Consider the following 57671-nt stretch of genomic DNA (forward strand, 5'->3'; position numbering starts at 1 on the left):
CTTGAAAAAGAATGTTTCTACTAGTACGATGGAACGCTTCCGAAGCCTTCCTTTGAATACCCTTGCTTTCAGCTAACGCCTACGACGACCTTCACCGTTCGGGACTTTAACCCTAGAGCGTGCGCACATGCCTGGCACACCAAAAGGAGTATAGAAAAACGAGCGTTTTTCTATACTCCTACGGCGTTACATAATCGCCCTTTTTTCTATGAAGCAATATGGACTTGTTTTTGTTCAATCCAGCTTTTTAATTTAATAAATAACGGGATAAATAACGCTCCAACGATGATACCCTTTATTACATTAAATGGAAGAACATATGCGTAAACGGAGAACCATTTAACGGAATTTGACATATCCTCCCAGCCCATAAACCAGCTGTAAGCAGGTAGAATGATGAAATAATTTAACAAACTCATTCCCAGAGCCATTATGATCGTTCCCGTTACTAGTCCAGAAACAACACTTTTGACTCCTTTATATTTATGATATAAGAGGGATACTGGAATGACGAACATAATCCCGGCCATAAAATTTGCAATAACTCCTACCGGATCTGTACCACCACTTATAGCTAAATAAAGAATATTCTTAATCGCTACAACAATAACCCCAGCTAATGGTGAAAAAATAAGGGAAGCCATTAATGCCGGGACATCACTGAAATCTACTTTTAAATAGCCTGGCAACAAAGGCAATGGGAAATTCAGGAAAAATAAGAGCAAAGATATGGTACCTAAAAGTGATAAAATAATAAGTTTTAATAGCTTTGATGATTGCATGTTACGTTTCATCGTTTTCCTCCTTCATCAATTATCGATTCCTATCTCGTGATGAAGGATATGAGCCTAACAGTTAGCAAATGAAAAACCCTAAAGCGCGGCCTAACCGGGGCTTTAGGGTACCATAAATTCATTAGGAAAAAGCAGTGCGAACTAACGCACCTTTTCTTGGCTCGACATCTTCTCCCATCCAGACTGTAACTGTCGGTTCTGGACTTACACCAGATCAGCCACAGCAAAATGCCTGCTGTGGGTCACGGACTTAAAGCAATTAACTGCTTCTTACCGTCGGTCGGGAATTTCACCCTGCCCCGAAGATGGAATCGATATTATGTTGTACCGTTATTTTAACCTATCTTTATTCGTATTGCAATATCTATGTTTACCTACTCAATCGATAAGTTTTCAATCAAATTAAGTATAGACTTTAGCGGAAAAGCAATAATCAGCTAAACTATAGAATGAACAAAAGCGCAAGCATCCGATTAGAAACGTAGCGACTGGAGCGAATCAACGGTGATAATACTATTTCAATAGGCGAACCGCCAGTCGTCAACAAACAAAAACTTCTTGACCAAAACATTTCTTTCCATAACTTTTTACGGACATGAAGAAAATCCATCTTGCTAAGTCTTGAACTGGCACTTTTATAGGCATTGATGAATTTCGATCATTCACTGTTGGGTTGTGCTTTGAACAAAAAAGGAAAAAAAGCCTTTGGGCTGTCACCCAACCGAAATTCATCTCCCCCTTACCGTTGGGCTACGCCCTTCACACGCTTGAAGTTGGAGACTTCTTTCGGAAGTACGTTAAAATTTCCTAGACTACAAAAAAATCACTCCGCCCCAGTAATAATGGAGCGAAGTGATTTATACATGCTAAGAAATTATGAAGGATGCTTATTCTTCGACATTGATGAATAATTTACCTTCAGCTTGCTCACGAGTTTCATTGCCATAGTCATCTTCGACCTTTACTTCTATTACTGCCCCTTCAGCAACAACATTGCTAGTTGCAGTCCAATAACCTACATAATGTCCATCTGATGTTTCCATCATTGGAAGCTCCGTAGCGTTCATAACCGTATTGGTCAATGGCATATGAATAAAGTACGTCGCTCTAAGCCCGGGTTCACTATCAAATTCAAATTTCACCGTCTCACCTGCTTCAAGTGTAACATCTTCCTCAGGAGTCAGATTCTCAATTTCTGGTGCAGTGAAATCTACATCAATAGTAACAGATTCAGTGGACGTATTGCCTGCTAAATCATGAGCAATTACTTCAATTTCATTTTCTCCGTTTTCTAAAAGTATTCGTTTAGAATACATGCCATCTTCAACAGCCGCTTCTTGCCCATTCACTTCCACGAAATCTAGGTTGGTATCAGAAACTGAACCTTCTACAGTTACGGTTTCACGATTAGATTTCTCTCCATCCTTAGGGCTGTCTATCGTTAATTCAGGAGACTCTGTATCCAACGTTACAGTTACAGGATCAGATTCACCTGTTGGAGTACCATCAAGTAATGATACAGCAGTTAATTCATTCGCTCCTTCCATCAATTCTACCGGAATAGCAAATGAACCATCATCACCAATTTCAGCAGTACCGGCTTCTTCTCCATTATTCATTAATTGAACGGTCGTTGTTGGTGAAGCAGTACCTTCAACAGTCAATTCCGTTTCGTTTGTAATCATATCTTCAGCTGGAGAAGTAATGACAGGTTCCTCCACCTCATAGTTTACACGAGCGCGAATCATGTAATTTCCTTCATTAGCAGGAGATTTAGACCAAGCCCCTCCTACTAATTGGTAGCTGCGTTCAGCATTAGGACTGCTTTCATCTGTAGCTAGACCTGGAGCACCTGTATTTGGAGCAGTTTGGATATATACCATATAGAAATCACCATCTACAGTAATTCCATGCTCAGAAAGATCAACTACCGTCCATGCATCTTTATCGCGATTTGCCTCTGCGTCAAATGGTCCAGCAAGTTTTTCACCCGGAGCACCGTCTGGTCCTGAAGCATCCCAAACTTCTACTTGGAATGCAGTTCCACCAGGGTTAGGGAACTCTTCATCCCAGAATTTGAATACACCAGAATCAACTACCCCAGCTTCTTCTCCTTCAGGAAGAGACATTTTCACTGCCCAACCATTGAAAGCATCATAAAATGCACGAGCATTTTCTGGTGTACCATCATCATATGCTATTTCTCCACCAGGAACCGTATAGAATGGTTCTAACTCGACATCTGCTGTCGTATCGCTATCCGCTAGAGAAACTTCAACTTCCGTACCATGATAACCGCTAGACACTACTTTTAGTGTATATGTTCCTTCATAAGCTGTAAGCGAATAGTTACCGTTTTCATCAGTTGTCACAGGTTCAACATTTGCATCCTCAACTAATAGAAGAGAAGCCCCTGAGATTGGCTCGCCTGTTTGCTGATCAGTTACCGTACCGCTAACTGTGTATTGATCAACTTCTTCTAGCGTAAAATCAGCTTCAGCAGCACCATCAGCTTCAATGGTTACGGATTGTTCTGCTGATTCAAACCCGTATGCTTCTGCTTTTACCGTATATTCTCCTGCGGCATGAAGTAATGAGTAACTACCTGTTGCAGGGTCCGTAGTCACCGAACGACCACTTTCTAGGACACTAACCTGTGCACTCATAGGAAGTAGTGTTGGGCTGACTGCCTCTTTATCTACTAATGGTTCTTTCTTTGGCTTTACTGGCTGAATTTTTGCAGGATAAACTTTTTCTTTTAGCGTATCCTTTGTATCCGTTTTAATAACACCTAAAGCAGCGTTATCGAAACCAACTACCCCTATATAGCCTCGATCCTTTGCCAAAGATGCACTTTCACCATTAGAAGTATCTGCTAGTGTTACGTCATCAATATACCAGCCATCTCTAGTGACACTCCCATCTGTGTCAAGATTAAAGCCAATATATACACGCTGTCCACTATATTCAGACAAGTCTACTTCTACGCTTTCCCAACCATCTGAGGTATTCGTTATTTCCGTTAATTGTGTCCAATCTTCTTGGTCAGTTGATATAAACACATGACCGTAATCCCAATTGTTTTCAATATTGTACCATTGATTGAATTGCAAGTATGCATTTCCTTCTGGTAAATCAATTGGTGGCATAACCAGTGTAGTGTTTGTGTTACTATCATACTCACCTGCTAAATTTGTAGCATATACGTTTTCTCCTGAAGCTGCACTCTCTGGTCCAGAAGTTGGAACACCACGCTCCCAGCTGTTATTTTCACCAAACACTGTCCAGCCAGCCGATGCTGATTCAAAATCGTCAGAGAAACCAACTGAGACTCCAGATAATAAAGTAACCTCATACGTATCACTGGTTACTTCATTGTTACCAAAATCATTAATTGTCCAAGTATACGTTAGAGATTCACCATCTATTTGCTCTCCAGGAATCGTTACTTGGTATTCTCCTTCTTTATAATCTCCTGAAACACGTTCCGCTTCGACAGTTTGTGTTTCACCATCTTGATCTGTATACGATAGATTTACACTGTTTACACTTATGTTGTCCGATACTTGAATGGACAAATTCAAATCCATTCCAGTATAAGATTCACTAGGACCTTCATGTTCGAAGACGGGAGCTTCTGTATCCTCTCCTGCCTTAGTAACCTGTCCCTCAAGTGTTCCTAACCCTGTAACAAGTGAAGAAATGGCATCATATGCATTTACAAGCCCATGACCATAACCATTATTCGGTACCTCTGTAAAGTTGTCATCTGTTAATGGCGTAGCCGTTGTTGTAAGAATTTCTTCAATTTCATCAACAGTTAGGCTAGCATCTGCTTGCTTTAATAATGCAACTACAGCAGATACTGCTGGACCAGCCATTGATGTTCCATTCCATCCACCTTCATAGCCACCACCAGGTACACTGGAACGAATATTAACACCAGGTGCTGAAATTTCAGGTTTAATTTCATCATAAGGAGATGGTCCCTGAAGAGAAAACCCTGCTAATACATCATTAACATCTGTTGCACCAGTTGCAAATGATTCCGGATAATTTGCTGGCACAGCTACAGAACCTGGTCCACCTGGATTTCCAAGCGATGTGTTACCCGCTGAAAATTCAGGGAATATTTCTGCTGCTCTCCAAGCAATAACCACATCACGGTACCACTCGTCTAAGCCAGGTCCACCACCCCAAGAATTATTTACGACATCTGGAGCCATTGACGCATCTCCACCAGGAGCAAGCATCCATTCAGCTGCAGCTATCAGCCATGTATCATAGCCACTACCTGCTGCATTTAATCCTTTGGCTGAAATCCATTTTGCACCAGGTGCTACACCAACTTGGTTCGAACCATCAGGTTCACTTCCAACCATTGTCCCGGTAACATGTGTTCCATGTCCATGGTCGTCATATGCTTCTTCTTCATCTGCAGTCGCATCGAAAAAGCTATAGGTATGATCAACTTCACCGGTATCATTATTATAGCCACGATATTTTTCCTGTAATGCTGGGTGATCCCATTGTGCACCACTATCAATACTAGCTACTACTGTACCAGTTCCATCAAAGCCCATCTCCCAAACAGACGGCGCTCCAACACGATCCACATTCCACTCAATATTGGTTAATTCCGATTCGATTTTTCCAGCCTCTTTATCAATTGTCACATCATAAAGTTCGCGTTCTTCATTTGGTAATATTTTTTCTACCTCTGCAAACGTCGCTAGCTTTTCTGCTATTTCTTTTGTAGCAGTTACCGCCATTCCATTTACAATATGGTAGGATTTGAAGCTCTCAATATTACCTTTTGCCTCTTGCTCCTCCAGAAAAGCTTTTACATTTGCTTGTGATTCTAGTGCAGTAGTCTTTAATTCGGATATTACAGCTGAGCGCTGCATATGCTCCGCCTTTTGTCCTGACAAGCTTGCTTTTGCTGCATCAGATCTTGCATTTTTTGCGACCTTCATGACATCTGCTTTTTCATTAAATTTTACCAGGAAGGTTACTTTGTCGTCGTCTTTAAATGCTTTTACTAATCGATCACTCACTTTTGCCTCGGCTATCTTATTAGAATCATGGGCAGACTGATGAAGCTTACCGCTTGATTCCGCGCTGGCTATTCCTGGTGTAATTAACGAAAATGTCATTAATACCGTTGCTGCAATACTTAGTGCTTTAGATTGACGTCGTCTTCTTTTAGCCTTCACAGCTATTCCTCCCCTCAATTTTTGACACATTCTGATGCAGACAAGAACCAACAAATTAAAAACACCTTCTGCCTCCCCCCTTGAAAATTTGGTTCTCAACTGACAGTGGTGCCTCCAGAAAAATCTAAGTTGTTACAGCAAGTATAGTAGATTAACTAGATAAAATAATGTCGAATCAAGTCGAACAAAAGCTGAATTTTCAAAATTGATAGATTAGTAATATTTTTTCATCAACTTTTCATAGGTATTAATTCGTATGTTTCACCTACTAAAACTTCATAAAAAACCCCTCATTCCTTATAAGATAAGGAATGAGGGGTTACTTTCCATTACTTTACAGCCTAGAAAACAGTTAACTGCTTCACTAAAATGAAGCTATTTACCTAGGCATATCCCTATTTTAACATTGATGTTTTCTTCATTACAGAAAACATACTACTATATTACTTTATTTTGTAATATTCCATAGATAATAATTCTTATTTTTTGATACATTCTTAATGTTCGCACAATAATTCGGCCTATAGAATGAAATATTGTTAACTTTGCGTTATAATGCAGAAACCATACGTACTTACTGATAGCTACATATCTTTAATCTTCATCTAATGGGTTTAAACTTTCATTTCCAGTTAGAGAAGCAATCATCGTAACTAATAATTCAATTTCTTGTTCCATATCTTTCAAGCTAGACGTTTCTACAGGGGAGTGCATATAGCGTAAAGGTAACGACACTAAAGACACAGGAACCCCTTTACCGGTTAATCTCATTTTATCTGCATCTGTACCTGTCATTCTTGGTGTAAGCTCATATTGTACATTTATCTTTAACTGCTTCGCGGCTCTTTCTAACCATTGATTTATTTTCCTATTAATCGGCGCCCCTTTAGCAAGAACTGGTCCACCCTCTAGTCGGACATCACCATATTTATTTTTATTCACTCCTGGATAATCTGTAGCAAAAGTAACATCACAAGCGATTGCCATATCTGGTGCAACTCCCGCAGCTGCAAAATAGGCTCCGCCCATATTTGTCTCTTCATTAACCGTACTTGCTGCATAGACACCAACCTCACAGCCTCGTTCCTTTAACCCTTTTAAAACCTCAGCCACTATAAATGCGCCCGTTCGATTATCAAGTCCTCGGCCAGAAACGTATCTATCACTTAAAATCTCTGGTTTTGTATTGTAAACAACTAAATCTCCTATTTGGATATGTTGTTCAGCCTCTTCCTTCGTTTTGTACCCACAATCAATAAATAAATCTTCCAAGCTGAAATCATTCTTTAATCCACCGTGATGCTGAGCATTTACACCGATTACACCCGTAATCGTTTGCTGATAGCCTAAAACAGTAACTTTCATTCCAACAGCCGCTTTTGGATTAATGCCTCCCATTTGATCAAAATGTAAAAACCCTTGATCATCAATGCGGTTAATCACAAGTGCAATTTCATCACAATGACCTGCAAGTAATACTTTAAAAGGTGCATCTGGATTTAGTACACCAATCGCGTTTCCAGCATGATCCGTTCTAATTTCGTCAGCAAATTCTTTTACATACTGTATCCACTTTTTTTGTATTTCCATTTCACTACTTGATGGTGATGGTGTTTGTAATAAATTTAATAAAAAATCTTGGTTTGCTAATACCACTCTATTTTCCTCCTTATTCGATAACTTGATGATGTACTACTATTATGATAGCAAAAAATTCGATGAAGAGCACTTTTGTTTACGCGTATAATAACTATGTGTACACTTTAATAAAGTGAAACTTCAATCTGTGGGGATTTTGTGTATCCCACACGGATTGGTAGTACCAAAAGGGTATGACCTAAAGGCCCTAGAACCAATAGGACATTTACGGGCAATTGATCCCTTACTTAACAATATTGGTTTTACTGTATTGCTTGATGTGGGGGGCTTACTGCCAGTTATATGGGGGATAAAAAGATTTGAAGGAGAGAAAATCGATGGACTTAAATCAATGGTATAATATTGGTATTTCACCTGACACATATATTGAAACAATGGAACAGCATCAAGAAAACTTATTACATATTTATGATCATTTCTCCTTACCAGCTGATGAGGAGTTTTTTGCAAGCGTAAAAAAGAAAAATTTACGTGTAATTGTTTTAACGGAAGACTGGTGTGGCGATGCTATGTTGAACATCCCTATTTTATTACATATTGCGGAAGTAGCCCAAATTGATGTTCGTTTATTACATCGAGATAAAAACCTGGAACTGATGGATGAATACTTAACCAACGGTAAATCTCGCTCCATCCCCATCTTCATTTTTATCGACAAAAATGGCAATGAAGTTGCCAAATGGGGGCCGAGAGCGTCAGCAATTCAATCCTTTGTAGAAAAATCTCGAAGCGAATTACCTAGCAAAGAGTCTACAGATTATAAAGTAAAATTTGATGAAATGATCCTCTTTATGACAAAGTCTTATCGAAACCGTACTTCTTTTTGGACTGATGTATACCAAAGTTTAAAAGAAACACTGCAAAAAATAGAAGTTAATCAGTGATTCAGTTAACATAGCTGTGTTAATCCGTTGTCCTATTGGAGATTATAATTAGCGAAGCCTGTCCATAATGGAGAGTATAAGAGTAAAAAACTACGTTGAATCGTGTATTTTTGGGGACAGGTGACCGTTATGAGCATTCGAATTTTTAAACAAATCTACTTCAGACTGCCTATTTTTATTAGACTACTTGTAGTTATATTTTTGCTTATGTTTCTTTTTGGTGGCCTAATCCATATCGTAGAGCCAACGCAATTCCCAAGCATATTTGATGGCGTATGGTGGGCATTTGTAACTGGAGCCACGGTGGGTTACGGAGACTTTGTACCGTTAACCGCAACCGGAAAGATCGTTGCAATTTGTTTAATCTTGACTGGCGGTGGGTTAATTGCTTTCTATATAACCTCTTTATCTGCTGCAACAATTCAACACGAAAAGGACCTTGCACAAGGTAAACTCCCTTTTAAAGGTAGTAACCATTTAATTTTAATCGGATGGAACGAGAGGACCAGACAATTAATTGAAATTATTTCAACATCTTCCGTGCATATCCGCATGGTTCTAATTGATACAACCTTGGACCATGTTTCTTTTCCAGATTATCCGGTACACTTTATACAAGGTGATCCTTCAGAGGACCGTATATTAGAAAAGGCAAATATAAAACTAGCAGAACGTGTATTAATTACTGCAGATATCACTAAAAAGGAAAGGGATGCAGATAATCATTCTATCCTTACAGCCGTTGCTATTAGAGGAAATAACGCTAAAATTCCGATCATAGTGGAAATACTTTCTTCTATACAAATAGACAATGCACATCGTGCCGGCGCAACAACCATTTTAAGATCTAATGATTTCACCAGTGCTCTTTTTTACCATGAGTTATCTAGAGAAACCAAGGCGAGACCATTTGAGGATATTTATCATATCTTAACAACTCAACAATTTCATCATGCTACATTACCAGAAGAATTGGAGAATGTATCCTTTGGAGAGGCAGCCGCCATTCATCGGAAGAGCCAACAGATTTTATTAGGTATTATTCGAAATAGCACCTATTATATCAATCCAACATCAAAATTTATCCTAAAAAAAGACGATGTACTCATCGGACTAATCCCTTGGAATGATTAAGTCCTCAACTCTTTTCATTAGTTCTTTACCAGTAGTTATATACGCTTCTGGAACTTCAGCGTCAGGATCTGTTGGAGCTTGAAACTGATTAAATGTGCCTTGAAAAGCTCCTGCAGATCCGCTTTCATCGTAGCCTTTCTGATATTGATGTGCTAATAAAAACGGTTTTTCCAATCGGACAGTAACACCTGGGTAATCTAAGGAACCTTGCACTGCATAAAATGGTATTCGCAAAAAATAGTAAGTTCCTTGATCATCTATTTTTAAATCAAAAAATCCTTTCTCATAATCCCAATTTGAACCAATTACAAATCCTTCAGGCTTTAACAATTCCTCAAGTACAAATAAAGAATAAATTTTGTTTTCCAATTTTGATTCTAGTGGTACCAATATAAATCACCCTTTCATCAGCGTTATCTTTAATATGTTTTGCCACATGTTAATTATTATGCTAAAATATTTTATTGTGTAAAATGAATCGAATAATGGTATAGGAGTTGTTCAGCATGACAAACAAATTTGAGAATGGTCAAATTTTAGATGGAAAAGTTACAGGAATTCAACCATATGGTGCTTTTGTGGCACTTGATGACGAGGTTCAAGGTCTTGTTCACATATCTGAAGTTACACATGGATATGTAAAAGATATTAATGAGCACTTATCTATCGGTGATGAAGTAAAGGTAAAGGTTTTACAAGTTGATGAAGAAAAAAACAAGGTTTCATTGTCTATCCGCGCAACAGAGGAAGCTCCAAAGAAGCAAGCGAAGCCTCAGAAGGTACAAGCAAAACATACAGATAATGATTCTGCAGGTTTTAATACACTAAAAGATAAGCTTGAAGAATGGATCAAGCAATCAGAAGGTAATTATAGTAAATAATGATAAGGCAAACTCAAACGTACGAGTTTGCCTTATTATTTAACTGTCAGCCCTCCCAGGCTCACGTTGATCTGCAAATGCTTCATCCGTTTTAAATAATAAAGGTAGCAATACTAGGCCGCTTATACCTACCAATGTATAAATCACACGCGCGAAAGCAGCACTTTGCTCACCACCAAAGATAGCTGCTACTAAATCAAATTGAAATAAACCAATTAAGCCCCAGTTAATTGCACCAATGATTGTAATTGCTAAAGCGGTACGTTGTAATCCATTCATCATTTACCCTCCTTTTCTCTTTTATTCACCTTAGCTTATGCATCTTATAAAAATCTATACAGTGTCTTTCTTGATTTCATAACATCACTTGGGTAAAGTAAGTTATGTACAGGTTTGAAAGTGCTGATGAAGGAGGAAATAAGATGACACATGTAACATTTAATTACAAGAAGGCTTTTGCTTTTTTTAATGAACAGGAAATAGATAATCTAGAAGGTGCCGTAAATGCTGCACATCATGCCATACATGAAAAAACGGGTGCAGGAAACGACTTTCTCGGTTGGGTTAATTTACCTGAAACGTATGATAAGCAAGAATTTGCTCGAATTAAAGCAAGTGCTAAAAAAATCCGCGAAGATTCAGATGTATTATTAGTCATTGGGATTGGTGGCTCTTACTTAGGTGCTCGAGCTGCACTTGAAATGCTTAATCATTCTTTTCAAAGCTACTTATCGAAGCAAGAAATCGATGCGCCGCATATTATCTTCGTTGGGCATCATATGAGTTCAACCTATATTCATGAATTAATGGATGTTTTAAGGGATAAGGATTTCTCTATCAATGTAATTTCCAAGAGTGGAACAACAACAGAACCAGCCATTGCTTTTCGGATTTTCAAAAAATATTAGAAGAAAAATATGGTGAGGAAGCTGCAAAAGACAGAATTTATGCTACAACGGATAAAGAGAAGGGTGCTTTAAAAACTTCCGCTGATCAAGCTGGTTATGAGACCTTCGTGATCCCTGATGCCGTTGGTGGTCGTTACTCCGTTTTGACAGCCGTTGGTTTGCTTCCTATTGCTGTTAGCGGCATTTCTATTGATGACATGATGAACGGTGCTCATGCAGCCATGAACGATTTAGCAGAACCATCAATCAAGAATAATCCTAGTTATCAATATGCAGCAGTTCGTAACATTCTATACAACAAAGGAAAAACGACAGAAATGCTTATTAACTACGAGCCAAACCTTCATTATTTTGCTGAATGGTGGAAGCAGCTTTTTGGAGAAAGTGAAGGAAAAGATAATAAAGGGATATATCCATCTTCTGCAAATTTCTCTACCGATTTGCATTCACTTGGTCAGTATGTACAGGAAGGTCGTCGTAATTTATTCGAAACAGTATTACACGTAAATGAGTCCAAATATGATATTACGGTAGAAGCGGAAGAAGATAATTTAGATGGCCTGAATTATTTAGCAAGTAAAACGATTCATGAAATAAATGACAAAGCCTTTCAAGGCACATTATTAGCACACACTGATGGCAATGTACCTAACTTAATTGTAGAGATACCAAAGCTCGATGCATATACATTTGGTTATTTGGTTTACTTTTTTGAAAAGGCGTGTGCCATAAGTGGCTATCTACTTGGTGTTAATCCATTTGATCAGCCTGGAGTTGAGGCTTACAAAAGAAATATGTTTGCCCTACTAGGAAAACCTGGCTACGAAGATGAAAAAGAACAGTTAGAATCAAGATTATAGTGCTTTCCAAAAAACTTACCAATTTAGGTTTAAATTTCTATTTAACAGGGTATACTATCAAATGTAAGACTTTCTCGTATTCCCCCTGTAAGCAAAGCGATATCGCTTTGCTTTTTTTATGGATAAATCTTCGTTTACTCCCCTGTTAAAAAGGCATATTTCTTTAGTTTAATTATAAGAAGTATAGTGAAAGAAATGTTATACTATAAAAAATAAATAGCTAGGAGGTCACAAATGGGAATATTTGATTTGCAACATAATAGAAAGAATACACGTTCGGTTAAATGGGATATGCTTAAACCAATGTTTCAAACAGAAGATGTATTACCAATGTGGGTAGCAGATATGGACTTTAAAGCTCCTGAACAAGTAAATCAAGCTTTAATTGAACGAGCACAGCATGGTATATACGGCTATACGGTGATTGATGATGAAGTCAAGAATTCTATACTTAAATGGTTATCACAAAGACATCAATGGAATATCAAACAGCAATGGCTATCATTTAGTCCTGGTGTTGTTACAAGCCTACATATGGCAGTACAAGCTTTTACAGAGCCTGGAGATAAAATTATTATACAAACTCCTGTGTATACGCCTTTTTATAAGGTAATAGAAAGTCACCAAAGAGAGATTGTGAAGAACCCACTCATCTATAAAAACAATTATTATCAAATTGATTTTGCTGACTTTGAAGAGAAACTAAAACAAGGAGTTAAAGCGTTTATTCTTTGCTCCCCGCACAATCCAGTAGGACGAGTTTGGAAAAAAGATGAATTAACTGAGCTAGCTCGTTTATGTATGAAGCACAATGTTCTAATTATTTCTGATGAAATTCATGGAGATCTTACATTCCCTGGTGAAGTGCATATACCGATTGCGTCACTTTCTGAGGAAGTCGCCGAACAAACCATAACTTGTATGTCCCCATCCAAAACATTTAATCTTGCTGGTTTACAAGCATCTTATGTCGTGACTTCTAATAAAGAAAAAAGGGAATTACTAGATGCTCAATTTGCTAAGCAAGGTGTTAATATGCTTAATACAATGGGAAATACTGCATTAGAGGCAGCTTATACACATGGTGAAAGTTGGCTTGACGAGCTTCGGCATCTTTTAAAAAATCACCAAACGTATGTAAAGGAGATGTTTGAAGAACATACACCAGAATTAAAAGTTATCGATTCTGAAGGAACCTACTTATTATGGATTGACTGTAGTGCGTTAAAGCTAGATCATAAAGAACTCAAATCGTTTATGATAAAAAAAGCAAGGGTAGGCTTAAATACGGGAGTTGATTATGGACAAGAAGGCGATACTTTCATGCGCATTAATATCGCTTGCCCTCGAGCAACCCTCGAAGAAGGAGTGCAGCGAATCATTTCTGCAGTTAAAAATAGATAATTAATGAGTTTGTGCTAAACAGAGAATTTGCAAGTCGAATGGTCATCCTATTGTAAACTGAAGTATGGTAATCCTTTCCACAGGTCCAGCTAACACGCTAACTTAGAAGCTGCTTAGCAGTGCCGCTCTTCGGACATTTGCGGATCTGCAGAAGTCATCCATATTGCCTCTGCTAGATTTACACTATTTTCGCCATTCCTTTCGCTTAGATACGTCACCATATAAATGAATATTCCGAACTGTAATCCGGTTATAACCGTATACGGATTACGGTTCGGAGTTTCTTTATCTTTTGTCTCGTCCTCTATTCTTCCTGTTTTTCATTATATTGCGTAGGATCTGTTGGAGATTCTTCTTGTTTTTCGTTTTTAGTTAATGTACCGCATATAATTCTTTCGCCTGAATTACCACCAGGTTGGCTCATTCCATCATCTTCTCCTTCTGTAACAATGACAGCTGTCCCATCCCCTCTTGTCAGAGAATTTTTCCCATCCAACAATGTTGCTTCCGGAAGCATAAGATCTGCATCAACCAAACCTCCTGAATCTGCCTCAATATTTGGCAAATCTCCTAAATGAGCACCCTCTGGATGCATGAGTCCATGCTCTTTTCCCTCTGGATTAAAATGATTTCCTGCTGATTTAAAATCCGGGCCTTCACACTTAGCGTATTCATGCATATGAATACCATGGAATCCTGAAGCTAAACCCTCAAGCTTTACTTTAAGATTCACGCCACCTGACTGTTCATTAAAAGTAATAGTTCCGAGCATATCTCCAGAAGCATTATACATATCAACACTTTTACTCTTTTCATCTTTCGGTTGGCAGCCTGTTATTAAAAGCATAATTAGAATAAAGGATAACCAGCGCATACGTTTGTCTCCTTTTAACTGATTTGCCCTTTATTCTTTACCTATTTTAGAAAATCTAATCGTTGTGTAGGGATAAAGTGATACTTCAATCAGTGGGAGTTTGATTTATCCTCCACTGATTGTTAGTATCACAAGGCTAGGACCTAAAGGTCTTTGAATCAATCGGACATTTACTGCCATTCGTCCCCTTCTTATCCATATTGGTTTCTCTTTATTGCTTAGTGGGATTCTTACTGCTAGTTATATGCGGGAAGACAAAATCGCAAGTGCCCGATTAGAAATGTAGCGACTGGAACGACAACGAAGATAAAGGAATCACGGAGCTTGCGAACCGATGATGATTTATCCGTAGGGCTATTCGTGAACTGGCCTAGTTCCTGAAGGCTCTGGACGCGGCTCAACAGGCCCATATATATCCACAGGCTCAAATTTTATAATTTCGTAGACTATGAAAAAAGAAGATTTAGTACACATTATTCATTATTTTTATCGTTTAATTGCTCATTATATTGCTCATTAAATTTTTTCTCATCATTTTTAGATTTTTTATAGAACAAATACATTACAATACTAGCAGCAATTAAAAAGATGACTAAAGTGATTACAGCTGGGATATATTCTGATTTATCCTCTGGGAAATAGAGAAATGGCATCATTTTCATTCACTTCCTTCTTTGCTATTATAGCAAATTCCACTATATAACTAAATGAGTGATCTATTTTGTTCGCTAAACGGATACATTTTTGGCACAATAATAGTAAGGAGGACGATAAATATGCCAGAAGTTCAACTAGGGGAAACAGTTAAAGCCCATTATCGCTCAGGAACATATATCGGTAAAGTAATGGACGATAAAGGAGATCGCTATGTTGTAGAGGTCCTTGCTGTTAAGAAGCATCCAATGCAAGGAGATTTGCACAATCCGAATCAAACCGAAGGGGTTTTCTTCCATGAAAGAAAAGCCCTTGCACATCATGAAAAAATGAATGTAAAAAAACCAGCTGTACATTCATATCCAGATCCTATACCTAACTACATAGTATCATTAAAAGAAGCTGTAGAAACGTATCGAGCAAAGCTGCTTAAAGACGATACTGCATATCATAGAGCAGCACTGGAGTGTTTAAATAGGTTAGAAGAACAGTATTATGACAAAATATAGAAGAGGTCCAAGCCCACTTTCACGCTATAAAGATTTACTACACCCAAGCCTGATTAGCTAATTCATTACTATCAGCAGTGCTAGAGGCAGCATCTTTTCACTATATGTAAAAAAGGCTGGGACAAAACACAACTTCTTTACCCAAAATACGAATAATCATATTATCAATAAGAGCATCATCGCCGCACCGTGAAAATATACGCGCTTTTCGCGGGCACGGCCTCAGCTAACTTGGTAAAGAAAAACACGTTACCAAGTGGATTTTCGGACTCGTGCTGTTCCCACCGGAGTCTCGCTTATTTTAGGTGCTAAATGAATGATTCTAATCAAAAAACAAACGATAATTAATTTCAATTAATTATCGTTCGTTTTTTATTGTTTCTTCATTCTTTTGTCTCAGCCTTATGATAAAGGACATTTAACAAATAACTTTAAATTATTATTCACCTAAATGCTCTTTAATTACTTCCTCTACACCCTTAAGCGCTTCTTCCTCATCAGTTCCTGTAGTGGTAATTTTAATCTCTGCACCTTTAGGAATTCCTAAGGACATAACACCCATTATTGATTTTAGATTTACTGTCTTCTCATTGTATGAGATTTCTACTTCTGACTCGAACTGACCTGCTTTATTTACCAGAAGTGTAGCTGGACGTGCGTGAACTCCTGTATCCGCTGTAATTGTAAAATTTTGTTCTTTCATCCTCATTCATCCTTCCAAAGATATTATCTTTTTATGTACATACAGTACATTGGTTTTTCATATGTTATTAAGTGAAAAACTGAACTAATAATATTATATACAATAATAAGCATTTTTGAAACAGATAAGCTACAGTTTTTTATGTATCGACAAAGATTTAACAACTTCTGCTTCTATTTTCAATCATGATACGATAGTTTATACCTATTATTTGTCAGAAAGGATGAATTATAGAACTATTTGTCTTTCCTAATAGCTTATGATAACGTTATTTTGAAAGTATTCCATTTATACTAGGAGGAATTAACATGAGTGTACATATAGGTGCAAAGCAAGGAGAAATTGCTGACAAAATATTATTACCAGGTGATCCCCTTCGTGCCAAATATATCGCAGAAACTTTTTTAGAACATCCAACACAATATAATAGCGTTCGCGGTATGTATGGATTTACAGGAACATATAAAGGAGAAAGGGTATCGGTTCAAGGAACCGGAATGGGAGTTCCTTCCATCTCTATATATGTGAATGAATTAATCCAGAGCTATGATGTAAACAAACTAATCCGCGTAGGTACTTGTGGAGCAATACAAAAAGATGTCAAGGTTAGAGATGTTATTCTTGCTCAAGGATCTACCACTGATTCACAAATGAATCGCATGACCTTCGGTGGTATAGACTACGCTCCACTTGCTGACTTCCATTTATTAAAAAATGCATATGATGCTGGAATAGAAAAAGGATTAAACTTGCGAGTAGGTAATGTCTTTACAAGTGACACGTTCTACCGTGATAACGCAAAAGAAATCAATGAAAAGCTTGCTGCTTATAAAGTGCTTGCAATTGAGATGGAAACAACTGCATTATATACCTTAGCAGCAAAGTATGATCGCCAAGCTCTTTCCGTTCTTACAGTTTCTGATCATATATTAACTGGTGAAGAGACGACCTCCGAAGAAAGACAAACAACCTTCAATGACATGATGGAAATTGCATTAGAGACAGCGATTAAATAGCATAACATAGAAGGTGGGAGCCTACACCCACCTCTTTTATTCCCCTCTCTACTTTTCTTCCTTAAAGAAATTATCTAACATAGAAATAGTTTATCTAGCATTTAACAGCCACAATTTTTGTTAACCCAAAAAAAACGAGGTTGACAAAAACCCATTCTCCAATTACTATCATATACAGAGAGGATGAGATTATGAAAGGATTACGAACAATTGATCTTACATATGGAGCCGTATTTGTTGTTTTAATGGCTATAGGTGCAAATATTACGGTTTGGTTTCCTATGCTGGCAGTTCCAATCGGCGGGACAAGCGTGCCTTTATCCTTACAGACATTCTTCGCCATATTAGCCGGATTAATGTTAGGTAGAAAGCTAGGAACTCTTTCTGTTCTAGTGTATATACTTGTCGGATTTGCTGGTGTTCCCGTATTTGCTGGATTGTCAGCGGGACCTACAGCATTATTAACTCCAACTGGTGGATTTATCATATCTTTTATTTTTGTAGCCTATTTTACTGGATGGATGGTCGATAAACGGAAAGAAAGCTCTCTTTTTTATTACTTACTTGCTGCACTCGTTGGAACCATCATTAATTACGGTATAGGTGTATCATATATGTATGTCGCCTTAAATACGTGGTTAGCGGCTCCTATAACTTATCCATTAGCTTGGGCTTCGATGATTCCATTCTTGATTAAGGATATCGCCTTTGCTGGTTTAACTGCTTTATTTATGGTCAGAATTGCAACACGTATTCCAGCAGTTCGCCAAGCCAAAATTGGATAAATACTAAATTTATAAAATAATTCTTTGGTGCGCCTGATTACTAGCCATTCATGTGATAATATAGCATTAGATACCATGCATATTGTCATCTAACAAGGGATAAACTTTCCTTTAGAAAGGATGTTTAGACGACCATGGAATTATTTCATAATTACCCATTGTTTGCTGCTCTAACTGCAATAATTTTTGCTCAAGTTGTTAAAATTCCCATTTCGCTTATCGTTACAAGAGAATTTAAACCGGATTTAGCTTTTAGTACTGGAGGAATGCCAAGCAGTCATTCAGCTGCTGTAGCTGCATTAACAACAGGTGTAGGTATTGTAGAAGGAGTTTCCTCTACCATGTTTGCTATCTCATGTGTATTTAGTGTGATCATCATGTTTGATGCTACTGGTGTTAGAAGACAGGCCGGGGAGCAAGCCATCGTGTTAAATCAATTAATTAAAGATTTCCAGCTATTTATTGATGGAGCAAAAGATTGGACAAATAAAAAGCAATTTGAAAAACGCCAAGAACTAAAGGAATTATTAGGTCATCAGCCGATCGAAGTATTTTTTGGCGGATTAACAGGTGTAGCGATTGCATTCATTTTAAATGCATTGCTAAATTAATTCATGCTGGAGCAATAGTATTTTAGTTTAAGCAAAAGCCGAACTATCATTCGAAATATTTGGTACTGATCTCTTGAAATTAGATTACTCTAACTTCAGGGAGCGGTACCATCAGAACTCTTCGAATCTGTTCGGCTTTTTTGCTTTTAAACTATTTATTGGAAAAGCACTATTAGCTGATAAAATACATAAACTTCTGTTGACCTATTTTAACTAATTATACTTTTTTAACTATCCGTTATTTCCTGCCTAAATACTTGTAAAGCTTGATTCTCATTTAATTCATCCAATTTCTTTTCCGAAAGCTTACCATTACCTTTTTCAATCACGTATACATCAAGTTTCTTTTTCCCCCACTGACTGTATACGTCCTCGACCGTATTATAATAAAGGTCAATTTTATTCCCATTAATAGCACTGCCCTTATCAGCAACAACTCCAAATCCATAATCAGGAATAAATAAGATAGTGCCGATAGGATATACATTAAGATCTGCTGCTATCGTAGAGTACAAATCTCTTTTTACCTTGACCCCAGAATAAGTAATCCCATATTCCGGATGATCTGGTGTCTTTCCTGTTGACTCAATTCCAGCAGTATATCCTGTTGCAACAACATTTGCGCTTGGATACTGTTCAAAATTAATTACATCAGCTAATGTCTCTGCACCTTCAATTTCCTCACTAGAAATATAGCGCTTCTTCTCCTTTAGATGATTCAATGATTTCCCTTGTAATACCGTATGCCTAAGGGAAGAATCAGACGCCTTTGCTTCCTTAATCATATGAACAGCAGGTGATTTCAGCTTGGACCACACCTCTACTTCTGCAAAAGATACATTGGTTATGGACGAAATAGTAGTAAGAAACGCTACGATTGCTAAGATTACTAAACTTGTTCTACGAATAAAACTTTTGACATTCATAAATAACACCTCTCTGGTAGTGAACCTTTGTACAGTCTATAGAAAGTTCCAGTAAATCAAGCTCTTCCCTGACTCAGGACAGATAGTTGATATGGACAAAACTCCCAACAAAGGTTTCCTTTTTCCTACCAGTTCAGCATTTCCAATTAATCAAAAAATATACAAAACCACATAAAATTTTTTAGATAAATATGAAAACTTTAAATTTATAATCGTAATGTTTGTTTATTTATAAACGAACTAAAATCTTAATACCAGTTATGCATGTATAGTAACTAGAGAATTATTCCTTTCAAAAAAACAATCCGAACTACTTTCCGAAAATAAATATACTCGGATTATAGTCCGGATTTACTGATCATAAATCCACTTATCTCTTTTTCTTTGTTATAAATAAAGCTTTTAAAACATTTGATATCCACTTTTTCTTAATAACTTAATAATGATTCCAGACACAATTGTACCTGCAAATCCTGCTACTAATATGGCAATATCAACTGGAGTGATTTGCATTAGCCTGGAAAAAGCTTCTGAAAATGCAGATCCTGGTGCCTTTAAATACTCCATTGTAGACATATTATCTACAATAATTAATACGACAAATGGATATAAAAATGCCATCAACCATGTTCTTCGTAATAACATATTCAATATAAATGCAATACCAAAAAAGATGACAAAATATAATATAATCGACACTACTAATTGAATCAAAACAGGTGGCTCCCTTCGCAACTTTACTCACCTAACAAGCAGTTAGACATTATTATGTATAAACAATTTCTTTTCCCTTTTCCATTTTAAATGAATTTAGAAAAAAAGCAAAGACAGTGGCACTGTCCTTGCTACATCCACACTTAATAAAAAATGTTAAACTTTCCTTTTTTCATTAATAAACTTAGTCCACCTAATTTCAATAAGTACCGATTATCAATTATCTTTTTCATCACAGTTGCTTTCCAGCCAAACAATTTTTGATCGTTAAATATAACCCCTATCGCATCATTATGGCCTAGAGAAGCTACTGTACCAAGTATTTCCGGTTCAAAGTGCTCCATTTCTCCGCCTTGAATATACGCTTTTACATTATGGGCAACTACGGCTGATTGTTGAATAGCAATTTGTGCTGTTGGTGGATAAGGTCTCCCCGTTTGTTCATTCATAATAAGTGCACAATCGCCAATTACAAATACATTATCATAGTCTGGCGCTCGCATATCCTTTTCTACTGCCACTTTGCCTCGATTATTTTCAAAACCGGACTTCTCAACAAGAGCGTTTGCTTTTACACCAGCTGCCCATACCGTTGTTAGTGTTGGAATTTCCGTTATTTCACCATTTTTTTCATAAACAACACTAGTAGCTGTGCATTCTTTAAGCATTGCTCCAGTAACAAATTCAACTCCGCGTGATTCTAATGAATTCATCGCATATTCTACTAATTGTGGATCAAACCCAGGCAAAATAGTAGGTGATCCTTCAATATTAATTATTCGTACTAAATTTTTATCAATATCATATTCTTCGCAAAGCTCAGGAATACGATTTGCAAGCTCACCTAGAAATTCAACTCCAGTAAACCCACCACCGCCTACAACAATATTTAATCGTGCGGGGTTTTTTTCTGATTCGTTGTGATACAAAGCAAAATTATATTCCATATGTTCGCGAATAAGGCGAGCACTATTAATGTTTCCAATTGTAAACGCATGTTCTTCTAAGCCAGGAATACCAAAGGTTGCTGCTTCAAATCCAAGCCCGATTACCAATACGTCATAATCTAATTGGCCATTTTCCAGTTTAACTTTCTTTTCATCTGGCTTAATAGAAATAACTTTATCTTTAACAAATTTCACCTTACTCATATTTATTACATCTTTAATCTGTATACGAGTTCGATCATGATGTAAGGTTCCTGCTGCGTTTTCATGAAGCCAAGTGGTTTGGTAATGATAATCATTTATATTCACAAGTGTTATATTTGCCTCATTTACTCCTAATGTCTTTTGTAATTTAACTGTAGTCATCATGCCACCGTAGCCAGCACCTAGAATTACTATATTCGGTTTTTTCATTCTAATCACTTCCATTTTTTTACTATTTTGTACGTTTGTGACATATTTCACTTAATAGTCATTAGAAAAAACTTGGCTACTTTACCAAGTGGATAGAAAAATTAATAGATTTATAATGTCGTTGTCACATAATCGTAATAAACATCCTTGATAATAGTAGCCTTTTTCTATCTACATTTCAACCCTTTCTTTTGTTTCCCCAATTATTAAATTTTTCTTAATAGTAAGTTACAGAGTGCTTTCATGTTCTACTAAGGGGAATTTATGGTACTATAAACAATGGTATACTAAATTTTATCGGAAGTGGAGGGAATTATTGTGACCAAAGAAGTCTATGATGTTACTATCATCGGCGCAGGTCCCGTAGGTTTATTCACAGCCTTCTATGGCGGTATGCGTCAGGCAAGTGTTAAAATAATTGAAAGTTTACCACACACTGGCGGGCAATTAACTGCTCTATATCCAGAGAAATATATATATGATGTTGCTGGTTTCCCTAAGGTTAGAGCACAGGAATTAGTAGATAACTTAGAGGAACAAGCAAACTTATTCGATCCAGAAATTGTTTTAGAACAGGCAATCGAAAATGTAGAAAGGCTTGAAGATGGAACGTTCAAATTAACATCCAATAAAAAGGAAGTACATTATACAAAGACGATCATTATTACAGCAGGAAACGGAGCTTTTCAGCCTCGACGTTTAGACATAGATCAATGCGATAAATTTGAAAACATTAATCTCCATTACCATGTTAAAGATATGAACCAATATAAGGATCAACGTGTTGTCTTACTTGGAGGTGGAGACTCAGCTGTTGATTGGGCGCTTATGCTAGAACCGATTGCCGAAAAGGTAACTCTTGTGCATCGTCGTGATAAATTCCGAGCCCATGAACACAGTGTGGAAAAGCTTTATGCATCGAACGTAGAAATCCTAACACCGTTTGTACCATCAAATATCGTTGCAAATGAGCGTATTGAACAAGTCGTTTTGGAAGAAGTAAAAGGTGACCGAGAAATCACATTGGATGTCGATGCCGTTTTATGCAATTATGGATTTGTTTCTACACTAGGACCAATTAAAGACTGGGGACTCGAAATTGAAAAGAATAGTATCGTAGTAAATTCAAAAATGGAAACCAATATACCAGGGATTTATGCTGCTGGAGATATTTGCACATACGTTGGAAAAGTGAAACTCATTGCAACTGGATTTGGCGAAGGTCCTACGGCTATAAATAATGCAAAACAATATATTGATCCGAAAGCCAGAATTCAACCAAAACACTCAACTAGCATGTTTTAAGATACTAACTATAGATAGATATAAATAATAGCTGAAGCAACTTATTGCTTCAGCTATTTTTCTAACAATCGCCAGGCGCGCCTGCCTTATCTTTTGTTCTAAAAGATGATCCACAACCACAAGATACGATAGCGTTCGGGTTATCAATACTAAATCCGCCACCCATCATATTTTGTTTGAAATCAATCGTTGTTCCTTCAATTATAGGAATATCCTGATTATTGAGAACAACTGGTATTCCATTAATTTCTTTCGTTGTATCTAACTCTTCATTTATTTCGTATTCAAAACCTAGTGAATAGGATAACCCACTACATCCGCCACCTTTTACACCAAAGCGCAAATAGGCACCATCAGACTCTTCTTTCATCATATTTTGAATCTGCTTACTAGCATGATCGGTAATATTAATAGCCATCTCATGGACCTCCCTTTAAGATGATTGCTTATCTTCTTTAAGTATACAAAGTCCTTGAATAGGATTCAACTGATGATACTCAATCGTCATAGTAATAATCTCCTGTAGCTATAACTTCTGCTCCTCCAGTCATCCAGACATAGCCCTGATCATCCCATTTAATAAACAAATCGCCGCCTGGTAAATGAACAGTTATTTGTTCATTACGGTTAACCAAATCATTCAACGCGGCTGCAACTACTGCCGCACAAGCACCAGTACCACAAGCCTGTGTAATACCAGACCCTCTCTCCCATACACAAAAATTTATTTCAGTAGGAGTAAGCACCTCAATAAATTCTACATTTATCCCCTGTGGGAACCGTTTGTCCTTTTCAATTGATGGTCCTAATTCTACTAAAGGGGCATCATCAATATTGTCAACAACAAAAACAGCATGCGGGTTGCCCATAGATACCGCTGTTACTTTAAGCTGCTGATCCATTATTTTAAATTGTTCTGCTACTACTTTTTCTGTTTCACTGCCTATCATTGGAATGTCCGCTCGGTTAAGCTGTGGCTTCCCCATGTTAATTGTTACAAGCTGCACATTATTATTCTGTATTTGAACCTCTGCCTCTACAATATTAGCTTTCGTTTCTATTTGAAATTGAGTGACATCAACAATTCCATGTTCATAGGCATACTTCGCAGTACACCTTAATCCATTACCACAACTCTGCCCTTCTGAACCATCCTTATTAAATATCCGCATACCTAGTGCCGCTCTTTCACTGGGATGAATTAAAATGATACCATCAGACCCTATTCCTGTGTTCATATTAGATACGCTTTGCGCTAACGCTGGCAGCATTGCTTCCTCTAATTTATGCTGGAATAAATCAATATATATATAGCTATTTCCAAGTCCATGCATCTTCGTAAAAGGGATTTTCATGTTCGTTTCCTCGTTTCTATTTATTCTGTAATGGAATGTTATGTTTATCCAATGCATGATAAACTGTTTTTAACCGCGGTATACCTTCAGCAACCATTTCGTCATTGATCATGACAATGGGATAGAATAAATCATCACGCACTATCTTTTCAATAAATGCCTGATGCTTTTCCACATTTGGAGGTTGATCAATATCTATGTATTCATATTTTAGGTGATCATCTATATATTTCCGACCAATAGCAGCTTGTAGCCATTCATAAGTATCCCTAGAGCCTGGTGCGCCAACACAGCTCGCACAAATCTGTTCTGCCCCATATACCGTTATCTTTATTTGCTTCATCCCATCTAGCCTCCTTTATACGATATCTTTTATTTTACAAAATGTTTATCTAAAGATAAAATAAAAATGATTATCAGTTTCAATTATGCCATAGATTTTTTGAAGAATCCGTTCTATAATAGATAGAAGAAAGGAGAAGATGGATAATGCGAGACCAAGTACAAGAAGTATTAAATAAATTACGTCCATTCTTGCTACGTGATGGTGGCGATGTGGAGTTAATCGATGTAGATGAAAACGGCATTGTGCTTCTTCGTCTGATGGGTGCATGCGGGAATTGCCCGAGTTCTACCATTACATTAAAGGCTGGGATTGAACGCGCCTTAATGGCCGAAGTACCTGGAGTAACAGAAATAGAGCAAGTATTTTAAAACAAACTAAATCGATAACATAGCTAATAATTATATTTTATCCTATACAAAGAAGGCCTCCAACGACAAGGATGCCTTCTTTATTTTTGTCTAGGAAATATTGAGCCGCGTCCAGTTCCAGCGCCCAGAACTAGATGACTTCACGACTCGCTCCAGTCGCTACATTTCTAATCGAGCGCTTGCGCTTTTGTTCCTATCTATTTTACCAAACAGGCGTCTTCGGCTGACCGCCTGTTAATACAGAAAGCGTATTATCCAAACACAATTTCCACATAGCAGTTCGTGTTTCTGTACTCGCCGAACCAATATGTGGAAGTGCAACAACATTCTTCAACTGCATTAATGGATGATCAGCATGAATAGGCTCCTCTACAAAGACATCCAATCCAGCTGCCTTTATTTCTCCAGTTACTAAAGCATTCTCTAACGCTGTTTCATCTACTACTGCACCTCTAGAAATATTAATAAAAATACCAGTATCTTTCATTTTATGAAAGGTAGTCTTATTAAATAATTGCTCCGTTTCACCAGTTAAAGGCACAACAGATACCACAAAATCTGAATGGTGAAGCAACGTATCGAAATCTGTATAAGTGGCATTTAGCTGTTCTTCCGCTTCAACATTTCTAGAACGGTTATGGTATAAAACTTCCATTTCAAATCCCTTGGCTCTCCTTGCAATTGCTTGCCCAATTCTTCCCATACCTACAATCCCAATTGTCTTATGGTGAATATCGGATCCCGCCAATAAATACGGCCCCCAGTTGTCCCACTTATCTTTCCGTATATAATCATTTGCCTCCATAAGCCTTCTTGCAGTGGCCATTAACAGGGCAAACCCTAAATCAGCAGTTGTTTCGGTCAGCACATCTGGTGTGTTAGTTACAGCAATATTTCTAGCCTTTGCTGCTTCCATATCAATATTATCGAAACCTACCGCTAAATTCGCAATTACCTTTAAATGAGGAGCTGCATCTAGCAACTGCTGATTAATCTGTTCGCTTAACATGCAAATTAATCCCTCTGCCTCTTTTATTTCTCGCAACAACACATTTTCTGGTACTGGGTCATTCTCTTTTTCCCAAAATTTTATACGGAAGCTATTAGTATAAGGGGCGATTAATTCTTCTGGTATTTTCCGTGTAATATAAATCAATGGTTTCTTCAACGGTATGACCTCCATACGTAATTATGTTCATCATTCTATAGCCAGTGTACCACAGGAATTTGCAGAAGATCACAATCCACCTCTACTTGATTATAAAATTTCCCGAGCTTTTCTTCATATTCTGATTGTGTTTGAAGTAATTGCTTGAATTGCTCGAGTGCATCGTCATTTTCAGATGTTAAATTCCATTCCAAAAAATCAAAAATATGAATAGGAAAAAGTAACCTTGCATATATTAAACGCCAGCTAAACACAGATAATGGTCTGATCGCTTGATAATCATTTAAAAAATTGGAAGAAATTGCACCTGGATCTTTGTTTAAGATGTGCTGTCTTAAAAATTCAGAAATATCTCTCGATGGGTGATCATAAACTAATTCCATTGGCCACATAATGGGCTTTATCAGTTGATTTGTATATCTTCGAAAAGCAATCGTTCCCTGATCTACTTCATAAAATCGCTGTTCCTGTTCACTTTCACGAATATATTGAATTGCATTTTCACTTATACCGATGAAATAAGGAAGTACATCCATTACTAGACGGTAATATGCTGAAGGGGTTTCACGTGCTCTCTGCTCAAGATGATTCTCTAATGTGTTCACTTTATCGATCCATAATTCCTTCCATTGTCCATAGCTGGAAATAGCCTTTGGTTCATATCCATAAGCATTACCAATCTGATGAAATTCGGCTAGTAATTTTCCATCAGATAGAGTAATCTCTCTATATGAAAGTTTGCCTTGAACAACCATAAGCTGCGTATCCTGAAAAACTGTAAACCATTCTCCTTGATTATTTGATATTGGAATTGCCATATGTGTATAGTAGTCTTCCGCTAAATAATAAGCTACAACCGCCTGTTCCATATAAATAATTTCATTGTTATCAATAGAAATGGTAAAATAAACATATTCTCCAGATTTAAAGCATTCTTTGCCGTCAATCCATCTTTTTTCTTCTGGTTGAATGTTGTAATTTTCATAAAGCCACTTTTCATAAGACAAGTAGATCCCTCCTCTGGGCATTTATACTAATTGTATGTTGAAAAGTTACCTTCTTTACTTAAAACTATAAAAAGAGAGGAAGTTACATGATGGGTCAAGAGACAAATCAGAGTGAATTAGAAGTTAAAGCTAGACAATGGCTTACTGAACGTGGAGTGACGATTGATGATATAGCAGAACTCGTTTATTATCTACAGTCTAAGTACCATGATGATTTAACAATAGAAGTTTGCAGACATAATGTTGATCGTGTTCTAACAAAAAGAGAAGTACAAAATGCCATCCTGACAGGTATTCAATTAGATGTATTAACAGAAAAGAAACAGCTAGAGCAGCCGCTACAAAAAACCATTGAGGTTGACGAAAGTTTGTATGGTGTAGACGAAATCATTGCATTATCAATCGTCAATGTATATGGCTCAATCGGCTTTACAAATTACGGGTACATTGATAAACAAAAGCCTGGCATATTACAAAAATTAAATGATAAATCCTTAGGAGAGTGTCATACGTTTTTGGATGATATTGTAGGTGCAATTGCAGCTGCGGCATCTAGTCGCTTAGCACATTCCACTGATGAAGAAAGTTACTAGATAAAGTGAAACTTCAAACCATACTTTTAACTTAGACTGTCAAGCAGTTCTTCTTATATTAGAAAAAATCTAGATTAAGCCATCACTTTTAGCATACAAGAAGAGAATAAAAGACGAAGATATCGAAGTCTTATATAGTAAACAGAGAGTAGATATACCATTGGTTCTTCTACTCTCTGTTTACTTAAATATGTTGAAGCCATTCATGTAAACTATGCACATAATAGGTCGGCTGGATTTCAAGGTTTGGGTACTCCTTAATAGGAGTAACACCAGTAAAAACCATCAATGTATCCATCCCTGCACCTATGCCAGCTCGTATGTCTGTAGCATAATTATCGCCAACCATTAACGCTTCATCCTTTTTCACTCCTAACACAGTTAGGGCTTCCTCCATAATAATGGATTCTGGCTTACCAATAAAGGTTGGCGCTACTCCAGTACTAACTGTAATTACAGATGTCAGTGATCCATTCCCAGGTAATAATCCTCTTTCACTGGGAATCGCTACATCGCCGTTCGTAGAAATAAAAGTAGCGCCATCCCTGACAGCCAAACAAGCTTTTGCTAGCTTATCATATGAAATGTTCCGGTCAATGCCAACAACTACAAAATCACAATCCTGATCTGTAATAGTCAGTCCTTGCTCTTCTATAGCTTGATGTAATCCATCTTCTCCTATAACATAACATCTTGCTTGTTTCTTTCTTGCTTGAATAAACTTTGCTGTAGCTATACTCGTTGTCACTATCTGCTGTGCAGTTGCAGTAATCCCCATTTTATTTAATTTCGTAGATACATCTTCTTGTGTTTTTGAAGAGTTATTAGTTACGAACACATGTGGAATGTTATTGGTTTTTAATGTAGCAATAAATTCTGCAGCCGCTTCAATTGGTTCATTTCCTCGATACATCGTACCGTCTAAATCAATTAAATAGCCTTTATACGCATGTTTCATGAATATTCCTTCTTTCTAAACTAAAAAGTCCAAGCGACCTTGCTCACTCAGACAACGTCTTCTTTATTCAACTGCAGGAGAAAGATATAGTCCTTCACCTTTCTTCCAACTGCTTTATTGTCCACATACAATAAGGTTTTCCATCAGTAATACATGTATGTGAAATAACTTCACAGGTAGAAAAGATGTCTTGATACATTGCTTTTTCATTTTGACATACTTGTGTATATTTAGAGGATAACGCAGAAATCGGACAATGATAATTTTTCATTTCATAGTGTCCTACATCTACCTTTTTCAATTCTACCATATATCCATTTCCATCTTGAAACTTAGCCATTTCTTTAACCTTACCATCAAAGTCACTGTCACCTACGAAATCCTCTAGCTGATTCCGTTCCCGCAGCATTCTTTGCCAAAGTAAATCATCAACCGCTCTCTTACCTTGAAGATACTCAAGATCCTGAAGCAGCTCTAATGGCAGTTTTTCGTTTTGATTTGGGAATAATCCATGCCCCTTCTCTGTAAGCTCATAAGTAAAATATGGTCTTCCTAGTTTCTGCTTTATACTATTTTTCTTGATAAATCCATCCCGCACTAGAGATTGTATATGCTTTCGAACAGCAATTTCCGAAATCGTAAAAAAAGGCAACATATCTGTTATAGTTACTTCATGTCCTTTTTTTATTAACGTCAATAGCTTTTGCTTCGTAGGTGTTTGTTTCATAACGTATCACCCCTATGATTCATTTGAAAAAGCGTTAGCTACTCCTAGTTCATTATCTAAGTACACTCTTATATGTGCTGAAAATTGTTTATATACATGATAATTAGCTTGAATCGTATGTATTAACTTGTTATGGTCGATGTTTGTATAGTCGGTTACCAACACTTTTCTTAGCTGTATTAATTCTTTATAAGCAGTTTCCTCATCTTTAGGAAGAACCTGTTCATCTAACAAAATATCGATAATATCGTTATAACTACCTGGATCACGCATAATAAATCCATCGATCATCATATTTCCAACATCTAATGTACATTCTATTACTATATGTACAGCTCTTTCCAAACTTAATTTATCGATTAACGTTTCTGGAGCGTTCATTTTCAATACATTGATGACCTGGTCCATGTATTGAAGCGTCTGCTGAATCTTACTCCTATCTACAAAATACATGTAACAACCCCCCCATTATGAATTACAATCTTATCATACCATATATTATAGGATTATTGAGCAAAACATGATATAGTTAAGGAAAATGTCAATATTCGGAAAAGAGGGATATGATGGGAAGTAAGTATGAATTAATTAAAGATGAAACTGTTACAAAAGAAGTGCGTTATATAAGTTTCATGGGAAAGTTACAGCGTTATGATTTTGCTTTTTTAAAGAATGATGATGATCCAAACAAAACCACCATTATCAATTTGCGTAAAAATCGATTTACAGTAGTAGGAAAAGAGGATTTAAACGATCCAGGAAAGATAGAGCATATCTTCCATGAGACAGCTATGGAAGCTGATGAAATTCGGAACTTCCTACATGAAGTTCTTTAATTACAGCAAATTTCATGCATAATTTAAATACGAGGAGAATGAAGGATGATGGGAACTGTGATCTCTTCCAACAAGGAAGATATACTTAATTTAGATGTTACAGCTATATCCCATGCTATTAAAGAAAGACAGTTTTCAGTGTTAGAAATCGTTAGTGTTTATATAGAAAAACAAAAACAAATAAATCCGATTATTAATGCAGTAGTAGAAAATCGGTACGTTGAAGCGCTACAACAAGCAAAAGAGCTGGATATGTTTTTAAAAAATAATGAGCCATTATCCCCTCTATTTGGTGTCCCAATAAGTGTAAAAGAATCCATTCATGTCAAAGGTATGAAAACGACTGGTGGACTAGAACATAGAAAAGACTTAATTTCTAGAAAAGACGCAGTAGTTATATCGAAATTACAGGAAGCTGGAATGATTATCTTAAGTAAGACAAATACACCTGCCTTATGTTTTTGTCAGGAAACAGATAATCGACTATATGGTCGTACCAACAATCCTTGGGATATCAATAGGACCTGTGGAGGCTCAAGTGGAGGTGAAGGAGCCCTGTTAGCAGCAGGAGGTGCTCTTGCAGGAATTGGCTCTGACATTGGTGGTTCCATTCGATTTCCCAGTCACTTCAATGGCGTTATTGGTTTTAAGCCCGGTTTTAAACAGGTTTCAGCTCATGGGCATTTTCCAGCTGTTACAAATGATATCCAAAATAGAATGTTAAGCATTGGACCAATGGGTAAATCCGTTCGGGATATGGAACTTATCTATTCAAGCATCTCCGAAAATGAAATAGATGATTGCTCTCTAAAGAATTTTAAGATAGAAATTTTACCTAGTAATATGGAACAACCATTAAATGAAGTAACGAAAAGACTGTTAGACGATATTGAAAAAGTACTAACAAGATCGTTTTCTACTTTTCGACGCATTCCTCCAATGTATCATAACTGCGCTACATTATGGCAAGAAATGCTCTCAAGTAATGGCAGTGAATTAATTGAAAAAGCTGCATTTAACAATGACAGGTCTTTTCTCTTGAAATCTTTTCTTAAAGAAAAACTAACGCAACGCTCTAAGATTCATCCGTATCTGTCGAAAGCAATTTTTGGAGCAAAGCTTTTTAAACCATCGATTAGCCGCATTCGAGAGATGGAAGAGACGATTTTACAGGGAGACAAGATTCTGGGAGCGTATTTACAAAATAGGCTACTCATTTTTCCAATTTATCATACGGGAGCATTAAAGCATGGAAAAGTCTATCGACAAATATTCTCCATGCGGCGAACATTTCTCACTTACATGCCTTATGTAGCCTATGCAAATGTTTGGGGATTACCTGCATTGACCGTACCGGTAGGAAATGATGAAAATAATATGCCAATTGCTGTTCAAATAATAAGTAAATCAGGAAATGAGGATGCAATTTTTCGATTAGGAAAAATGCTTGAAAAAAAATACAGAGGCTATAAACGTTGTGAGCTTTAATCCCTAGCATCATTTCATACGAACTGCCTTTATTTTCTACCCATACAACTCACTATATAGTCAAAACTAATACCAACACCTTTACATTAGTTGTTGGTATTTTGTGTGAAAAGGATGTGTTTAGTTGATGGCAAAAGAAAAAAAGAAGACATATTCAAACTTTACCAATGTGGAAAGTATGCACGACAAGTTAATTCCTGAGGAATTCCCAGAAGGATCTTTTGGTTCTCCAATGAATGAATATGCTCTAGTGGAAGGTAAATCGACTCCTTGGGAAAAAGGACAACGACGGGATAGTGCTTTTGTTTACCCTGATAGAGAACGTCATAAGGACTTACCTAGACAGGCTGATGGCTCACATGACCCACATAATAATCCTGATGGCGATTTTGGAAAAGAGTAGTAGCAACATCGAGCTACTGCTTTTTTATGTAGCAATTTTTTGAAGGACAAAATAAGCACATCCAAAATTACAGTATTCATATAAATAGTCATCTAAGGCACTTATCTTATTGTCAACAGGTGCTTTTTGGTTTTGATCTGCATAAAAGCCTTTTAATCGTAACTGGTCATAACCCCAGTCACCAACAATAAAATCATACTTAGCTAATATATCTGAGTACCGTTCTTTTAACATATCCTCACTAAATCCATTTTTATGATTTTCCACAAGCTCGTATTTTTTCCCTTGCAACTCTATCATATAAATCCCCCCATATATCGTGTCTACAGTTTATCATCTTTTCGAAAAACCCTCCAGAAATAAAATAGTATGATTTTCAACTCAAATTGCAAACTAATGATGAAAAGATATTTTGAATGGAGGATAGCAATGAAAACAAGAACACTTATACCAATCGGCCTGACTTCTTTGCTACTCATTACTGGTTGTGCAAATAATAACAATGCTATTGATGAAAGAGACCAAATACGGAATGAATTAGATCCCAATCAAGAGTTACGAGCTCCGGCAGAAGATGGTGCTGATGATAAACTTGGCTATGTGCGTTATACGAAAGAACAAATGGAAAATAATACAGAAAAAAATCATTCCGTAAGTATTGACCGTACTGAAATGGCGAATATGATTACGCGAATTATGTTGCGTGGTGATGCTTTCGATGAAGTCGCAACACTTGTAACGGACGAAGAAGTGTTAATTGCTTACCAAAAATCTGGCCGTTATGATCAGGATAGAACAGCGGATATGGCAAAGCGTACGGCAATGTCAGTTATGCCTAGATACTTTAAAGTATATGTCTCGGACAATACAAGTTTAATTAATGATATCCACAGTTTGCATAATCTAAGTACAACAGAAGGTGATTATGATAATACAATTCAGAGCATTATTAAAGAAATGAAAAAATCACCTCAAGGTAGTAATAAAGGTATGTAATCAAAAACAGAAAGGAACTGATTGGAATTCCAATTAGTCCCTTTTATTTTATTGTATAATCAGAACTACTTTGACAAAAAATACAGAACATCAGCTACTTATAACGTTATTAAGTAAAGAAAATATGCGTGTAAGGTAAGGGTGAAACATTTTGTATGCAAAACGTTTTTTTTTCATGATCATAATTCTATTTTCGATTTTTCCGCATACATTTGCACATGCAGAAGAGAAAACGATTTATGATAAAAGAATGGCATTATTCAAAAAAACAGAAACTTTAAGTCAAATTCCTTGGTACTATTTCGCAGCAATTGATAATTACGAGCGCAACAAAAAACAGGATTCAGATGATGAGAAAGTTATCTCTATTGAGGTGCCACCTGAATTATGGTATGGATTAGGAAATTCTTCTATGATCAAGGATGAACGATTAATCGTCTTTTTCAATGGAAAGGGTAAAGATGGCGATGGTGATCAAAAAGCCGATCCGAGAAATTCGGAAGATATTCTTCATACGATGGCAAATTATTTACTTGAATACGGTCAAACGAAGGATGATATAAAGATTGCATTATGGAATTATTATAAGCGGGATTTATCCGTACAGACGATAATGAACACTGCAAAGGTGTTTAAGGAATTTCAAGATATTAATTTAACGGATAGGGATTTTCCTGTTTCTATAACTCACAATTATAGTTATAGAAGCACATGGGGTGACCGAAGAGGATTTGGCGGATTACGAATTCATGAAGGTACCGATATTTTTGCAAATTATGGAACACCTGTAAAATCAACAACATATGGTGTTATAGAAATGATGGGCTGGAATCTCTATGGAGGATGGAGAATCGGTATTCGTGATATTTATAATATTTATCATTATTATGGACATATGAACGGTTACGATGATGATATTAAGGTTGGTCAAGTTGTTAAGCCTGGAGATATACTGGGGAGTGTTGGTTCGACAGGTTATGGACCGCCGGGAACATCTGGAAAATTCCCTCCACATTTACATTATGGTATGTACAAAGATAACGGCAAAAGCGAATGGTCCTTTGATCCATACCCTTATTTACGTAAATGGGAACGAATTGCGAAACAAAAAGATTAACAAGATAGTCAATTTAAACTTATATGACTTCTTCGCCTAGACTGGATAGAAAATAAATAATAAATTGAAGCGTTCAAAGGTCTGTTAGAATCGAAAAGGCTTCCCTTCACCTAGCTATAGCAACTAGAGAAGGGAAGTCTTTCTGCTACAAATTCGATAAAAAGGTCACTTCTTATTTTACTTCTTTTGATTTCTTCACAGCATACATAACACTTGCAGCTAATCCTCCCCAAATAATTACCATACTAAGAATCATCACTAAAATGACACTGCCAGTCATAGTTATTTGGCCTCCCTCTCCTCTGAATGCTCACTAACACCTTTAGCTTCGGACCTCCACTTAGTAGCAGCCATGACAATACCGATAATAAGGGCTGCTGCTGCAACAAACCAACCTCCAAATACGATAAATATATCTGCATATCCTTCATAATTTCCAGTTTCTGTGTCAAATTGCTTCATTAGGTTTAGTCGGAATAAATCGAACATCATATACCCCAATACTAGAGGTGTAATAACATTTAGACTTAGCGACCACCACCAACCTAGGCGAATATCAGAAATAGCATTGGCATGTGTTTTTAGATCCTTTACTTTACGAAGAATCCATGCAATAAGCACTACTTCAACAAGTCCTATAAGCGCTACTCCAAATTGATTAATAAAGTAGTCAGCTGCATCCAAGAAGAACAGACCACCTTGAGTCGCAAATAAAAGTGAAATAATTGCGGCTATTCCACCTCCAAATAAAACTGCCTTTGATCTGGATATTTTGAATTTATCTGTTAAACCAGCAACATATGTCTCTGTAATTGACATCAATGAAGTTAATCCAGCAAGTACCAATGAAGCGAAAAACAAAAAGCCAAATAATCCATTCAGTCCTGGGAATTCATTAATTATCGCCGGAAAAACTACGAAGGCAAGACCAACTCCTCCTGAGACTACTTCCTCTACCCCTACACCGGATTGAGCTGCCATAAATCCAAGAGCAGAAAACACCCCAATACCAGCTAGTAACTCAAAGCTTGAATTACCAAATCCTGTAATAAAGGCATTGTTGGTAATATCCGATTTCTTAGGTAAGTAGCTTGAATATGTGATCATAATAGCGAAGGCAATCGATAAACTAAAAAATATTTGCCCATATGCTGCCACCCATACTTCTCCATCTAATATTTTACTGAAGTCTGGAGAAAAAAATGTTTGCAATCCGTCCATAGCTCCGTCTAATGTAATTGCTCGAATAACAATAATAAGGAAAATAATAACTAAAGCGGGAATAAAGATGCGGTTTGCAATTTCTATTCCTCTCTTAACTCCTTTAAATAAAATACCTAGAACTACAACCCAAACGATAATTAATGGAATAAGTACACCTGGTACAAGACTTCCTATTTGTCCTGGTTCTACGGTACGATGTAAAAAGTCATTCATTAAAAACCCTTCCGTATCTGCTCCCCAGCTTAAATTAATTGAGAAAACAGAATAGGATATTGCCCAGGCAATAATAACAGAATAGTACGTAGAGATAACAAACGATACGAGCACTGCCCACCAGCCAATAAATTCTGTCTTTTTATTTATTCGCTTATACGTAAGCGGTGCAGAACCACGATATTTATGTCCCATCGTAAATTCCATAATCAAAATAGGAATACCGGCGGTTAGTAGTGCGAACAGATAAGGGATAAAAAAGGCTCCTCCACCATTCTCATAAGCGACAGCTGGAAAACGCCAAATATTTCCTAGTCCAACCGCTGAACCCACAGCAGCCATAATAAACCCTGCTCTTGTCCCCCATTGTGAACGAGTTTCCATTACAATACCTCCCCCTCTTCCTTACCAAAATAGTTGGTTTAAGGAATGTTTTTAAAGTTTTATTTTTTCAGATATTTCTGTTTGTATTATAACGGTACTTTTATACTATGTCAAAGAATTATTTGAATTTCAAGATATTTCTAATTTTAATTAACAAAAAAACAGCATATATAGTTATTAGATATTTTTAAACAATTATTATAGGCTTTTAGATTAGGTTATTCGTTACTTCTCCAGAAGAAAAAATACTCGATTCCTCATCGTAACACTAGAGATTCTTCGGGTATTTGTACAAAGCTTCTAGCTACATTCCCTCCACACAGAACAAAGACTTCATTTCGTAGCTTTAAAAGTTGGACAATATTTTTTCTACTATAAAAAATACTGCCGAGAAAAAATTCCCGACAGCTTGGATTTTAGCTTAAAGTTTTTATTTCCACAGAATACCATCGCCATGTTATAAGATAAACTGACTACAACAAGCGAAGTTTTCTATTGTAAGCACCGTAAGAGTATAACCTATTGGTCTCTATTCTAAACCGGCGATTTTACTGTATGTTACATGCCCGATACATAATCATTCGTAGCATAACACCGATCTCGTATTATGACTTTGTGTTCGATAAAAAGTGCAGGATTAATGCAATAGCTAAGACGATAACAAGTGTAGCAATTAAAGGAAATACGACTTGATTGGTGAAACCAATTATAAGATAGCCAATTCCAGCTGAAACAGCTGCCAAAATCGCATATGGCAATTGAGTCAAGACATGATCAATATGATTTGCACCAGCACCCGTTGAAGATAGAATTGTCGTATCCGATATTGGTGTACAATGATCACCAAAAACAGAACCAGCAAGCACTGCAGCCATAGAAGGTAATAACATAGAAATATCTGTAATTACTGTCACCTCAGCTGCGATCGGAAGCATGATACCGAATGTCCCCCAGGATGTGCCTGTAGCTAAGGCCATAAATCCTGCAATCAAGAAGAATAACAACGGTAACCATGCCGGACTAATCGAAGCATTATCTACAATTTGTGCTAAATACTCCCCTGTTTTTAATGTTCCTATCACTGAACCAATTGTCCAGGCCAATAATAGTATATAAATAGCAGGAAGCATTGTTTTCAAACCTTCTACAATAATTTTTCCTGCGTTGCTTTTCGGTTTCCTTTGTAATCCATGAAAAACAAATGATGTTAAAACAGCGATTGTACCACCAATAAATAGCGATAGATTAACATTCGTATTTGCAAAAATGGATATAATGCTAACATTACCATCGCTTGCATTTGCACCTGTAACAAGCATGGATACCACAGTAGCAAGAATCAAAACACCAATTGGGACAAGAAGATGATAGATTTTCCCATCTGTATGTGCTGCAAACGTATCGGTTAAATCTCCCGGTACTCTATCCTGCTTAGGATTTAGTAATTCTCCTGTCTGAATTGCCCTTTGCTCATGTGCTTTCATCGGGCCAATATCCATCTTTAAGTAGGCTACTAAAAACACAAGTAGTATGGCTCCTAATGCATATAAATTATATGGGATCATTTTAATAAACGCCTCTAAAGGTCCTATATCTGTGATGCCATTTGCTACAAATAAGCCACCAATAATACCAATGATATATGCTCCCCAGCTCGATATCGGTGATATTACCGTAACTGGTGCCGAAGTTGAATCAATAATATAGGCTAGCTTTGCTCGTGAAATCTTATGTCGATCTGTTAAGGGTCTTGCTATTTGCCCTACAGCCAAGCTGTTAAAATAATCATCAATAAAAATGATAATACCTAGCACCGCACTCATTGCTTGCGCACCGACTCTTGTTTTTACACGTTTGATCATCCATTCACCGAAGGCTCGACTCCCACCTGAAGCTTGGAGAAAAGCTGTCATTATTCCTAATAAAAGTAAAAATCCTAATAACAGAAGGTTACCTGTATTTAGCGAGCCTTCCGATATAAATATAGTATAAATAATAATTCCTATTTCCTTTAGGGAATCCCATATTGAAAAATCATGAATGAGAAGTGCTCCTGCTACAATCCCAGTTCCTAAAGATAATAATACATTTCTCGTTACTAATACCAATACGAGCATTAATATTGCAGGAATAAGGGAAAAAATTGTTCCTTCCATTGTTGTAACCTCCACTATGATTGTTTGCAATAATGAAAGAAAACATACTGTTCAAGAAAATGGGATACGTGGAAAACGGGGCTGCGTCAGAGAATGGGGGCTCTGTAAACACAAAAAGACAATGATAGAAAATAACCTACCATTGCCTTTACAATATACGTTATCCTCCATTTCGATCAGTAGTTCTCCATGCACATTGCTTCTTGCATGACAGTATACTTCTTATTCAAAAGCACACCAGCAATAATAAGGAAGACACTTATTATGCTTCGGCAATACATCCTTTCATCAATCATCATCGTTGTCATCCTCCGACTGATTAATCATATCCATTGCACCTCTACCTCACCGATCTGATAAGGTTTAAATATTCACTAGCTAATAATAATTATTATAACAAGTACTTAATCAATATTCAAGTCATCCTTGGGAACGGCTATGTTTGGACCACTACTTCCTTCTCCACCACCAAAAAATTCTGGAACATCACCCATAAGTACCCTTGAGTCAACATATACCTTCGTTGTAATTTCCGCAGGCTCGGTCGTAAATGGTACGACAATCTGTGCATTAACGGTAACCGGTATATAAATTTCAAACAATGCAGCATTAATACCAAATTCTTTCATTTCGTATTTTATATCTGATTGAATACTGCCAACAATTTCAAAATGAACAGGGACTTTGGGTCCTAAATTAGCTAAAATAGTACTTCCGGTCACTTGACCGATGGGAATCTCGACTACCGTTGGATCTTTGTCAGCAAGTTCATTTGCTGAATCTCCGTAATCCTTTGGTTCCATATCTGGATCATCCGTATTTAACATTTCTCCTTTGTTCATTCCGTATAAAAAGTATTCCGCTCTAATGGTAGCAGCTCGCAATGCTCTGCTCACTGCTGAAGCATTCCAACCAACAATGGTAGGATATCCATTTTCATCTTTACTAACGTCCATTAAGTCTTCAAAGCTTATGTTTTCCGTTGACTTCACAGCTTCATTAATCGTTCTAGTCGCGAATTCAACTGTCTTCCTTTTGGCTATCTCCATCAGTGGAGGAGTTATCCCTTTATCTACTATTAGAATACTAAGGGAGGTTAATATGACAAATGTAATTGAAGTCATTAAAAAAATCGCCTTAGCTGGAGAAGTTGCTTTTATCTTTAATCCTGATCGTCTACCCATCTAAAAACCCCCTTGCAACAAACATATGCTTGTTCCAAGAAGGTTAGAATGTAAAAAATCTCAATCTATTTTGCATGAGAAAACCACCACATTTAGTACGTTAGCTAAATTAACATCATATGGTTTAGCTAATTTTCTCCCTTGCTCCTTGTTAATTCGAATAATTGGTCTGTCGCAAACATGCGGATTTTGTTTTACAACAATACCTTGTCTCCCATCATTTAGATCAACCATAATACCATTTGGATAAACAACAATAGAACTCTTTAACGCTTCAATCATTTCTCTATCATATAATTGTCCAGATCCGGCATATAAGATTTCTAAACCTTCGTGAGGAAGCATGGCATCACGATATACACGATTACTTGTAACTGCGTCGAACACATCTGCAATCCCTATTAATTTTGCATATTTATGTATCGATTCAGAAGTTATTCCAAGTGGATAGCCTGATCCATCCAACCGTTCATGATGCTGTAAGGCACAAAGTAATACAACAAAAGGTACACTATCCTGACCTACAAGAAAACGGTATCCCGTTCTTGTATGGTTTTGAATAATTTTAAATTCTTCTTCTGTTAATTTTCCTGGTTTTTGTAATATATCTGGGTTAATAAACAGCTTTCCAACATCGTGCAGCATTGCTGCCATCCCTATTTCTTCTAATTGCTTATTAGATAGCTTTAACTTAACACCAATAGCCAGTGCATAAATGGCTACATTTAAAGAGTGTTGAAATATATAATTATCCGATACAATCATATCGGTTAATAATGATAATGACTGTTCGTTTTGTTGCAGCTCATTCGTGATTTGCTGAACAATCACTGAAAGTTCCGATCCTTTTTGATCAAGGATATAAGATCGGTTTGTCAATCCATTATGCTGTAGGGAAAGAAATACTTCCTTAATCGTTTCTGAAGCCTCTCGTCTGAGTGATTTTGAAATGGTCGGCATTGCCGCTATATCCTTCATTTCTTCATCCTCAATATAAATGTATGTAATCCCGTGCTTTACTAGTCTATCAAGAAACTGCTTTGTTAAGGCAACACCTTTATTTACCAGAATGACGCCACTTTCATTATATATTGTTTTTGCTAGAATAGCGCCTGGTTCTATTGATCTTGTATTAGCAAGTCTCATTATGTTCTCCTAATACACATATATAGTTATTTACACCCATTCAATTACATAAATCCACTTATTTTAACATAAATCTAATCAAATAGTACCAGAACATACGTGAAATATCTATACCTATTCCTTTATAAATCTATGATTCTTAAGAAACGTATTCATCATTATATGGTAGGTCGTAGGATGTAAAAAAGTGTCTGGTACGAAACGAAAATAGTTAGTCCAAAAGCCGAACGATAAAACAAAATGTTACTACATGGCGCAATCAAAATCCGAAGGCGCTTTGAAAACAGAGCGTTTTTTCTGTGTACGATGTATCGCTACCGAAGTCTTCCATATCCTGTGGGAACAGCGCAAGCTAAAGACCCCGCGCAGCAAAACGCTCTTTGCTACCCAAGGAAGCTGAAGCCATGTCCGCAAAAAGCGTAATATTTTGCTGGAGCGGTGAGCACGAGTAAACAAATAATCTGAACTGATTCGTTCGGATTACGATGTGAATAAAGTAATAATTTTTTCCCTGTCTCGACAGCTAAGAGATTCGGATCAATGCATCTTTCCCTATCATTCCTTCTTCCCAACCATATTGCTTGGATGCATCTGTTATTTTTTGTAACGGTGCATGCAAAAGCTCATCAATTGTCCGAACACCTACCGCACGACCAGCTACTACCTTTCGATCTGCTAATTTTTCATTTAATATATCCACATCTAGAGCTGCACACATGATATAACCGACTTCATTCGAAATAATTAACAAGTTCGTTTTTGGTAATTCTACAACGATAGCCGTAAAAAAGATTCCATCTACTTCTAGCGGGTTTACTGTAATCATAAACGTGTATGGCCTCCTTCATTCTCTTCTTCATATCTATATGCAAATGAAGGGCCTATTGTCACAAAAGCCTAAACGCTTAATCCTTAAATCCTTCTTTTAATGTATAAACTAATATATCTCTTAAGAATTCTGGTAAATAATATTGTTTGATTTCTGATTTAGCAACTTCAGGTAACAGCCTGCCAAATGTAAACGTATCCGCAGTAGCAACCGTATACGTTTTTTCTGGATCTAATGGATAAGACCCTAAAAATGCCTGTTTTACAAAGTACTCCCCATTTTTTAACTCCTCCATATCCATTTCAAGTCCAGCAAACGCCATTTTACCTAATACTTTTCCGCGAAAACCAAAACCCTTTAATTGTAATTGCATAAATTCTTTTGTTTGTGATGCTCTTATTACCTCCAGTAATTCGTCACCATTCAACTCTACGACACATGTATTTATCGGATGCGGACAAATGCGATGTACATCACCATAAGTCACTTTACCAGCAGGTAAACCTTCTAATAGGAGTCCAGCATTTAGCATGGCGCAATCTGCCTCTGTTTGTTTCTTAATAGATTCTGTTAAAGCCTGCAATATTGGCGTTGACTGAAACCAATTTACCTCTAAAGGATATGCTAATTCTATAATCGGTTTAGCAAGAATGGTAGTAGCTTGTTTATATAATTGCTCTATTCTTCGTTCTGTAGTTTTATCTTTTGGTAAATGAGTTATATTCAACGCGTATGCCTCTTTACGACTCAGTTTATGCTCATCATGGTCCCAAGTTAGAATAACTTCTCCTACATAATGACAATGTTTTCCGGCAGCAGTTATTAATGTATTATTAACATACTCGCCATTACGCAACAGATGATGTGTATGTCCGCCGATGATAACATCAATATCAGGGAAGTTTTTGGCAATTTCTTGATCCTCACTATACCCTAAATGCGATAGCAGAACGACAATGTCTGCCTGTTTTTTCACATTATCAATCACCTGTTGTAACTGTTCAAATGGAGGTGATACATACCAATCTAGTAACTGATAAAAGGCATTAAATGGTGCCGTTAAACCGATAACTCCTATATTTACTCCATGAGCGGATTGTAGAATCGTACTCTGTTGCAGCCACGCTGGTTCTATTTGATCGCTACTATGTAAGTTGGCACATACTATTTCAAAATCAGCTTCATCATAAAGATGGAAAAGATCCTGATGCGATAACGTAATACCTTCATTGTTACCTAACGTAACGACATCATACCCTGCTTCATTCATAAGTTGAACATTTGCTTTTCCCATAAAGGCATCTGATATAGGGTGAACTCGGTCTACATGATCACCAATATCAACTGCCCAACAAGAACAGCCTAATTTACGTCGACTATCCCTTGTCTCTTTAAGATATCCTGTAACACGAGACCATTGATCAAAATTGCTATGTAAATCATTCGTATAATAAAAATAGATATTCTCTTTCATTATGTTATGCTCCTTATGATAGCCCTTGAGAAATCATGCGAATCCCAATAATGATTAATACAATTCGTAATATCCATTCTAGTGTTTTACCTGTTAGAAGTTGGTTAACCCAAGCACCTAATTTTCCACCAATCCATGCACCAGGAATAAACAAGAAAACATACTGCCATTCAATATGCCCTAAAGCAATATGTGTTCCAGCTCCAATAATGCTAATAAAGAAGATCATAAACATCGACGTAGCAGTAGCAATATGCGCCGGTATCCCAAATAATAATATCATCGCAGGCACCATAATGGATCCACCGCCAATACCAAATAACCCAGACAAAGCTCCTACTATTAATGATAGTACAAAAGCTACCCATTTAGACACCGTATATTGATATGTTATTCCATTTAATTCGAATGTCCTTATCTCACTTATGTTATTACTTATCTGCTTTGTTGGCTCTTTTCGCTTAATAAAGAAAAGGAGCGAAATGACAATTGTAATACATCCAAAGTAGAGTAGAAATTGATCACCATCAATAAATTGATTTAACCAAGACCCTATCATGCCGCCAGGTAAACTACCAGATAAAAACAGTAGACCTGTTTTATAATCAACACGTCCACGCTTGTAATAAGCAATAGTTGATGACATGGCGGTAAAAACCATAGAGACTAATGATATTCCAACAATAGCTTGAGGGGTTGCCCAAGAAAATGCATCGGAAAGCTGGTTTAAAAATAATAGGCTTGGAATAAGAATAATTCCACCGCCTAGCCCCATTAAACCACCTACAAAAGCTGTCAAAATTCCTATAAGTATACAAATAACAAAGACCAATCAATATCCCTTCCATCCAACCATTTTTTCTGTCTTATTCAATACTAGCATTGATTTTTAATAATTCCTATATGGAAGCATTCAGTTTAACATAAACTTCAAAACCTCTAATGAAATATTGAAAAACAGCCGTAAACCAAAAGGCTTAAGACTGCTATCTCGTCAACATATAAAGTCTTTTTTTCACGTAATCGATACCAAAAAAATTAATAACTTCGTCCCATAATTGAATCAAAAATAATCTTTCTGGAGATAATATATACAAAAGCAAAGGAGGGATGTGGATGATATATATTCAAGTCAAAGAGAATATTATATTGATAAAAACTTGGCCCATAATTATGACAATCCTACTCATCAAACAATTATGGGCACTGCTATGAAGAGGGGCTTGTCCCCTCCTTCCATTTATAGTATGGATAATTATATATAAAAATATACTATATGGAATAAATTTAATAGAAGATTCTATTAGACATAGACCTTAACTTATGAATCCTACTAATTATAAAGTCTATAGACTCTATTAAAACTACAAATTAAAACGTAACATTATTTTTCCAGATGTTCTTGTACATTTTTTAAAAATTCAATTCGGCTATAAGCTGGACCACCCTCCATTAGTGGGTCAACTACGTTCACAAACACGTGATCATTTTTAAATGCATTGATGTTTTGTACAATCGAATTCTTTTTCATTTCCTCGAAGGCAGTTTCATTTTCTTCATTTTCACTAGTAGAGAATTGCACAAATAAATAATCCGGATTCATATCAGCTAGTTGTTCAACAGATATTGCCTCTTGTGTTTTCGCTTTCTTCACCTCGTCTGGAACTTCTAATCCCAGTTCATCATATAGTACAGGGTTAAAGAATACACCTTCTGGATAGACGAAAACTTGCCCTCCACGAACTCGAATAGCTGCTACTTTTTTACCTTGGAGCTTCTCTGTTAATGATTCTTCTGCAGTAGCCATATCTGATTCATATTCAGACAAGATTGTTTCTGCATCTGCTTGCTTTCCAGTTAATTCAGCCATTAGCTTCAAATTAGCTTCCCAGTTTGTTGAAATATGCGAAACTAAAATAGTTGGAGCTATTTTCTGCAATTTCTCTTGTACTTCTTCAGGAAATTTCGTTGTTCCAAGTATTACATCTGGCTTCAATTCCAGTATCTTCTCAAAATTTGGCTGTTGTTTTTCTCCAATGGATTCAGCTTCCTCGGTCGCTGCAGCATAAATCTCTGGGAACTCTCCTCCCACAGATATCGCTCCTGTTAAGTTTACATCAAGTACTGTAGCATCCTCCATTGCTTCCATTGCTCCTGTCACAACAACTTTTTCTACAGTTTTTGGTACAGTGTACGCTTCACCAAGATACTCAATTGTTCTTGTTTCGCTTTCCTCGCTAGTATCCTCATTTGCTTGAGCCGTGTCTTCACTATTATTAGAAGAACTTGACTCACTATCTTTATCTCCTCCACATGCAGCTAATACAACCATTAGTAATGCGATTAAACTAACGAACATAAATCTTTTCATCTTTCCTAAACCCCTTCCCGCTATAATAATAGTAATACTTAAAATCTAAGCTATCTTCCAATTAATTGTTTCACTGATAAAAACTGATATCCAATCAGACTTATTTCAGTGACAGTTTATGTGATACCTAAATGCTCACGTAAGGTAGACCCAGTATATTCACTCCTAAACAACCCTCGCTCAACTAGCATTGGCATCAGCTCGCTAAAGAACAGTTCCATCGATGTTTTCGAGCCTCCTGGTAAAGCAATAAACCCATCTGCAGCACCTGTTTCAAACCACTCCGTAATTTCATTTAGCGCGTCCTCAACTGTTCCTACGACGACCCAATGTGCAGAACCGACTACCTCCGGCCTTGACAACAGTTCTTCCACTGTGGGCTGCTGTCGTGTAATTAACCTGCGCAACAAATCAGCATGCGTCCTACTGCGAACTGATTGATTTTGATCGGGTAGCATATCGACTGTTATCGATTGATCTAAAGGTAGTGTACTGATATCCATACCAAGTATGGATTTTACTGAAGCATATCTATGCTCTTGACTTAGATGTGCATGCGCTTTCCGATGTAGTTCTAGTGCTTCCTCACGCGTATTGGCTAGGAAAAAATACAATCCAGGCAAAACTCGTATTGCGCTTGGATGGCGTCCATGCTTCTTCGCTCGTCTCCTTAGGTCATCACGTAATTCAATACCTGAAGCCATATCTGGAGTGGCTGCGAAAATAGCGTCCGCTACCGAAGCTGCAAAGTTACGTCCCGATTCTGAGGCGCCTGCTTGGAACAAAGGAATGGTCCCTGATTTATGTGCCGGTACATTAAGCGGTCCTTCAACACTAAAAAAATCACCGGAATGATTGATCGGAGAAACCATTTCCTTATCCGCATATTGTCCTGTAGAACGATTAATAACCAGCGATTCGTTCGGATAACTATCCCATAGCTTGCGGACAATGTCTGTGAATTCACTTGCTTTCTGATATCTTTCCGGTGATGACGGCATCGGATCATCCCCGAAATTTCCAGCACCTTCAATGGAAGTGACGATATTCCACCCTGCACGCCCATTGCTAATCCACTGCAAAGACTGAAGCTGCCTAGCAACCGTATATGGTGAGTTGAAAGTGGTAGAAGCAGTAGTAACCAGTCCAATTCGGTTGGTCTCACGAGCAATCGAAGTTAGCAGAAGCGTCGGATCTAAGCTGCCAAAGCCAGGTGAATTCCCCAGTACCTCTTTGTTCAGAAACAATGTATCTGGCCTAAAGATAAAATCAAGTTTCGCCTCTTCTGCCATCTTCGCTAATTGCACATAAAAGTCGCTTGAATATAAGTTTTCTACACCACTGTCTGTATGTCTCCAGCCATTCCCCTTCATCCATGTTGTTGACAAGGACAAACCGATGCATAGCTGCCTATTTGTGGTCATATGTACCAAAACCTTTCCTACAAAGTAAGTTGTACCCGGAAAATGCTTTAATCAGAAGTATTTTCTACATATGGGCACAGCAGCCATATAATAGTCTATGAATGGTAACATTGTTTTGGAAATTATGTCGCCTTGACCAATGAACTCCTTAGAACAAAAAGGAACACACTTGCCCTGCCCAATAATTAGTTAAACAACTAGTAACCATGCCTCCTTTTTTATTTCTACTTCTTCTGTAACATGATTGGCTACAACACCAAACGACATTTGCTGTTCCTACATCATTAAAAGACAGAATAGAAAGTCAGTAGATTTTCTAATTGATATTGATTATCATTATCATTATAATGCTTGTGAAGCATAAAATCCAGAATAATTTTGTACTTTTTTCTAATTAGAAACGAAATCACGAAGTCTATATCAAGATTTAATGTTATTACGCAGTCCCAATCGTATTTCTGTAGTAGACGCAGGCAACAAAATTCACAAAAGAAAAACCTGTATATCTGAAGATACCTAATTAAATGAGCTAGAGGAAAAAGCCCCCCGAGAGTCATATCTAAAATAAACGACTACTATGGAGATGCTTTTATTATTGGAGAAAAAGAAATATGTGTTTACAGAAGAAGGGGACCCCAAGTGATTGAAATAAAGGTATCTATATAACAGAATCTCGGGTCAACATACAAGGTAAAATGGTGGAATAACTTGTTAATAATCATCAAGTTTTTAAAGCTTCATTATAATGCTTGGCGTAATCACTAATATTTTTTATCGTAGCGGGAACATTTTCCTTTTTTATGGAAATTGTTGCATATTCTTTCATGGCGTGTTCTCCTACACAAACACTATATGTAGCATTTCTAAATAACTCTAAATCATTTTGATCATTCCCAAATGCGATAAATTCCCCTGATTGTATTCCCAATTGGTTTAATCCGTTCATTTTATGTATTCCTAATGGAGATATATCAAGCAAATTCTCTCTCCCATGTTCATAGATCTGTACAGGTAAATGACTCAAATTATGCTTGATTTCATCAGTAGTCGTAAATAAGACGATTTTGGTTATCATCTTTAATTCGTCTAATGACTTATTTTCAGCTTGCTTTTCAGGGTCTAGATTACGAAATATAGAATGCTGCACCTCACCTGTATAGCTGTAATCCCAATCACTGTCTACTAAATAGGTTAAGTGATACTTTTCAATTAATCGCTTTATTTTTAAAACTAAGTTAGGAGTAAACGTGCGCACATGCATTTTTCCATTTTCAAATGTGAAAGCTCCATTTCCTCCTACCATTCGAAAATGGCGATATCTCTTCGGCAAAACTGGTAATAAATCACGAATCGGTCGAGCTGAAGCAAATATGATCTCATGTCCATGCTGAATACAAACATCTAATGCCTCACGCATCTCATAACTTAATGACTCACCATTAAAACAAATCGTACCATCTAAATCAAATACAAAAATCATTTCTTTCACCTCGCTTACAGTATAATCCTGTTTTGTTATAATAAAAAGGACCAATGTCCCGAAGGAGAACGAAATGACTACATTAATGAATTATATCCAAACCTTTCAGCTTCCATTTCCTGATCATCTAGAACCGTATATAGAATTGAAATCCTTTCAAGCAGGTCAGCAGGTTGTCAATACAGGAGATAAAGCTTCAGGCTTCTATATATTGACAGAAGGGAAATATCGTGTAACTACAAATGAAGTAACAGGAAAATCGCTTCTCCTGCGATTTTGTTCACCAGTATCAATTCTTGGTGACATCGAATATTTTCAGAAAAAAACAATCCAATCAGATGTTATTACGATACATCCAGCTACTTTTATTTATATACCTTATACCATCTATGAGCGCTATTTAAGAACTTACAGCCCATTTACAGAGATGCTTTTAGAGGAGTTAAGTTACAAGCTACAAACCTGTACTGTGGCATCCCGAATTAATGCTCTTGCTCCTGTAGAAGCTCGATTCGCTGCATACCTGTGTACCATTTATTCCGATGCAAAATTTGGTAAACAGCTTTTTACGACGAACACGAATGAAGTAGCTTCACTTATCGGCACTACACCTCGTCACTTAAATCGTGTTTTGAAAAGGTTAAGCGAACAACATGTCCTTATCCGTAATAAAGAAAAGCTACATATTAAAAATTGGCCGGTGCTTCAACAATTATCAGAAGGCATTCGATATGAATAACAACAAAAGACGATGCAAAAATGCATCGTCTCGCAGCACTGGGTATAGCTAATTTCCTTATAAATCTGAACAACGAAAGCTTCCTATATAAAATCCTTGGCGATTTCTTCTTGTTTCGGTTTAAGCGTCTTAATTTTCTTGATGAAATAGTAATGTTTATAAAGAGCAAGTATCACTAATAAAATTTTCACCAAGAGAATGTCCACATAAAATACGGAAAACAGGATAAAAGCATCGGCAATCAAATTGATGCGAATTTTTTCTTTACGTGTCATACCCTTTTTTTGGCGGAATCGTTCTACATATTTTTCATAAAACGAAGTTCCCTTAAACCAATTTTCGATTCGCTTTGAACTTTTCGCAAAGCAAAAAGACGCGAAAAGAAAAAATGGCCCACCTGGCAGTACAGGAAGTACGATACCTGCAACACCAATTCCTAGCGAGATCGATCCAAGCAGAAAGAACAGGATACTTTTAATATTTTTAATGGTTATCACCTTACTTTTATTATACTGCAATAGATGACATAGAAATAAGATATTATTAGCTATAACTACATGATTACGAAAGCACTTATAGCTTTCTCATTGTCTGCGAAAAAATCTTACCTATACTCTTTCATAAGTATACAACATGGAACAATAATTGGGTAAGTCCGAGTGAAATTGTAACAGATAATTACTATTTTGGATATTCTTCAAGCTTCTTAAGGTAAATTCGTAACCGCTCTTCCACTTGTTCTTTCGTTCCAAAGCGAATTATTTGTTCACGGTCTAACGGTGTTTCATTTACTAACTTATAGTGTGTATACGTCATTGTAAGTAACTTTAAGAACACTTCAATATGTAGTGCATGACGCTTCTGTTTTGAACTACCAGTATACCCTTCAATAAAACCTTCTGCACTCGCTATTAATTGGGATATATAAAGATGATAATTCCCTTTGCGATATCTTTTTGTGTTATGAAACAAGTGGAATAAGGCTTGATAATTAAACACATAATTGGCAGCAAAAGATACTCCTGTATATAGCAGTGGATAGGGATCTATAATTTTAGCACCACGCTTTGTATAGATAATATTTTCAGGAGATGTATCCTGATTTGTCAGAATAATTTTCTCATCGTTTATCGAACGACGAGAAATGAAACTTTCCCCAGCTTTTACCACTTTTGCCCTATCAAATTCGTAAGGACTATCAATTAATTTATTTAATTCCTCTTGATATTCTTTGGTTTCTTCAAAAACAAACGCCTTTAAATCCATATCTAGTTCACCTTTTAACTCACCTGTTTGTCCAATTTCCAAATGACCTATGCCCTTATAAGGAGAATTTAAGTTTTCAAGAGCAAGAAAAAACGCTCCTAACTCTTTTCCATACCTTCTCGATAGATCTGTTGTCTGACGCTGAAGGCCAATAGATTTGCCTAGATACGATTCAATCGTATAGGTCAGTTTCTCATCAACAAAGAACTTAAATTGCTCCGGACAAACTCCCTCTTTCGCTCTGTTGGCATGTTGGTAAAATGCTTTTGTAGCAGCATATTCCGACGTTAGCGCTTTTCGATTGAATACGACTTCTTTATCATAGGCAACTCTCTTTGGAATACGAAGGACGAGCTGTTCCTTTTCGATTAAATATGCATGATGCCAAGCACCTTCACCTAACCTATTAATTTCAGTTTCCTTTGAAATCTCTTTTAATCCCTCGTTTCTCAAAGCATTATTTAAAAGCTCCAATTCTGTTAGATTTTCTGTTGTAAGTAATTTCATTTCCGTTGTTTTCCCTTCACTATCCTTTTTATTATATACTTCAATATAAAAAGACGTATCCCTTCTTATACAATTCCTATTCTTTCAATCAATTATTTCGCTCAAAATGCAGCATGGAGCTCCAATTTATTCCAAAACAAAAGTCCAATTAGAAATGTAGTTACTGGAGCAAGACAACAGAGATAAAGAAGTCACGGTGAGCTTACGAGCCGATGATGACTTAGATTAGGGCAATTCGTGAAGTCACCTAGCTTCTGGGCGCTGAAGACTGGACGCGAGCCCCATATTTATTCACATGGGCCGATGTTATAATTTCCTAGACCATAAAAAAAGCTTACCTTATTACAGATAAGCACATCCGTCTTTATTATTCATCTATTTTTCAGATTCATCTTTGCCATGAAAGAAATAATGGTGATAAAAATCAAAATAAATTCTTGGTAAAGGAATACTATTAATCATTTTTTTGCCTTTGCAAAAAATGGTACACCGCTCCTATCATATTAGCATCTGCATGAAATGTACAGCGATCAACTCTTGGAACAATTGTTGCTACATCTACCATACCGACAACCCTATCTATTTCTTTTCTTAATCGTAAAAGTAAATCATCTCTTGCACTAATTCCTCCACCAATTAATATTATCTCCGGATCCAAAGCATATTGAATATTATATATTCCAATCGAAAGCATCGTGATAAATTCGGAAATAGCTCTCTCACACACCTTATCTCCCTGGTCAGCTAAGGTGAAAATCTTTTCACCTGTTAACGATGATATTTCTAGTTGTTTTTCACTGGCGACACGCTTAATAATAGAATAGGTAGAGGCTACTTCACTAAATGTATTCATGCCACTACTTAGATTATGTGGATTAAGTATCATATAGCCAAATTCTCCACCATGCAGTGTGTTCCCTTTATGAACGATTCCATTTTTTATCAATGCGCCACCTATACCCGTTCCAATGACGACAACACATACATCTTTTTTTCCTTTGGCAGATCCTTTCCATACTTCAGCTAATCCAACACAGTTCGCATCATTTTCTACTTGTGTTGCTAATCCTGTTTCTTTTTCAATAAGATGCTTAATATTGGGACCATGAATATACGGAATAGCGCTTGACCCATAAATGAAACCATCTTCTGAAACGGAACCAGGAGCGCTAACCGCAATCCCTTTCATCTCTTTATTGGTATAGGTTAGCACCTTGCTTTTAATAAACATTAATAGATCTTCAAGTGTAGATGGTGTTTGCATAAAATTCTTATGAAGTATATGCCCTTCTGTATCTATTAAACCATATTTTATATAGGTCCCACCGAGATCAAATGTGAGAACATTCGCCATATAGATCCACCTCTATCGTGCAATAATTTTTCATTTAAAAGCCATTTTTCCTAGCTACATCGCCAAACCACTGTCCACTCTTTTTAAGGGAACGTTCTTGTGTCCTTATATCAACACGATATAGTCCATAACGATTCTTATAAGCGTTGAGCCATGACCAATTATCCATAAATGTCCAAACATGGTAGCCAAAGCAATTTGATCCTTCACGAATAGCTTTATGCAGCCATTTCAAATGTTCTTTATAAAATTCAATTCGATAATCATCTTGAATCATACCTGACTCATCTGAAAAACGCTCCTCATTTTCTACTCCCATACCATTTTCAGCTACATACCATGGGATATTTCCATAATTATCTCTAATATTAATAGCAAGATCGTAAATGCCTTTTTCGTATATTTCCCATCCACGATAAGGATTCATCCGACGCTCTGGCCAAATATATGATTCAAAGAACTTTTCAGGTAAGATTTGATCCGATTGATATGGCTTCTCTCTCTCCTTCACCCTTCGTGGCTGATAATAATTCACTCCGAGAAAGTCAACAGTATTATTTTTTATAATCGCTAGATCTTCTTGATTTGTTTCTGGTAATAAATCATATGATCTGAGCAGTTCAGTCAATTCCTCAGGATAAGACCCATAAACAGAAGGGTCTAAAAAGCTTCTATTAAAAAATAGGTCAGCTATACGAGCAGCTTTGACATCCCCTTTTGTGTCACTACGAGGGTATGATGGTGTTAAATTTAAAATAATACCAATCTTACCTGTTTGGTTCGATTCATGATAAGTCTGGATTACTTTTGCACTTGCTAACATGGAATGATAAGCAACTACCACTGCTCGCTTCATGTCAACGACACAAGGGTAATGGTAATGATTCAAATATCCCATTTCTACAGGAACAATAGGTTCATTAAAGGTCGTCCACCTCTTAATTTTTTCACCGAATAGTTCAAATGCCGTATGAGCATAATAATTGAATGCTTCCACTACCTCAAGGCTCTCCCATCCACCCTTTTCCTGCATAAGTAAAGGCATATCAAAATGGAATAGGTTAACAATGGGTTCAATACCATGTTCAATAAGTTGATCAAACATTTTTTGATAAAAGGAAACTGCTTCCCCATTAACATTTATTCCATCAGGAAGCAATCGAGACCATGATATAGAAGTTCTAAAGGAATTTAAATGAATTGCCTTCATCCGCTTAATATCCTCAGTATAACGCTGGTAAAAATCGGATGTTTTCATCGTTCCTACGCCTTCATGAAATCGTTCCGGGTTTAGTTGATACCAGTAATCCCAAATATTCTTTGCTTTATTTTCATCATTAGCAGATCCTTCCGTTTGAGTTGCAGAAGCTGCCGCACCCCATTTAAAATTTGTTGGAAATATATAATCGTTTGCATGCATCGGTAACACCTCATCTTTGCAAATAATAGTTCGTTACGAATGATATAAGTAATACTTTTTAAATAGACATGAAGATGATTGGTCTTTAATGTCCCTGTAAATAGGCTTGCTCCGTTTCAATCCATTTACTTACATTTTCTCTAAACATATTAATATATTGCGAATAAAGCACGTCGATAATAATCAATAAAGGAATTTGCCCAGAAATTTGTTCCACTTCATTTGCATTTTTAATCTGTGACGTTAGTAAGGTTACATTTGCAAGATCACCTATATCTGAGGATTGATTTGAGGTAATAATAACAATCGTAGCCCCTTTTTCTTTTAAACGTCTTAATGATTGAATGACATGCTTGTTTTCACCACGTAATGATAAGTATATAATTAAATTTTCCTTATTTAGAAGGGATGAGATCATCTCAATAGAATCATAATCTTGAACAACTTCTACATATTTCCCTATCCTAGTAAAACGAAACTTAAAGTCTTCACCAGCAATGGCACTCAACCCTAGTCCATAGATGTGAATAATCTTATGACTTTTTATATAGTTACATACCAATTTAACATCTTCTATATCAATTTTTTCATCAATTTCATTAATCATTTCTTTATATCGATACTGTAAATTCCTTGTAACCTTATTCTTATCATTCGAATGTTCTTTTACCATTTTTCGATAAAAATACATTAATTCTTTATAATTTTCAAAACCTATTTTTTTACAAAACCTTGTAATGGAAGCTGCTGATACATTAATTTTTCGAGCAAGAACAGATTGCTTAAGTGGCGGTTTGCCACTTAAAAAATAATCAGCTATCTGCTCATCAACTGCTGTGAATTTTAATTTTGAGCTTTCTATAGTTAAAAACAAATCACTATTCAACAATTATTATCACCCACATGCTTCAGTAATTGCCAAAACAAGTCTCAATTCTTATGCAAACTGAACATAAATTGTTTTAATCTCTTTAGGTTTAAACTTCCCTAGCTGAATCGTATTTTCTTGATAGACATCATTTTCATTTATGGTTTCCGCCATGTTGGTAAACGACCATCGTATGGAACCATGATGCGATATCACTTCCCCACCGTCCTCAATCTTTTTACAGGTAGGATTAAAAAAGCGAATGATAAACCCTTTCCCATCCCATGACTTTTTAAATGAGCTAAAAACAACCTTTTTCACTTTAGTCGTATCAAGCAAAGACAAATGATTAGGAACAGCATTAGATAATGGTTGCATGACAAAATATTTTAATGTTGTTGTAAATTGATTTAATGATTGCTGCTGATAATATGGCACAGAAATAGCATATTCTTGATAGTGTCTAAAAGCTTCAGACTCGAAAAAGGACTTTCCAAGCATTAACGAAAACTTATATTTTAGCTTCTTCTGTAACTGACTATCTGGTGTTTGAATGTATTTAAATTGATTTCCAGAAGCTACACCAGGTCGTCTAAGTAGATCTGGCTTCCCTAAATATCCAACTGCTCGGAATAAGGTAAGCGCGATTTTCATGTCATCTTTTCCAATTATTTCATACTCTTTAACCCCTTTTGAAAAGACAGTAACACTTCTTTGCCCGTCATGTATGTTCACAAAATTCAACATTGGGTAAATTCCAGTTGGCTCTTCTTTCCATGCTTTTTCTTGCCATGACTGTAGATTTGGATCGGTTATCGGGCGAGAAATAGTTCCAAATGGAGTATCTGATATGCTTTGTTGCGTATTTACATTTCCATTTATAAGTAGTCGCATTCGGTGATCTAACGCGTTGTTTTCTAGCTCTAGTTGAATACCAATGGATCTTTCTCCTGTTTTCAATGTAATATAACATTCATAAGGGATTTCGCAAGTATTTTTCATCTGAATCCGTTCTTCCTGAGATAAAGGAACAATGAATGTTCCAGATAATTTGAGACAACACGCGAACGTCCCTTGAGAACATTCGATGAAACTATTCGAAAATCCAAGCATTATCGTTTTATCCTCTAATGGTGGCGAATAATCATAGTTATCTCCATCATCACCAGTGTCTTCAATCATGAAGAGATTTTCATAGAATGTATCAGAGACTTTGTCATATACATTAATCTCTCCATTGACATAGTCTATCTTATAATATTCATTTTCTATATAATTTTTATGCTTATTTTCAACTATTTGAGGAGTATCTCCTTTATTCCCTTCGATAACATCTAAAACTTCATATCCTAGTGGAACAAGTTCTAGTTTAAGTGCTATTTCTATCTCAAAATAATATGATTTTGGAGACGTGTTTGCTTTCTTTCGTATTGGTTCATTTGAATGTTTTTCCATACTGATAATTTCATAAGGAAGTTCTTTTCCATTATGATAAATTACAAAGTCGGATTGAGATAATGAAACCTTCAGCCTCAACACTTGTTCCCTGCGCATTGGCAATGTATTAAAAACAGTAATTTGATTATCCTTTATCTCTTTCCTAGATTCACTAATCTTCCTTGTTAAGTAATCAACCATAGAATAGGATAACTGATCAGCATCAATAAGCCTTTGTAGAATAGCTTGATTTGTTTTATCGCTATTACACGCCCCTGCACTATCATGTGCATGATTTTTTAAGGTTAGCTTCCAAATTTTATCCACTAATTCCTTTTTATAAGGAATACCTATCTGAGTTGCAATAGCCATTAAAGGTTCTAATTGATATATTAACCGACGTTCCACTTTATCATTTATATATTTATGATCATACCTAGAGGAGTATATAGAACGATGAATTTTCGATACTTCCGCATTCAATAATTCACCTTGAACCTTTGGCAAATCTTTTCTTTCGCTGTTTATTCCTTCAAACAAGTCATCATAATTACTTTCTATTAATCTATCAGATGACAAAGCTTTATTGTAGTCAGCAATTCTTTCTTTTAGATTAAAGTCTACATATCGTTGATCTCCACCCACAGGAAGTGCAATATGGGATGAGGTTGTCCCTTTCTTAATTTGCTTCATTAAAGATTCACTGTTATTGCTTTCAATAAGTTGAACTCCCACAAAATACCCGTCTTTTAGATTATAAGCTAAGACCCGGCTACCATCCTCGGATTCCCAAAATAATTCTCGTTGATTAGCTTTATCAGATGATAATCCCCTCCAAAATACAGCTTTATCTATCCCCATTTGTGCAAATATTTTCGGCATATCGATAGATTGTCCGAATGCATCAGGTACATAGCCTAATCGATCTGCTCCTCCTAGTGAATCTCCCAACTCCATTCCGATTTGCAGGTTACGTACAAGCGATTCTCCACGTATAATCATTTGATCTGACTGTGTGTACCATGGCCCAACCTTCAATTTTCCTTTTTTAATTAAGGCCATAAGCCTTTCTTTTTTGTCTGTATTTACTTCAAGATAATCCTCGACAATACTCATTTGTCCATCAAGCATATAATAATCCAAGACACCTTCTTCTAATGCTTTAATCACTTCATCTACATGATAACAAAGTTGGATGAACGACTCACTACTCGTGAAATACCATTCATAATCCCAATGTGTATGCGCTATTACATGAATCTTATTTGTCATTTAACACCCTACCTCGTCTAATCCTAATTGTTTTAATTACTAAATTTTCTCCTAATCAATTTGTACATCCCCGCTTCAGATGTAACAGATAAAAGCGAATCGATAAATGTTTCATCAATTAATGCACGAGAAATGGTACTTAGTGCTTTTAAATGCTCTTGATTTTCTCCCTCAGGAATCGCTAATGCAAATGTGATATGGACAGCTTTTTTATCCATTGATTCCCATTCAATTGGTTGAGTAAATTTCACAAGCATCAATGCAGGTTTTAATACCGTTTTATGTTTACAATGCGGAATCGCTATTCCATCTTTAAACCCTGTGGTCACTTCTTTTTCTCTCTTTTTCAGTCCTTTATAATAG

At 36.5% G+C, this 57671-nt stretch carries 56 protein-coding genes, 2 pseudogenes and 2 riboswitches (1 of these 60 only partly in view); of the genes and pseudogenes, 19 read left to right on the top strand and 39 right to left on the bottom strand.

Annotation, left to right across the window (positions count from 1 at the left end):
• Positions 1–206: 206 nt before the first annotated feature.
• The 4 genes and pseudogenes from D9782_RS20050 to D9782_RS20070 all read right to left on the bottom strand — a co-directional run bounded on the left by D9782_RS20050 (position 207) and on the right by D9782_RS20070 (position 7666).
• Positions 207–794 (bottom strand): ECF transporter S component, encoded by a 588-nt coding sequence (locus tag D9782_RS20050; protein WP_205388750.1) that lies wholly within the window; start codon positions 792–794, stop codon positions 207–209.
• 162 nt (positions 795–956) lie between these two features.
• Positions 957–1105: riboswitch (FMN riboswitch) on the bottom strand.
• 131 nt (positions 1106–1236) lie between these two features.
• Positions 1237–1482: pseudogene (locus tag D9782_RS20055) on the bottom strand (transposase); the annotation flags it as partial.
• Positions 1483–1681: 199 nt separating this feature from the next.
• Positions 1682–5950 (bottom strand): S8 family serine peptidase, encoded by a 4269-nt coding sequence (locus D9782_RS20065; protein WP_371414016.1) that lies wholly within the window; start codon positions 5948–5950, stop codon positions 1682–1684.
• Between the two features lie 654 nt (positions 5951–6604).
• Positions 6605–7666 carry a M20/M25/M40 family metallo-hydrolase gene (locus D9782_RS20070; protein ID WP_026681518.1) on the bottom strand — a complete coding sequence of 354 codons (1062 nt, stop codon included), beginning with the start codon at positions 7664–7666 and terminating at the stop codon, positions 6605–6607.
• A gap of 157 nt (positions 7667–7823) precedes the next feature.
• Between D9782_RS20070 and D9782_RS20075 the strand changes: the two genes are divergently transcribed.
• The 3 genes from D9782_RS20075 to D9782_RS20085 all read left to right on the top strand — a co-directional run bounded on the left by D9782_RS20075 (position 7824) and on the right by D9782_RS20085 (position 9687).
• Positions 7824–8009, top strand: a complete 186-nt coding sequence (locus D9782_RS20075; RefSeq protein WP_162986473.1) for a hypothetical protein — start codon at positions 7824–7826, stop codon at positions 8007–8009.
• Positions 7987–8553, top strand: a complete 567-nt coding sequence (locus D9782_RS20080) for a thioredoxin family protein (protein ID WP_121605566.1) — start codon at positions 7987–7989, stop codon at positions 8551–8553. Before D9782_RS20075 ends, D9782_RS20080 begins: the two co-directional genes overlap by 23 nt.
• Positions 8554–8682: 129 nt before the next feature.
• Positions 8683–9687 carry a potassium channel family protein gene (locus D9782_RS20085; protein ID WP_121605567.1) on the top strand — a complete coding sequence of 335 codons (1005 nt, stop codon included), beginning with the start codon at positions 8683–8685 and terminating at the stop codon, positions 9685–9687.
• Here the strand turns inward: D9782_RS20085 and D9782_RS20090 are convergent.
• A complete protein-coding gene (locus tag D9782_RS20090; protein WP_026681522.1) occupies positions 9667–10077 on the bottom strand; it encodes a YugN-like family protein in 411 nt (136 codons plus the stop codon). The genes D9782_RS20085 and D9782_RS20090 overlap by 21 nt on opposite strands.
• Positions 10078–10193: 116 nt before the next feature.
• Here D9782_RS20090 and yugI point away from each other — a divergent pair, with 116 nt between their 5' ends.
• Entirely contained in the window at positions 10194–10568 is a 375-nt protein-coding gene (gene yugI, locus D9782_RS20095) for a S1 domain-containing post-transcriptional regulator GSP13 (protein ID WP_026681523.1), read from the top strand.
• Positions 10569–10607: 39 nt separating this feature from the next.
• Here the strand turns inward: yugI and D9782_RS20100 are convergent, their stop codons facing one another.
• On the bottom strand, positions 10608–10847 hold the full coding sequence (locus tag D9782_RS20100) for a DUF378 domain-containing protein (protein WP_026681524.1): 240 nt from the start codon (positions 10845–10847) through the stop codon (positions 10608–10610).
• Between the two features lie 143 nt (positions 10848–10990).
• On the opposite strand from D9782_RS20100, the pseudogene D9782_RS20105 reads away from it, so the two are divergent.
• Positions 10991–12336, top strand: a pseudogene (locus tag D9782_RS20105) (glucose-6-phosphate isomerase).
• 234 nt (positions 12337–12570) lie between these two features.
• The gene (locus tag D9782_RS20110) at positions 12571–13740 is read left to right on the top strand and encodes a MalY/PatB family protein (RefSeq protein ID WP_121605568.1); all 1170 of its coding nucleotides are present in this window, start codon (positions 12571–12573) and stop codon (positions 13738–13740) included.
• A 304-nt stretch (positions 13741–14044) separates the two neighbouring features.
• Here the strand turns inward: D9782_RS20110 and D9782_RS20115 are convergent, their stop codons facing one another.
• Together D9782_RS20115 and D9782_RS20120 are read right to left on the bottom strand one after the other, a co-directional pair.
• Entirely contained in the window at positions 14045–14614 is a 570-nt protein-coding gene (locus D9782_RS20115; RefSeq protein WP_121605569.1) for a superoxide dismutase family protein, read from the bottom strand.
• A gap of 473 nt (positions 14615–15087) precedes the next feature.
• Complete coding sequence (locus D9782_RS20120; RefSeq protein ID WP_371413974.1) at positions 15088–15276, bottom strand: hypothetical protein; 189 nt, start codon at positions 15274–15276, stop codon at positions 15088–15090.
• Positions 15277–15390: 114 nt separating this feature from the next.
• Here D9782_RS20120 and D9782_RS20125 point away from each other — a divergent pair, with 114 nt between their 5' ends.
• On the top strand, positions 15391–15777 hold the full coding sequence (locus D9782_RS20125) for a kinase-associated lipoprotein KapB (protein WP_026681529.1): 387 nt from the start codon (positions 15391–15393) through the stop codon (positions 15775–15777).
• A gap of 439 nt (positions 15778–16216) precedes the next feature.
• Here D9782_RS20125 and D9782_RS20130 read toward each other — a convergent pair whose 3' ends face one another.
• Positions 16217–16480, bottom strand: coding sequence for a phosphocarrier protein HPr (locus tag D9782_RS20130; protein ID WP_026681530.1), 264 nt, complete (start codon positions 16478–16480; stop codon positions 16217–16219).
• 308 nt (positions 16481–16788) lie between these two features.
• On the opposite strand from D9782_RS20130, the gene deoD reads away from it, so the two are divergent.
• From deoD to D9782_RS20145, 3 genes are all read left to right on the top strand, one after another.
• Positions 16789–17496, top strand: coding sequence for a purine-nucleoside phosphorylase (deoD, locus tag D9782_RS20135; RefSeq protein WP_026681531.1), 708 nt, complete (start codon positions 16789–16791; stop codon positions 17494–17496).
• 191 nt (positions 17497–17687) lie between these two features.
• A complete protein-coding gene (locus D9782_RS20140) occupies positions 17688–18281 on the top strand; it encodes a biotin transporter BioY (RefSeq protein WP_026681532.1) in 594 nt (197 codons plus the stop codon).
• Positions 18282–18415: 134 nt separating this feature from the next.
• On the top strand, positions 18416–18892 hold the full coding sequence (locus tag D9782_RS20145) for a divergent PAP2 family protein (RefSeq protein WP_026681533.1): 477 nt from the start codon (positions 18416–18418) through the stop codon (positions 18890–18892).
• A 227-nt stretch (positions 18893–19119) separates the two neighbouring features.
• Here D9782_RS20145 and D9782_RS20150 read toward each other — a convergent pair whose 3' ends face one another.
• The 3 genes from D9782_RS20150 to D9782_RS20160 all read right to left on the bottom strand — a co-directional run bounded on the left by D9782_RS20150 (position 19120) and on the right by D9782_RS20160 (position 21893).
• Positions 19120–19818 carry a 3D domain-containing protein gene (locus D9782_RS20150; protein ID WP_026681534.1) on the bottom strand — a complete coding sequence of 233 codons (699 nt, stop codon included), beginning with the start codon at positions 19816–19818 and terminating at the stop codon, positions 19120–19122.
• 402 nt (positions 19819–20220) lie between these two features.
• Positions 20221–20532 carry a YuiB family protein gene (locus tag D9782_RS20155; RefSeq protein WP_026681535.1) on the bottom strand — a complete coding sequence of 104 codons (312 nt, stop codon included), beginning with the start codon at positions 20530–20532 and terminating at the stop codon, positions 20221–20223.
• A gap of 143 nt (positions 20533–20675) precedes the next feature.
• Positions 20676–21893, bottom strand: a complete 1218-nt coding sequence (locus tag D9782_RS20160) for an NAD(P)/FAD-dependent oxidoreductase (RefSeq protein WP_026681536.1) — start codon at positions 21891–21893, stop codon at positions 20676–20678.
• Positions 21894–22211: 318 nt separating this feature from the next.
• On the opposite strand from D9782_RS20160, the gene D9782_RS20165 reads away from it, so the two are divergent.
• Positions 22212–23198 (top strand): NAD(P)/FAD-dependent oxidoreductase, encoded by a 987-nt coding sequence (locus D9782_RS20165; protein ID WP_026681537.1) that lies wholly within the window; start codon positions 22212–22214, stop codon positions 23196–23198.
• Between the two features lie 61 nt (positions 23199–23259).
• Here the strand turns inward: D9782_RS20165 and D9782_RS20170 are convergent, their stop codons facing one another.
• From D9782_RS20170 to D9782_RS20180, 3 genes are all read right to left on the bottom strand, one after another.
• On the bottom strand, positions 23260–23616 hold the full coding sequence (locus D9782_RS20170; protein ID WP_026681538.1) for a HesB/IscA family protein: 357 nt from the start codon (positions 23614–23616) through the stop codon (positions 23260–23262).
• 79 nt (positions 23617–23695) lie between these two features.
• The gene (gene dapF, locus D9782_RS20175; RefSeq protein WP_026681539.1) at positions 23696–24553 is read right to left on the bottom strand and encodes a diaminopimelate epimerase; all 858 of its coding nucleotides are present in this window, start codon (positions 24551–24553) and stop codon (positions 23696–23698) included.
• Between the two features lie 16 nt (positions 24554–24569).
• Entirely contained in the window at positions 24570–24896 is a 327-nt protein-coding gene (locus tag D9782_RS20180; protein ID WP_026681540.1) for a YuzD family protein, read from the bottom strand.
• A gap of 146 nt (positions 24897–25042) precedes the next feature.
• Here D9782_RS20180 and D9782_RS20185 point away from each other — a divergent pair, with 146 nt between their 5' ends.
• Positions 25043–25267, top strand: a complete 225-nt coding sequence (locus D9782_RS20185) for a NifU family protein (protein ID WP_026681541.1) — start codon at positions 25043–25045, stop codon at positions 25265–25267.
• 202 nt (positions 25268–25469) lie between these two features.
• Here D9782_RS20185 and D9782_RS20190 read toward each other — a convergent pair whose 3' ends face one another.
• Together D9782_RS20190 and D9782_RS20195 are read right to left on the bottom strand one after the other, a co-directional pair.
• Positions 25470–26435, bottom strand: a complete 966-nt coding sequence (locus D9782_RS20190; protein ID WP_026681542.1) for a 2-hydroxyacid dehydrogenase — start codon at positions 26433–26435, stop codon at positions 25470–25472.
• Positions 26436–26470: 35 nt separating this feature from the next.
• A complete protein-coding gene (locus tag D9782_RS20195; RefSeq protein WP_026681543.1) occupies positions 26471–27442 on the bottom strand; it encodes a protein kinase family protein in 972 nt (323 codons plus the stop codon).
• A gap of 89 nt (positions 27443–27531) precedes the next feature.
• Between D9782_RS20195 and D9782_RS20200 the strand changes: the two genes are divergently transcribed.
• On the top strand, positions 27532–28035 hold the full coding sequence (locus D9782_RS20200) for a phosphatidylglycerophosphatase A family protein (RefSeq protein WP_121605571.1): 504 nt from the start codon (positions 27532–27534) through the stop codon (positions 28033–28035).
• A gap of 184 nt (positions 28036–28219) precedes the next feature.
• Here the strand turns inward: D9782_RS20200 and D9782_RS20205 are convergent, their stop codons facing one another.
• The 3 genes from D9782_RS20205 to D9782_RS20215 form a co-directional block, all read right to left on the bottom strand.
• Entirely contained in the window at positions 28220–28993 is a 774-nt protein-coding gene (locus tag D9782_RS20205) for a TIGR01457 family HAD-type hydrolase (protein WP_026681545.1), read from the bottom strand.
• Positions 28994–29087: 94 nt separating this feature from the next.
• A complete protein-coding gene (locus D9782_RS20210) occupies positions 29088–29720 on the bottom strand; it encodes a helix-turn-helix transcriptional regulator (protein WP_051388330.1) in 633 nt (210 codons plus the stop codon).
• 12 nt (positions 29721–29732) lie between these two features.
• Positions 29733–30173, bottom strand: coding sequence for a DUF86 domain-containing protein (locus D9782_RS20215; protein WP_026681546.1), 441 nt, complete (start codon positions 30171–30173; stop codon positions 29733–29735).
• A 113-nt stretch (positions 30174–30286) separates the two neighbouring features.
• On the opposite strand from D9782_RS20215, the gene D9782_RS20220 reads away from it, so the two are divergent.
• The 3 genes from D9782_RS20220 to D9782_RS20230 all read left to right on the top strand — a co-directional run bounded on the left by D9782_RS20220 (position 30287) and on the right by D9782_RS20230 (position 32447).
• Positions 30287–30556, top strand: coding sequence for an SAV0927 family protein (locus D9782_RS20220; protein WP_121605572.1), 270 nt, complete (start codon positions 30287–30289; stop codon positions 30554–30556).
• Positions 30557–30601: 45 nt separating this feature from the next.
• Complete coding sequence (locus D9782_RS20225; protein WP_226983534.1) at positions 30602–32044, top strand: amidase; 1443 nt, start codon at positions 30602–30604, stop codon at positions 32042–32044.
• A gap of 127 nt (positions 32045–32171) precedes the next feature.
• A complete protein-coding gene (locus tag D9782_RS20230) occupies positions 32172–32447 on the top strand; it encodes a hypothetical protein (protein WP_026681549.1) in 276 nt (91 codons plus the stop codon).
• Positions 32448–32471: 24 nt separating this feature from the next.
• Here D9782_RS20230 and D9782_RS20235 read toward each other — a convergent pair whose 3' ends face one another.
• Entirely contained in the window at positions 32472–32747 is a 276-nt protein-coding gene (locus D9782_RS20235) for a YutD family protein (protein WP_026681550.1), read from the bottom strand.
• Between the two features lie 129 nt (positions 32748–32876).
• Between D9782_RS20235 and D9782_RS20240 the strand changes: the two genes are divergently transcribed.
• Positions 32877–33443: a YhcN/YlaJ family sporulation lipoprotein gene (locus D9782_RS20240; RefSeq protein ID WP_026681551.1), complete on the top strand. Its 567-nt coding sequence runs from the start codon at positions 32877–32879 to the stop codon at positions 33441–33443.
• 175 nt (positions 33444–33618) lie between these two features.
• Positions 33619–34560, top strand: a complete 942-nt coding sequence (locus D9782_RS20245; protein WP_121605927.1) for a M23 family metallopeptidase — start codon at positions 33619–33621, stop codon at positions 34558–34560.
• Positions 34561–34732: 172 nt separating this feature from the next.
• Here D9782_RS20245 and D9782_RS20250 read toward each other — a convergent pair whose 3' ends face one another.
• From D9782_RS20250 to D9782_RS20300, 11 genes are all read right to left on the bottom strand, one after another.
• Positions 34733–34840: a methionine/alanine import family NSS transporter small subunit gene (locus tag D9782_RS20250; RefSeq protein ID WP_121605573.1), complete on the bottom strand. Its 108-nt coding sequence runs from the start codon at positions 34838–34840 to the stop codon at positions 34733–34735.
• Positions 34841–34842: 2 nt separating this feature from the next.
• Positions 34843–36381: a sodium-dependent transporter gene (locus D9782_RS20255; RefSeq protein WP_026681553.1), complete on the bottom strand. Its 1539-nt coding sequence runs from the start codon at positions 36379–36381 to the stop codon at positions 34843–34845.
• Positions 36382–36986: 605 nt separating this feature from the next.
• On the bottom strand, positions 36987–38537 hold the full coding sequence (locus D9782_RS20260; RefSeq protein WP_121605574.1) for a Na+/H+ antiporter NhaC family protein: 1551 nt from the start codon (positions 38535–38537) through the stop codon (positions 36987–36989).
• Positions 38538–38709: 172 nt separating this feature from the next.
• Positions 38710–38888, bottom strand: a riboswitch (Lysine riboswitch).
• A gap of 53 nt (positions 38889–38941) precedes the next feature.
• Positions 38942–39721, bottom strand: a complete 780-nt coding sequence (yunB, locus tag D9782_RS20265; RefSeq protein WP_026681555.1) for a sporulation protein YunB — start codon at positions 39719–39721, stop codon at positions 38942–38944.
• Between the two features lie 60 nt (positions 39722–39781).
• Positions 39782–40867, bottom strand: coding sequence for an HD-GYP domain-containing protein (locus D9782_RS20270; RefSeq protein ID WP_121605575.1), 1086 nt, complete (start codon positions 40865–40867; stop codon positions 39782–39784).
• Between the two features lie 523 nt (positions 40868–41390).
• Positions 41391–41693 carry a YunC family protein gene (locus tag D9782_RS20275; RefSeq protein WP_026681557.1) on the bottom strand — a complete coding sequence of 101 codons (303 nt, stop codon included), beginning with the start codon at positions 41691–41693 and terminating at the stop codon, positions 41391–41393.
• A 79-nt stretch (positions 41694–41772) separates the two neighbouring features.
• Complete coding sequence (locus D9782_RS20280) at positions 41773–43170, bottom strand: bifunctional metallophosphatase/5'-nucleotidase (RefSeq protein ID WP_121605576.1); 1398 nt, start codon at positions 43168–43170, stop codon at positions 41773–41775.
• A gap of 13 nt (positions 43171–43183) precedes the next feature.
• Entirely contained in the window at positions 43184–44002 is an 819-nt protein-coding gene (locus D9782_RS20285; RefSeq protein WP_121605577.1) for a sulfite exporter TauE/SafE family protein, read from the bottom strand.
• Positions 44003–44554: 552 nt separating this feature from the next.
• Complete coding sequence (locus D9782_RS20290; protein WP_026681560.1) at positions 44555–45541, bottom strand: ABC transporter substrate-binding protein; 987 nt, start codon at positions 45539–45541, stop codon at positions 44555–44557.
• Between the two features lie 116 nt (positions 45542–45657).
• Complete coding sequence (locus D9782_RS20295) at positions 45658–46965, bottom strand: NtaA/DmoA family FMN-dependent monooxygenase (RefSeq protein ID WP_121605578.1); 1308 nt, start codon at positions 46963–46965, stop codon at positions 45658–45660.
• 721 nt (positions 46966–47686) lie between these two features.
• A complete protein-coding gene (locus D9782_RS20300; protein ID WP_121605579.1) occupies positions 47687–48445 on the bottom strand; it encodes an HAD-IIB family hydrolase in 759 nt (252 codons plus the stop codon).
• 73 nt (positions 48446–48518) lie between these two features.
• Here D9782_RS20300 and D9782_RS20305 point away from each other — a divergent pair, with 73 nt between their 5' ends.
• Positions 48519–49184 carry a Crp/Fnr family transcriptional regulator gene (locus D9782_RS20305; protein ID WP_121605580.1) on the top strand — a complete coding sequence of 222 codons (666 nt, stop codon included), beginning with the start codon at positions 48519–48521 and terminating at the stop codon, positions 49182–49184.
• An 83-nt stretch (positions 49185–49267) separates the two neighbouring features.
• Here the strand turns inward: D9782_RS20305 and D9782_RS20310 are convergent, their stop codons facing one another.
• The 7 genes from D9782_RS20310 to D9782_RS20340 form a co-directional block, all read right to left on the bottom strand.
• Positions 49268–49702, bottom strand: coding sequence for a YbaN family protein (locus D9782_RS20310; RefSeq protein WP_240455761.1), 435 nt, complete (start codon positions 49700–49702; stop codon positions 49268–49270).
• A gap of 163 nt (positions 49703–49865) precedes the next feature.
• Positions 49866–50957, bottom strand: coding sequence for a hypothetical protein (locus tag D9782_RS20315; protein WP_121605581.1), 1092 nt, complete (start codon positions 50955–50957; stop codon positions 49866–49868).
• Between the two features lie 454 nt (positions 50958–51411).
• The gene (locus D9782_RS20320) at positions 51412–52311 is read right to left on the bottom strand and encodes an ROK family protein (RefSeq protein ID WP_121605582.1); all 900 of its coding nucleotides are present in this window, start codon (positions 52309–52311) and stop codon (positions 51412–51414) included.
• A gap of 34 nt (positions 52312–52345) precedes the next feature.
• Entirely contained in the window at positions 52346–53731 is a 1386-nt protein-coding gene (locus D9782_RS20325) for a glycoside hydrolase family 1 protein (RefSeq protein WP_121605583.1), read from the bottom strand.
• Positions 53732–53816: 85 nt separating this feature from the next.
• The gene (locus D9782_RS20330; RefSeq protein WP_121605584.1) at positions 53817–54620 is read right to left on the bottom strand and encodes a MurR/RpiR family transcriptional regulator; all 804 of its coding nucleotides are present in this window, start codon (positions 54618–54620) and stop codon (positions 53817–53819) included.
• Positions 54621–54668: 48 nt separating this feature from the next.
• Positions 54669–57308 (bottom strand): glycoside hydrolase family 38 N-terminal domain-containing protein, encoded by a 2640-nt coding sequence (locus D9782_RS20335; RefSeq protein ID WP_121605585.1) that lies wholly within the window; start codon positions 57306–57308, stop codon positions 54669–54671.
• A gap of 32 nt (positions 57309–57340) precedes the next feature.
• Positions 57341–57671, bottom strand: the 3' portion of a protein-coding gene (locus tag D9782_RS20340; RefSeq protein ID WP_121605586.1) for a PTS sugar transporter subunit IIA. 125 nt of this gene lie beyond the right edge of the window; the window shows 331 of its 456 coding nt (coding positions 126–456); the start codon falls outside the window, past its right edge — the gene reads right to left on this strand; its stop codon occupies positions 57341–57343.

Origin of the sequence: Virgibacillus sp. Bac332, assembly GCF_003667785.1 — a bacterium.
GTDB lineage: Bacteria > Bacillota > Bacilli > Bacillales > Amphibacillaceae > Virgibacillus > Virgibacillus salarius.

Coding starts and splice junctions, on each gene's coding strand:
- D9782_RS20115 (WP_121605569.1), bottom strand. CDS start 14,614: ATGCGCTGGTTATCCTTTATTCTAATTATGCTTTTAATAACAGGCTGC.
- D9782_RS20305 (WP_121605580.1), top strand. CDS start 48,519: ATGACTACATTAATGAATTATATCCAAACCTTTCAGCTTCCATTTCCT.
- D9782_RS20275 (WP_026681557.1), bottom strand. CDS start 41,693: ATGATTACAGTAAACCCGCTAGAAGTAGATGGAATCTTTTTTACGGCT.
- D9782_RS20240 (WP_026681551.1), top strand. CDS start 32,877: ATGAAAACAAGAACACTTATACCAATCGGCCTGACTTCTTTGCTACTC.
- D9782_RS20140 (WP_026681532.1), top strand. CDS start 17,688: ATGAAAGGATTACGAACAATTGATCTTACATATGGAGCCGTATTTGTT.
- D9782_RS20215 (WP_026681546.1), bottom strand. CDS start 30,173: ATGTATTTTGTAGATAGGAGTAAGATTCAGCAGACGCTTCAATACATG.
- D9782_RS20065 (WP_371414016.1), bottom strand. CDS start 5,950: ATGACATTTTCGTTAATTACACCAGGAATAGCCAGCGCGGAATCAAGC.
- D9782_RS20100 (WP_026681524.1), bottom strand. CDS start 10,847: ATGAATGGATTACAACGTACCGCTTTAGCAATTACAATCATTGGTGCA.
- yugI (WP_026681523.1), top strand. CDS start 10,194: ATGACAAACAAATTTGAGAATGGTCAAATTTTAGATGGAAAAGTTACA.
- D9782_RS20150 (WP_026681534.1), bottom strand. CDS start 19,818: ATGAATGTCAAAAGTTTTATTCGTAGAACAAGTTTAGTAATCTTAGCA.
- D9782_RS20200 (WP_121605571.1), top strand. CDS start 27,532: ATGGGTCAAGAGACAAATCAGAGTGAATTAGAAGTTAAAGCTAGACAA.
- D9782_RS20170 (WP_026681538.1), bottom strand. CDS start 23,616: ATGGCTATTAATATTACCGATCATGCTAGTAAGCAGATTCAAAATATG.
- D9782_RS20250 (WP_121605573.1), bottom strand. CDS start 34,840: ATGACTGGCAGTGTCATTTTAGTGATGATTCTTAGTATGGTAATTATT.
- dapF (WP_026681539.1), bottom strand. CDS start 24,553: ATGAAAATCCCTTTTACGAAGATGCATGGACTTGGAAATAGCTATATA.
- D9782_RS20125 (WP_026681529.1), top strand. CDS start 15,391: ATGCCAGAAGTTCAACTAGGGGAAACAGTTAAAGCCCATTATCGCTCA.
- deoD (WP_026681531.1), top strand. CDS start 16,789: ATGAGTGTACATATAGGTGCAAAGCAAGGAGAAATTGCTGACAAAATA.
- D9782_RS20225 (WP_226983534.1), top strand. CDS start 30,602: ATGATGGGAACTGTGATCTCTTCCAACAAGGAAGATATACTTAATTTA.
- D9782_RS20335 (WP_121605585.1), bottom strand. CDS start 57,308: ATGACAAATAAGATTCATGTAATAGCGCATACACATTGGGATTATGAA.
- D9782_RS20270 (WP_121605575.1), bottom strand. CDS start 40,867: ATGAGACTTGCTAATACAAGATCAATAGAACCAGGCGCTATTCTAGCA.
- D9782_RS20205 (WP_026681545.1), bottom strand. CDS start 28,993: ATGAAACATGCGTATAAAGGCTATTTAATTGATTTAGACGGTACGATG.
- D9782_RS20230 (WP_026681549.1), top strand. CDS start 32,172: ATGGCAAAAGAAAAAAAGAAGACATATTCAAACTTTACCAATGTGGAA.
- D9782_RS20245 (WP_121605927.1), top strand. CDS start 33,619: ATGATCATAATTCTATTTTCGATTTTTCCGCATACATTTGCACATGCA.
- D9782_RS20255 (WP_026681553.1), bottom strand. CDS start 36,381: ATGGAAACTCGTTCACAATGGGGGACAAGAGCAGGGTTTATTATGGCT.
- D9782_RS20120 (WP_371413974.1), bottom strand. CDS start 15,276: ATGAAAATGATGCCATTTCTCTATTTCCCAGAGGATAAATCAGAATAT.
- yunB (WP_026681555.1), bottom strand. CDS start 39,721: ATGGGTAGACGATCAGGATTAAAGATAAAAGCAACTTCTCCAGCTAAG.
- D9782_RS20220 (WP_121605572.1), top strand. CDS start 30,287: ATGGGAAGTAAGTATGAATTAATTAAAGATGAAACTGTTACAAAAGAA.
- D9782_RS20325 (WP_121605583.1), bottom strand. CDS start 53,731: ATGCATGCAAACGATTATATATTTCCAACAAATTTTAAATGGGGTGCG.
- D9782_RS20145 (WP_026681533.1), top strand. CDS start 18,416: ATGGAATTATTTCATAATTACCCATTGTTTGCTGCTCTAACTGCAATA.
- D9782_RS20320 (WP_121605582.1), bottom strand. CDS start 52,311: ATGGCGAATGTTCTCACATTTGATCTCGGTGGGACCTATATAAAATAT.
- D9782_RS20300 (WP_121605579.1), bottom strand. CDS start 48,445: ATGATTTTTGTATTTGATTTAGATGGTACGATTTGTTTTAATGGTGAG.
- D9782_RS20050 (WP_205388750.1), bottom strand. CDS start 794: ATGAAACGTAACATGCAATCATCAAAGCTATTAAAACTTATTATTTTA.
- D9782_RS20280 (WP_121605576.1), bottom strand. CDS start 43,170: ATGAAAGAGAATATCTATTTTTATTATACGAATGATTTACATAGCAAT.
- D9782_RS20260 (WP_121605574.1), bottom strand. CDS start 38,537: ATGGAAGGAACAATTTTTTCCCTTATTCCTGCAATATTAATGCTCGTA.
- D9782_RS20210 (WP_051388330.1), bottom strand. CDS start 29,720: ATGAAACAAACACCTACGAAGCAAAAGCTATTGACGTTAATAAAAAAA.
- D9782_RS20185 (WP_026681541.1), top strand. CDS start 25,043: ATGCGAGACCAAGTACAAGAAGTATTAAATAAATTACGTCCATTCTTG.
- D9782_RS20235 (WP_026681550.1), bottom strand. CDS start 32,747: ATGATAGAGTTGCAAGGGAAAAAATACGAGCTTGTGGAAAATCATAAA.
- D9782_RS20160 (WP_026681536.1), bottom strand. CDS start 21,893: ATGAAAAAACCGAATATAGTAATTCTAGGTGCTGGCTACGGTGGCATG.
- D9782_RS20130 (WP_026681530.1), bottom strand. CDS start 16,480: ATGAAAGAACAAAATTTTACAATTACAGCGGATACAGGAGTTCACGCA.
- D9782_RS20085 (WP_121605567.1), top strand. CDS start 8,683: ATGAGCATTCGAATTTTTAAACAAATCTACTTCAGACTGCCTATTTTT.
- D9782_RS20110 (WP_121605568.1), top strand. CDS start 12,571: ATGGGAATATTTGATTTGCAACATAATAGAAAGAATACACGTTCGGTT.
- D9782_RS20290 (WP_026681560.1), bottom strand. CDS start 45,541: ATGAAAAGATTTATGTTCGTTAGTTTAATCGCATTACTAATGGTTGTA.
- D9782_RS20315 (WP_121605581.1), bottom strand. CDS start 50,957: ATGAAATTACTTACAACAGAAAATCTAACAGAATTGGAGCTTTTAAAT.
- D9782_RS20180 (WP_026681540.1), bottom strand. CDS start 24,896: ATGAAGCAAATAAAGATAACGGTATATGGGGCAGAACAGATTTGTGCG.
- D9782_RS20080 (WP_121605566.1), top strand. CDS start 7,987: ATGGACTTAAATCAATGGTATAATATTGGTATTTCACCTGACACATAT.
- D9782_RS20295 (WP_121605578.1), bottom strand. CDS start 46,965: ATGACCACAAATAGGCAGCTATGCATCGGTTTGTCCTTGTCAACAACA.